The following is a 57671-nucleotide window of genomic DNA, read 5'->3' on the forward strand; positions in this document are numbered from 1 at the left end:
ACCCTGGACATGGGTAGATCACCTGGTTTCGGGTCTACGACCCTATACTTATTCGCCCTATTCAGACTCGCTTTCGCTACGGCTCCAGTTTCCACTTTAACCTTGCATAGGATCGTAACTCGCCGGTTCATTCTACAAAAGGCACGCCATCACACATAATTGTGCTCTGACTACTTGTAAGCACACGGTTTCAGGTACTCTTTCACTCCCCTTCCGGGGTACTTTTCACCTTTCCCTCACGGTACTGGTTCACTATCGGTCACTAGGGAGTATTTAGCCTTGGGAGATGGTCCTCCCAGCTTCCGACGGAATTTCACGTGTTCCGCCGTACTCAGGATCCACTCAGGAGAGAACGAGAGTTTCAATTACAGGGTTGTTACCTTCTCTGACGGACCTTTCCAGATCGCTTCATCTACTCCGTTCTTTTATCACTCCGTATTGAGTGTCCTACAACCCCAAGAGGCAAGCCTCTTGGTTTGGGCTCTTCCCGTTTCGCTCGCCGCTACTCAGGGAATCGAAATTTCTTTCTCTTCCTCCAGGTACTTAGATGTTTCAGTTCCCTGGGTGTGCCTTCCTTACCCTATGAATTCAGATAAGGATCCTCTTCCATTACGAAGAGGGGGTTTCCCCATTCGGAAATCTCCGGATCAAAGCTTACTTACAGCTCCCCGAAGCATATCGGTGTTAGTCCCGTCCTTCATCGGCTCCTAGTGCCAAGGCATCCACCGTGCGCCCTTTCTAACTTAACCTTCGACGAATGATAAGCGGCGGATTTCTTCGTCGACTTCCCTTTCTCCACTGCTCATGTACCCTTTAAACGTACATTCCGCTGTTCGAAAGCTCGTCTCCTCGAACTCCTTGCTTCTAATTCGTCTCTTCTGATGAATAAGCTTCGAATGACTTCGTTAGCTTTAAATCCATCTTTTTGATTAAAAAGATTTTGTTACTTCCATGATGAGCGATCATCATTTCCGTAAACATTTTTACTCGGTTTATTTGTCTAGCTTCGGCTTCTAGCGACTAGCAAACTTCACCCGCCTCCACTACGATAAGTCAACATCGACTCGTTACCTCGTCGTGTTTCCTTTATCTCATTGCGGCGTGTTCCAGTTTGTACGTCGCTGAGCATAAGGAACGCTTCGTCAGCATTACCTCGCAAAGTAAAATCTGTGATTTTACTTGAGTCGCCTCAGCTTTTCTTTTCGCCTTACATTGTTATCTAGTTTTCAAAGAACGAATAATGATTGAGAGTATTGAACCCTCAAAACTGACAAGACAAAGACGTTTGTCACACTTGAACGTGTGTTCCATAAGTTGTCTAGCTTCGGCTCCTAGCGACTAGCGAGACTTCCTTCATCCTCCGTACGATAAGTCAACATCAATTCGGCTACCGCCTCACGGTGTTTCCTTTATCTCCTGCGGATTCAGTCCAGTCCGTACGTCGCTGGGCAGTCGCCTCAGCCTTTCGTTTTCCTTAGAAAGGAGGTGATCCAGCCGCACCTTCCGATACGGCTACCTTGTTACGACTTCACCCCAATCATCTGTCCCACCTTCGGCGGCTGGCTCCTTGCGGTTACCTCACCGACTTCGGGTGTTACAAACTCTCGTGGTGTGACGGGCGGTGTGTACAAGGCCCGGGAACGTATTCACCGCGGCATGCTGATCCGCGATTACTAGCGATTCCGGCTTCATGCAGGCGAGTTGCAGCCTGCAATCCGAACTGAGAATGGTTTTCTGGGATTCGCTTATGCGTCGCCGCTTCGCTGCCCTTTGTACCATCCATTGTAGCACGTGTGTAGCCCAGGTCATAAGGGGCATGATGATTTGACGTCATCCCCACCTTCCTCCGACTTGTCGCCGGCAGTCGCTCTAGAGTGCCCAACTGAATGCTGGCAACTAGAACCAAGGGTTGCGCTCGTTGCGGGACTTAACCCAACATCTCACGACACGAGCTGACGACAACCATGCACCACCTGTCATCCTGTCCCCGAAGGGAAGACCCTGTCTCCAGGGCGGTCAGGAGATGTCAAGACCTGGTAAGGTTCTTCGCGTTGCTTCGAATTAAACCACATGCTCCACCGCTTGTGCGGGCCCCCGTCAATTCCTTTGAGTTTCAGTCTTGCGACCGTACTCCCCAGGCGGAGTGCTTAATGCGTTAGCTGCAGCACTGAAGGGCGGAAACCCTCCAACACTTAGCACTCATCGTTTACGGCGTGGACTACCAGGGTATCTAATCCTGTTTGCTCCCCACGCTTTCGCGCCTCAGCGTCAGTTACAGACCAGAAAGCCGCCTTCGCCACTGGTGTTCCTCCACATCTCTACGCATTTCACCGCTACACGTGGAATTCCGCTTTCCTCTTCTGCACTCAAGTCCCCCAGTTTCCAATGACCGCTTGCGGTTGAGCCGCAAGATTTCACATCAGACTTAAAGGACCGCCTGCGCGCGCTTTACGCCCAATAAATCCGGACAACGCTTGCCACCTACGTATTACCGCGGCTGCTGGCACGTAGTTAGCCGTGGCTTTCTCGTCAGGTACCGTCAAGGTACCGGCATTTCCTCCGATACTTGTTCTTCCCTAACAACAGAGCTTTACGATCCGAAGACCTTCTTCGCTCACGCGGCGTTGCTCCGTCAGACTTTCGTCCATTGCGGAAGATTCCCTACTGCTGCCTCCCGTAGGAGTCTGGGCCGTGTCTCAGTCCCAGTGTGGCCGATCACCCTCTCAGGTCGGCTACGCATCGTCGCCTTGGTGAGCCGTTACCTCACCAACTAGCTAATGCGCCGCGGGCCCATCTGTAAGTGATGGCAAAAGCCATCTTTCCTTATCTCTCCAGGCGGAAAGATAATCTATCCGGTATTAGCACCGGTTTCCCGGAGTTATCCCGGTCTTACAGGCAGGTTACCCACGTGTTACTCACCCGTCCGCCGCTAACCAACAAAAAGCAAGCTTCTTATTGGTTCGCTCGACTTGCATGTATTAGGCACGCCGCCAGCGTTCGTCCTGAGCCAGGATCAAACTCTCCAAAAAAGAGTTGATTGCTCAAAATTAAAACTGACTTAAATGGTTTATTAAAACGCTTTGTCTTGTTCAGTTTTCAAGGTTCAATGTCCAACAGCAACACTCTTTATTATAACTATCTAGGTTGTTTTTGTCAACCCTTCATTTTAATTTTTTAAGAGTGACTGTGCATCTTTATCTATCAATCTCTATTATAGAAAATCAAAAACGACTTTCTAAATATAACAAACATCATACCTTTCGTCAATCCCAAAATCGCAGGTAATATTTGGAATCTGCATAGATTTATAATCTATATCACAAACTAATACGGTGAGAACACTCTTTTTATCAATAATAAATTATAAGTAAGAATTAACTATTAAAAGCAGAAACAATTAATGAACAACTTGGGTTTCTATCACAAATAAAATTTTATCATATCCATTAATAGTATCGTTTCAAAAACCCCAATTCAAATAATTGGGGCTAACTAATTACTTACAAAATTACTTTTCCAACAATTTCATAAACTCACGCATAAAAACCGGTAGATCCGGCCAAGCGTGTGCAGACACAAGATTACCATCAACATATGTTGTACGGTCTGTAACATAATTACCACCCGCAATTTCAACTCCTGGTTTACAAGCAATATATGCGGTTAAGGTTCGCCCTTTTAAAACATCCGGAATGGCCTCAAAGATGAGTGAGGCATGACAGATAGCTGCTATCGGTTTATTTGTTTCAAAAAAATGTTTCACAATTTGCTTTACATGTTCATCCAAGCGAATATACTCAGGAGTACGTCCGCCTGGTATTACCAAACCATCAAATTCACTTGGTTCAACATCTTTAAATTGAGCATTTGATTCCAATAAATAACCTAATTTCTCTTCATATGTATCCCAACCGGTGAAATCATGAACTACTGTTTGTAGTTTTTTTATAGAAGATGCTGAAATGGTTACTTCATATCCAGCCTCTAGCAACCTATAATATGGATAATATACTTCTAAAGCTTCCACCGCATCTCCTGCCAGTATTAAAACTTTTTTACTCATAGCTAACCCCTCCGTTTTATATTTTCACCATACACTTCCATTTTAACTAACTTGTCCAAAAGATTTTGTCGAATTTTGTGGTGTTTCGTAAACTTTTTGTCAATAGTAATAATTCATGGTAAGTTAATGATAGAGGTGTGTGGAATGCAAAAATTGCTGATAAAAGCTTTGAAAAATATTGGTGACCAAAGTCGAATAATTGAATATCGACGTGTTCCGGGTGGAGATATCAATGAATCATATTATGTACGGAGCCAAAAACATACATATTTTATAAAATGTAAAAAACATCCTCCCCAAAAGTTTTTTCAGCTAGAAGCACTTGGACTTGAAAAGATTAGGAAAACAAATTCAATAGCAACTCCACAAATATACGGTATTGGCGAGAGAGATGGCTATGGTTATTTAATGATGGAATGGATTCACGGCAAAAAAACTGGACAAACAGGTGAATGGTTAGGACGAGGTCTTGCAGAAATGCATAAACATAAGGGGCCAGGTTTCGGATTTCAAGAAGACAATTATATCGGGCTTCTTCCTCAAAAAAACAGCTACATCTCATCATGGATTGATTATTATCGCGAATTTCGTTTAGAGCCGCAAATTACATTAGCTGTACAAAAGGAATTATTACCGACATCAACACAGAAAAAATTAGATAAAATTCTTACACATTTAGATCAATGGTTACCAAAGGATTGTATCCCTTCACTATTACATGGAGATTTGTGGGGTGGAAATTGGCTCCCGGGATATAACGGAAAGCCATATTTAATCGATCCGGCCATTTTTTATGGACATCATGAGTTTGAAATTGCTTTTACAGAATTATTTGGTGGTTTTCCGTCCAATTTTTATGAGTCTTATCAAGAAGTGTTTCCATTATCACCAAACTATGAAGAAAGGAAAGCATTATATCAATTATTTTATTTACTTGTTCATTTAAATCTTTTTGGAATTTCATATTTATCATCAATTGAAAATATAGTAACAAGATATGTCGGATAAAAGGCAAAGAGGCTGTTGAAAAAAGTTGTTACATGAATGGAACAAAACAATCTTCATTCTATCGGAATTCCTGTAGATGAGACATTTTTGCGTAAGTCAGTACGTGTTGACATTTTAATTCCATATTATATTGTAGAAAAAAACATTTTCCAAAATACTTTTTTCCAAACAGCCTCTTTCCATTCCCGTTATATTTGCATCGCTTCTTTAAAAATCTTTCCGTTAATACTGTAACCCGAAATCTCAAATTTTTTATGCTTGCTCATTGGTCTTTTCAATTATTTGGTTTTCAATTTGTAAAGCTGCAGAAAATAAATGTAGAAATAACTGATAGGCCGATGTTGTCGTGTCATAATAATTTTTATAATAGAAAAGAATATGGGTCAAGATTTCAACGGATGTCTCATAAGTAAAATTATAAAAATCAACAACGGGAAAATATACAGAATTACCGATTGGAATTAATATACCGGCAACAAGAGCCCCTTCATGGAAGTAAAAATCTTCATTATTTAAAGAAACCTCTACTTCTTTTCTATTCAGAATATCCTCTATAATATATTTTTGTTGGTCATGCTTATTTCTTATTAAATAAAATTTAGGTACTGCCTTCCCCCACTCATTGAGCCAGGCGGGAATAATTTGTTTTTTCCGGTACTTCATTTTATTTTCTAAAACGTATTGATCAATAACATTCATCTCATCGTTCACAGAATTTTGGTAAAGTACATACCACCAAAACAGATTTTGCTCTAATGAAAATTTTTTATTACTTTGCGTTGGATGAAAAGATAAAAACTCATCAATAAACGGTTGCGCCTCGGATAAATATTGTGATAAAACGAAACCGGTAAAGTCATGATAGATATCGATTAATAACAGTTTTTTTAATGGTTCCGGAATTGGATAATCATGGCGGAATTTTTTCGTACATGATACTGTTTGTGCAAATTCGACTACATTTGTATTATGTGTTCTCATTCCTTCAGTCCTCTCATTATTACAATTTTCATTATTGAAGGGTATTGTTAACAGAACGAAAAATGAAAACTGGAGGTACGAGAAAGGAGAATCAAGAGAGGGTTTTGTATATATTTTACATTTTTTCTGAATATTGGTCAAGGACCTATTATGCATGAACAACACAGCAAAACCATATAAATTTTTGCGGCCACATTTGTATAAATTTCACCGATGTTCTTTAAGAAAAGCGCAGAGCGCCCGCTTAGCGACGTACAAACTGGAGCGCCCCGCAATGAGAACAGATTTGCTTCCTTGAATAGGCATCGCACGAAGAAAAAGCGATTAGCTTTTTCTAAGGAAAAGGAAACACGGCGAGTCACGAGCCGATGTTGACTTATCGTAGTGGAGGGGAGTGAAGTTTGCTAGTCGCTGGCGCTCGGAGCTAGACAATAAAACTAATCCCAAGTTATTTACTTGTATTTTTATACTTTCTTATACTATTAAAAATCCTGCCTCACTTCCCGACTTAAATTTTTTTCTGAATGGCAGTTTATTGCTTATTTATTTTCAGGATCATTAGTTTATGAAAAGCAATATATATTTTAGGACATGATAATTCTATATTCAACCCCTAAAAATTCGCTTCATTCATGATATATTTTTCACAAAAAATACCTTTCTAAATAAAAGTAAAGGTGCTACTATATATGAGGACTAAAAATCATCATTTTTTAAAACGAGGTTTAATTTCAAATGGAAACGATAATGACAAAGAAAACAAATATAAGTACTTTCATTGACTTATTTTGTATGGTTCTTGGAACAATTATTACTGCTTTTGCACTAAATATGTTTACCATACCGGCAGGGTTATTATCCGGAGGGGTAAGTGGTTTTTCCCAATTACTCAACCATTTTATTCCTATTAACGTTGGTGTTTATTATTTCCTTTTAAATATACCATTACTGATCTTAGGATATATTTATCTGGGCAAAAAATTTAGCTTCTATACAATATTAGCAACAAGTTTAGTTTCGTTTTTCTTATTAATAGTCCCGATTAAACATATTTGGACGGATGATCCTTTACTATCTGCTATTTTCGGTGGGGTTTTAAATGCGGTCGGTTGTGGTCTTGTTCTCCGTCGCGGCGGTTCGGAAGGCGGTTTTGATATATTATCACGGGTGATTGCAAAATATCGTAATATCACAGTCGGAAAGTCAAACTTAATTATTAATACAATTATTGTTATTTTATCCGGCTTTATTTTTAATAGCGAAATTGCCTTGTACACCATTATATCGTTTTATTCATCCATGAAAACTTATAATATTATCTTAAACCACGTTGATCGCATCTCATTATTGATTATTACAGATAAAGGGAAAGAAGTGAACGAGGCGATTACAAAAGAACTTCATCGCGGGACGACAATGTGGAATGCAAGCGGTGGCTATACCCAAAAGGACAAAACAGTGTTGTATTGTGTTATCATGAAAGGTGAAATGCATCAATTAAAACAAATTGTGAAATCAGCAGATCCAAAATCATTTGTCAGCATTATTTCAACGCAAAACGTAATTGGTCGGTTTCATCAGATTTGGTAAAGAAAACTCGGCAACTGTCGAACCTCTAGGCGAGAGCAGAGTCATAGTCAGCGAAAAAATATTATCGCTTGCGAGGTAATGCTACTGAAGCCTCTCTAGTTCACCGAAAAAATATAAAATGTCCCGCAATAAGCGAATTCGTATATTTGCCGGACATTTTTGCATTTTAAACGTAAAAAAATACGTCTTTCATAGATGGCCCATTTTGAGTAAGCCGAAAAAATATCTGAACCAAAAACAGAATAAAAGACATAACATATTAGCCAACGTCAACATGTTATGTCTTTAACATTCTTTTTTCCCACCATAACGGCGAGACAAGCCCCCATATCAAGATACTTCATTTAAAAAGGTGGGATAAACAGCCCGTTCAACTAACCATTAGTAAGGAATGAAGAACCTCCCACGTATTTATTTCCCTAATGTCAATAACATTTCCCGAACGGTTTTACATGCCACTGCAGTTGATGCGCCTGAAGGGTCATATGGTGGTGATAACTCAACCACGTCTGCCGCAACAATTTGGTTCAATTTTTGCATATGCCCAATTGCATCTAATAAATCACGATATGAAATTCCACCCGGTTCCGGTGTTCCAGTGCCGGGAAAAATGCCCGGATCAAGAACATCAAGATCAATCGTAATATAAACAGGCACATTAGCTAATTCGTCCATCTTTTCCGCAAATGTTTCAAGAGAAAATTTTTCCAAATATGTATGTTCTTTTGCCCATTCAAATTCTTCTTTTAAACCGGAGCGAATCCCGAATTGGAAAATCCGACCGTCACCGAGAAACCCATGACAATTGCGAATGACTGAAGCGTGGGACAGTTTTTCACCTAAATAATGTTCACGTAGATCGGTATGCGCATCAATATGGATCAAATGTAAGTCCGAATATTTTTCATATGCTGCTTTAATTGAAGAAAGACTAACAAGGTGTTCTCCCCCTACCATTAGAAATTTCTTCCCATCAGTTAAAACGCCCCGGCTATATTCAAAAATAATATCCATTACCTTTTCGGTATTTCCAAATGGCAAGTCTAAGTCCCCACCGTCAAAAGCAGCTATATTCTCCAAATCCCGATCCAAATATGGTGAATAAGTTTCCAAACCATATGAATCCGTACGAATTGCCTGCATTGCAAAACGGGTACCCGGACGGAAACTCGTTGTTCCGTCAAAAGGTACCCCGAACAAAACAAGGCTTGCTTCTTCATAAGATTTATCACAACCGATAAAAGTACTTATATTCATATTTTTATTCCCCATCTACTAGTGCCTCCCTTACGTAATTCGGCAAACAAAACGCCCGCGGTGGAGTTCGGTATTGTAATATTTTGTTTGAATCTTAAATTTTTTCCAATCTTCCGTGTGTAAATCTAGCAACGGATCGTACACCTTTGAAGCAAAGCCGAATAACCAGTGACCGGAAGGATATGTCGGCATATGGTACTAATAAACATGCGTAATAGGAAAAATATGTTTAATCTTTTTGTGTGCCCTTTTCATATTTTCTGCATATTCAGTAAAATATGGTGACTCATGCTGATTAATTAAGATTCCATCATTTCTTAATACTCGATAACATTCTTGATAAAATTCGATTGTAAAAAGACCTTCTCCTACAGAAATCGGATCAGTGGAATCAACAAGAATTAAATCAAACGACGCATCGGGTGCTTTTTTCACATAAGCCAAACCATCCTCGAATTTCAAGGTCATTCGCGGCTCTTCCTCGATCCCGCCGGCAGTAACAGGTAAATACTTTTGACACAGTCGAAAAACACGTTCATCAATTTCAACCATGACCACTTCTTCAACCGATTTGTACCGTAAAACTTCACGAGCCGTACCGCCATCACCGCCACCGATGATTAGAACTCGTTTTATATTTGGGTTTGTGGCGAATGCGGGGTGAACAATCATCTCGTGGTAAATAAATTCATCTTTTTCATTTACCATCATCAAACCATCTAAAGTGAAAAATGTGCCAAACTCCTTACCCTTATAAAAATCAATTTGTTGGAAAGGTGTTTTTTCACTATAAATTTTCTCATCGTAAGCAATGGAAAATTTGCATTCATCGCTCCACGATTCCGTGTACCAATTCATTTATGACATCATTCCTTCACAACTTTAATATGGTTTGCCTCTTTTGCTTCAGTTAATACACTCCCGATTGTTTGACAGTAATAATGATATTGATTGAGCACCTCGTTGGAAATTAATTCTCCCGGTATAACAAGAGGAATACCCGGCGGATAAATCATCAATGTATCCGCACTTATCCGTCCAACAGCTTGATCAATCGGTATAGATTCTTGCTCAGCATAAAAAGCATCGCGCGGAACAAGAACTAATTTATTTACTTCACTTGTTGTGACGTGAGTAGAAATGATCGTTGCATGTTTTCCATACTTTTTCTCAATATCCTTCAAGGCAAAAACTAGTTTGTCGATGGATTCTTTCGTGTCGAACGAGCTAATCACAGCCATAATGACATATCCTTCAGCCAATTCCATTTGAATGCCGTATTCTTCTTTTAAAATTGTGTAGACATCAAAGCCGGTAAAACCAATTCCATTTACACGGATAACAAGTTTTGTCCAATCATATGATTGTTGGAAATATTTCTCCACGTAGGCTTCTTTTAATACTTCATAGTTCGAATTTGCTTCAATGGACAGAACAGCATCCATTACAATCGGTTTTAATTCCCTATACCGCTTTTTTCCAAACAGAACCATCTCTCTTCGTGCCACATCCAAAGAACTCATTAACAAATAGTTCGCACTTGTTGTTTGTAACATATTCACTATTTTTTGCATACGTTCCGGAGCAATTCGGTTCCCTTTTAATAATAGTAATGAACTTTGGGTTAAGGAACCCCCTGTTTTATGCATGCTAACGGTAACTGCATCAGCTCCGGCTGTAAGAGGATCGATATAGTCATCAGGCATAAAAGCCAAGTGAGCACCATGAGCACTGTCGACAAGAACTGTTACACCCCGTTCGTGGGCGAGTTCACAAATTTCCACCAATTCATTCATTACACCAAAATAGGTTGGATATGTGACAAGGATTGCTTTCGTTTCCGGATTTTCATTTAATGCCTTTCTTACATTTTTAACAGACACACCGTGGGCAATCCCAAAATGCAAGTCGACTTCGGGTTGAATAAATATCGGTTTTGCCCCGCTCAAAATTATTCCATTCATAACGGATTTATGACAATTTCTCGGTACAAGAAGCGTTTCACCCGGTTTTACTGCTGCTAAAATCATGGCAATAATACCAATTGTCGTACCGTTAACTAAAAAATAAGCATGATCGGCTCCAAATGCATCAGCCGCTAATTCCTGGGCTTCTTTGATTACCGATTGGGGATGGCTTAACAGATCAAGTTCTTTCATTGAGTTGACGTCCATCCGCATTGTCATATCCCCGAGAACCATTCGTAACGGATTCATTTGTGCCCCCATTTTGTGACCCGGGACATCAAATGGTGTAACATCTCTTCTGGCATATTGAACTAGTGTTTGAAATAAGGGCAATTGATTGTGATCTAATTTAGGCGCTGCTTTTATCAACGGTTGTTCAAATTCCAGTAGTTTGTTCATCATCGGCAGCCACCACTATCATTAAGTGTAGTAAGCACCTTGTCGAACTCCATTGCCCTATTAGAAATTTGCTCATGTACCTTACAAGTTCCCTCTACGATTCCGCAAAGTTCATTTGTGTTTCCTGTATCAATGAATGCAGCGCAGGTAATTTGTACAGTATTTTGGACAGCTGTTGTCATATTTTCCCTGCTCGCATGAGTTGTACTTGTTGGTGAAAACACTTCACAAGCTGCTTTAATAAACGGTTTTTGAAGGAAAGTTGAATCCCGCCCTGCATCAGGTATTTGATTCTGATATCCTTCTATTGCAGATTCCGATATGAATAAAAATTTCTCTGCCAATATTAACCACTCCTAACACAATTTTTTTGTTTAGGCATAAAAAAAGCTCTCCAAAGGCAAGGAAAGCTTCGATTAATATCAGCTGCTTATCCTCTTATTGCTCACAAAATGTACTCATTTTGTGCTCAGGTTGGGCACCCAATATTTAGTTCTGTGAACCAAACTGGTTTGCCACCGTATCTTAGACCCCTCGTCTCAACGGCTATTAATAAGAGAGAAACTTTTATTTATGCTGGAATAATAATAAAGGATTTAAAAAGACATGTCAATTTATTTTGGAAATGTCTTAATAAAATTTTTTTGCACGTTTATAGGTTTACCATAAACTCCAAGAAAGTAAACATTTCTATAAATCATATACGAATGGCACAATATTTTTTATCCTCATAGATATATTTATTAAATATTTTGTAAAATATTTTCAAATAACCTTTTTGGGTGCAAACCTTAAATAGGAACTTGGAATTTATCAAATTATTGATAAAATAGTAATATACAAATCTTTCATATAATGGAGGCAAAACTATGTTAATTCCTTATAAAGGAAAAACACCAAATGTTCACGATAGTGTTTTTATTGCTCCGGGGGCATATTTAATTGGTGATGTAACAATAGGAAAGGAAAGTTCCGTATGGTTTAATGCCGTTTTACGCGGTGATGAAGGGCCCATCATTATCGGAGAAAAATGCAGTATTCAAGATAATGTAACCATCCATCTTTATGAAGATCATCCGACCATCATTAAAGACGGTGTAACAGTAGGACATAATGTAATTTTACATGGCTGTAAGATTGGAAGAAACACAATTGTAGGTATGGGGTCTACTATTTTAGATGATGCTGAAATCGGTGAACAATGTATTATCGGTGCGAATACACTGATAACCGGCGAAAAAAAAATCCCTCCCCGCTCGCTGGTGGTCGGCTCTCCCGGAAAAGTTGCCCGTGAATTGTCAGATCATGATTTCATGTTAATTCAAGGTTCAATTGAAGTTTACGTACAAAAAGGGAAGGAGTACATTGATATTCTTTCCCAATTAAAAAATAAATAAGAAAGAACGGTTGCTAAAGATACGTACTGTTAACGGGATTAATAAAAATGTACTTGTATTCACTTCAAATAGGGGCATCCGTTTATAAAAAACTTTCCGGGACTGCCCCTATAGGTCGTTTCTATTTAAAACTTGATCGAAATCCGTCTATTAATAAGAGAATTGCTGTAATAATGTGAAGGGCCATTCCGAGAAATGGAATCCAACCTAAACAGGATGTAATAATCCCTAACACACTTCCATGAAAAGATCTTTTTTCCATTATTGAAAATATGAGCGTAATGATATGCAAAACAAACATGATTCCGAGCGGTGCCCAAGCCATACTAAAAATAATGGCTCCCCCTAAAATCGGTATTCCCCAAAAAGCTTCCAAGCCACCCGTAATCAATTTTAATATTGTAGAAACCATAACATTTAATCTCCTCTCACTGCCAGAACAGTATTATTTGTATTATACGATCTATTCATGGAAAGGATTCAAAATTTGATGGAAATCTGGTGGATTTTATGACTCGCCGTTAAGAATGGGATAAAATCAATGCTCGGAAACGGGAATTTTTTACCATAAGAGAAAGCAAAATTGCCCCACAGCCTTGCATGATCGTTTTTACAATCACTTGACCAATAATCGCTGCCGGTACTGCTTCCCAAGGAATAAAGCCGGCACCAAGCGGACTTAAACCAATTATGATAAAAACAACTGAATCGAATAATCCACCAACAAGCCCGCTGTATAACACCCGCCAACTCATCGGTAATTTTAAGCGCGAATAAATTTCGGTATCCGTCGACTCGGCGATAAGAAATGATAAAGCTGAAGCCATCACAATCCATAAGGTGTCACCTAAGAGATAAGATGAAACGGCAGACAATATCAGGGCAATAAGTATTAACAGATACGTTTTTCCCTTGCCATATTTATTTTGAACTAAGTCACGGAAAATAAATGTAGCTCCGATTAAAAAAGTACCCCACGGAATATGAAACATTCCTATTTGAACCGGTTGAAATCTGGCTGTAATAACATTCGCCAACACAATAAACATTAAATACAAAATGACTCTCATTAACATCATAACTCCTCATTATTTACTGGTAATCTTTCATAAACTGGCTAAATAAAAAACTACAACGCATGAAAGCGAGAATTTCTCAGGAATTTCGCTGATGACTTGCAACCTTTCTAGGCCAACGAATTTCTATGGTATGTAAGTTCGTAAAATCCGGTTTTAGGAATAATCAGTTGTGATTTCCACAACAACTTTCGTTTTAAATAGCCGTTGAAACATTCGCCTTCATCTGCATATATTTTTCATAACCTTGACGACGTAATTGACAAGCCGGACATTTTCCACAACCATCACCAATTATTCCCTCATAACAAGTTAATGTTCTCTCCTTAATTAATTTAAGAACATTTAAATCATCAGCCATTTTCCAAGTGGCAGCTTTATCCAACCACATTAATGGTGTGTGGATGACAAATTCTTGCCCCATGGCCAAATTAATGGTTACATTCAACGACTTCACAAACACATCGCGGCAATCCGGGTAACCGCTAAAATCCGTTTCACAAACACCGGTGACTAAATGTTTCGCACCGATTTGCTGAGCCAAAATTGCAGCCATTGACAGGAAAATCAAATTTCTACCGGGAACAAAAGACGATGGCAACTCCCCACTCTTTCCGGCTTTTACGTCGATGTCCATTCTCGTTAAAGCACTCGGAGACAGCTGATTTAATAAGTTCATATCGAGAATATGGTGCTTAACCTTTAATTCTTCGGCAATAGATTTGGCACACTCGATTTCTTTTTTATGACGCTGATTATAATCAAAGGTTACCGCTTCTACATTTTGAAACGTATTGAGAGCCCAAAATAGACAGGTGGTGCTATCTTGCCCCCCACTAAATACAACAACAGCTTTTTCATCTTTTAGCATCGCTGACACATCCATTTATTAAATAGTTTTTAAAAGATCTCAAACCTATATTTATCAAAAAATCGTCTCATATATCCGAACCCTTCTCATAACTACCGATTATCCACTTTTTCCGGATATAAATCATGATTCATCAACCGGTAATATGCCATTTCTTCATATTTCGTACCCGGACGACCATAATTGCAATACGGGTCAATTGAAATACCACCCCTTGGCGTAAATTTTCCCCAAACCTCAATATATTTCGGGTCAAGCAACTGAATTAGATCATCCATAATTATGTTGACACAGTCTTCGTGAAAATCACCATGATTGCGAAAACTGAATAAATATAGTTTTAAAGATTTACTCTCGACTAATTTCTCATCAGGGATATAAGAAATATAAATTGTCGCAAAGTCCGGTTGGTTTGTAATTGGACATAAGCTGGTAAATTCCGGACAATTGAATTTTACAAAATAATCACGACCGGCGTGTTTATTTTGAACTGCCTCCAAAACTTCCGGCGCATAATCAAAAATATATTTTGCTTCCTTTTTTCCAAGTGATTTTACTTCATCTTTTTTTCTTCCCATAATAAAACCTCCTGTATGATCCGTGCTTACAGGAGGGTAATAGCTTTCAAAAACTAAAAAAACCATGCCTTATGGACAGACATGGTATCCATAGTTTTTTATAGAGGGTTTAAGCTATGAACCTCTCCCGTCCGACACGGGTATTCAATTTAATCCTCTTTTATCTTACCGTTCATTTCAATGTGCGTCAATTGCTTTGGTCAAAAAATTTTTGATTTCTTAAGTAGAAATTTGCCACCAAAACTCTTAATGAACGGTCACTTATTTCCGGTTTTGTTTCATTTGTCTCGCTTTCGACCGTTCAAAAACGGAATTTGGCCAATATAGATTTGTTAAGTTCCAGTACATTCTTTATAACAACTTAAAAACAATGATTGTATCCATCTTTCCCCACTGGTAAAATAGATATATTTCGGTTACAATTATCTAATGATATCAATTGGGTAGAAAGAGGGTTACGAATGAATAAGCAATCCATTTACGGATTAACTATAGAGGAATTGACAGAATGGATGTTAGAACACGGTCAAAAGAAATTCCGGGCCCAACAAGTTTGGGATTGGATGTATCAAAAAAGAATAACTGCTTTTCATGAGATGAAAAATATAAATAAAGAATGTATTGAACTTCTTGAAGCAAATTTTGAAATCAGTACGTTAAATGTTCAAATCAAACAAGTTTCTCAAGACGGAACGGTAAAATTTTTATTACAATTAAAAGACGGTAATTTAATTGAAACAGTTTTGATGAGGCAACATTACGGACTATCTGTTTGTGTGACTACACAAGTCGGCTGCAACATCGGCTGTTCATTCTGTGCCAGCGGGCTTTTACGGAAAAATCGCGATTTGACTTCCGGTGAAATTGTTGAGCAAATAATGCATGTTCAGCGCTTCTTGGATGAAACGGGTGAGCGCGTTAGTCATGTTGTTGTCATGGGTATCGGTGAACCGTTCGACAACTTCAATAACCTTGTTCGTTTCTTAAAAATTATCAACCATCCGAAAGCATTTGCGATTGGCGCCCGCCATATTACGGTTTCAACGAGTGGCATTGTACCAAAAATTTATGAATTTGCCGATCTTGATTTGCAAGTGAATTTAGCCATATCGTTACATGCACCAAATAACGAGTTGCGTTCCCAAATTATGAAAATCAATCGGGCTTATCCGCTTGAAAAATTATTCCCGGCCATTAATTATTATTTAGAAAAAACAAATCGCCGTATCACCTTTGAATATATTTTATTGGATGATGTTAATGATCATGTGGAAGAAGCAAAACAGTTGGCTGAACTACTAAAAGATATTCGCCATCTTGCTTATGTCAACTTGATACCTTATAATCCGGTCAATGAACATATTCAATATAAAAGAAGTTCTAAAGAATCGATCTTGCGGTTTTACGATACATTGAAGAAAAACGGTATCAATTGCGTCGTCCGCCAAGAACACGGAACAGATATCGATGCCGCATGCGGACAACTACGCAGCAAACAATTAAGAAAAGCGAACTAAGAAAAATATTCGGGTAGCCTCAAGAACGAAACAATGAAACTAAAATCGGGCTTTTACCTATATTTCAACCGATATGAAAAGGATAACCCAAATCCAGGGTTATCCTTGTTTAATTTTTCCATAAACTTTTGGAAGTAAATTTCCTGATTTGCACTTAATCCTAGTTATCCTTGTTTAATTTCTTCATAAACCATCTTTTTCCATTGTAAAAATTCGTTTGTGTATAATAATTGTTCTGTACGGGGACGTTCGATAGGGATTTGCCAATCTCTTTTTATTTTGGCCGGTTTTGCCGACAAAATGATGAGCCGATCCGATAAAAATAAAGCTTCCTCGATATTATGCGTGACAAATAGAATCGTCTTAGAATATTCTTGCCATATTGATAACAACCATTTTTGCATATCAAACCGGGTAAATTCGTCCAAGGCAGAAAACGGCTCATCTAAGCAAATTAACGTTTGCGGACTTAGCAAACTGCGGATGAAGGAAACACGTTGTTTCATCCCACCAGACAATTGATGAGGGAAACGTTTTTCATACCCTATCAATCCTGCCCGCTCTAGCATTTCCACCGCTTTAGCCGGATCTCGCTTACCGGCAATCTCTTGACCGAGCAAAACATTGTCAAGAACTGTCCGCCAAGGCATTAGAGCGGCTGATTGCGGCATATAACTGATATAGCCGCTTTTTCCGGTTATTCTTTCCCCGTTGATATAAATCTCTCCTGCATCCTGCCTTGTGATCCCGCCAATCACCTTGAACAATGTACTTTTTCCGCTGCCTGAAGGTCCTAATATCGATATGAATTCCCCGTCATGAGCAGCAAAGGATACATCATGTAAAACTTGATCAGCGCCAAATGACTTGTATATACTGTCAATAACCAATTCACTCATCAATCAACCCTTCCTTCTCCGGATCCCACTTAATGACCAATTTTTCCAGAAATACGATGAAGGCAAACAATAACAGACTAAACGTAACAACGAATAATATGGCAACAAAAACACGATCGGTCCGGAATGAAGATGATGCCAATGTCATATAAACACCAATGCCTCTTTCTGCTCCAAGCCATTCCGATATGACGGCCCCCATTACACTATACGTTGCAGAAATTTTTAATCCGGAAAACAAGGCAGGGATTGCTTGCGGCCATTCTAATTTCCAAAACAGTTGCTTCCTCGTTGCCCCGGCCATTTTCATATAATTCCATAATTCTCGATCGGTATGCTGGAACCCGTCCAGTAAAGATACGGTAATCGGGAAAAAACAAACAAGCGTAATCACAATCATTTTTGGTAACATCCCAAAGCCAAACCAAATGACAAGGAGCGGTGCCAGTACAATAACCGGGATGTTTTGCGAGATAATCAGTAATGGATAAAACGCTTGCCGTAAAAATGGAACGATATGTAAACCAATCCCGATAATGATTCCAATCAAACAGCCGACCATTAATCCGGAAAGTGCCAACGATAACGTAGGTAAAAGGTGCTCCCCGTACACATGGTACCCTTCAACCATCTCTTTCACAATTTGTGAAGGAGATGGCAACAACCAATTTGGTACACGGAAGATACGGACACTTGCCTCCCAACTGATGAATAAAAGAATGACAACAAAAAGTGCCCCCCATCCTTTTTGCCAAATTGTTTTCATCACCGATATTTTTCAGTCAACTGGTCCATTGACGCACCATCAGGATTATAGAACACTTTTATTTGCGAAATGACACTTGGGCAATTTAGCTCTATCATCTTCTTATTCATTTTTTCAACAATCTTTATAAGTTCCGTCAAGTCACCTTCCATTGTTGTCTCAAGCGGATTAACTTGATATTTTACTCCTGAATCCGTTATGACTTTAATGGCCTCGTCAATATAAGGAATTGTATCCTCACCGTTTTTTGTTTTAGGAATGATTTGGATGCTTACTAATGCATTAGCCATTTGTTTTCTCCTCCATTTCTTGTAAATTACGATTCCGGTAAAAATTCGTTTGTAAACGCCTTTTTACTATCTAACTGTTTTTCTAGTAAACCATTGTCATACATCCATTGCGAATAGTTTTCCCATACTTCCAATTTTTGCTCTCCCCAACGTGCTGCGTCATCTTTGTATTTTGTAGCGAGCCACTTTTGGGAAGCTTGGACGAGATCCGGGTCAAGTTCGGGCTCGGCAGCGATTAATATATTTGCCGCTTCTTCCGGATTTTCGATAGCAAACTCATACCCTTTTGTCACTGCCCGTAAAAATTTCCTGATTGTCTCCGGCTTTTCTTTAATCATTGTCTCATTCGTAGAGATAACGGGCGTATAATAATCAAGCTTATCACTATAGTCAGTTAACCAGACCATGTTAATCGGGGTGTTACGTAATTCAGCTTCCACGCCTGTCCACCCGTAATAAATCCAGGTAAAATCAATATTTTGTTTTGTCGCAGTAAAAAAGTCGGTATCGCCAATATTGATGATGTTTACTTTTCCGACATCCGCATGATGATCCTGTTTCATTAACGATTCAATAATCGCTTTTTCAAGTGGTGCTCCCCACCCTCCATAAGTTTTCCCTTCGAAATCTTTTGGAGTTTTTATATTTTTGTCTTTTAATGAAGCAAAACCGGATGTATTATGTTGGATAATCGCTGCAACAGAAACAATTGGCACTCCTTGGATTCGAGCCTCGGTAATCCCTTCCTGGTAACTGATACCAAACTCGGCTTGTCCGGATGCCACAAGATTGTCTGCCCCCGCATCACCCGGCATGATGATATCAACATCCAATCCTTCTTCCTTGAAATACCCTTTTTCCTGTGCCACGTATAAACCGGTATGGTTCGTATTCGGTGTCCAATCCAAGACGATATTTGCTTTTTCTAGCTTATCTTGATCATTTTTCGAAGTTCCGGAACCAGAATTTGCAGTTTCTCCCCGGCATGCAGCTAAAAGCATGGTAAATACGGCAAGAAAAAGTATTTTTTTCATGCGTGTTCCCCTTTCTTCATTATGATTTGAAAACAAGTTTGAAGAGGGAGAGAGAATGAAAAAACCCCAGGAATCATCCTAGGGCACATACTTCATGTAAGAAATTTCATTCATATCGCAAAAAAGTATGTTCCCTACGCAGGTATTAACCAGATCAGGTTCAAGGGTCAGCATCTTACGGACGCACTCTCAACCGGCAACACCGGTTCCCCTACAAACTTATTTTCATATTCAGTTTTCACTTATTTATACTATTACATATTTTTCCATTCATTTCAAGCCTAACTTTTTTCATTAAAAATTTTTAAAGAATAACCGCAATACATCCGCACCGCCAATAAATGTGCCGATGGAGCTGCCAATATTGGATAAAATAATGATCAATAAAATTCGTGTTACTTTATTGTTCCAAAACCCTTTTACGGATGAAATATCATTTGACAGGTTTTCGAAATCACCAACAGTCGGTTTTCGTACAAACGCTTGTACCAATCCTGCAAACCATCCGGAAGCAAGCAACGGATTTAAAGCGGTAATGGGAGCTGCCACAAAAGCAGTTAAAATGGTTAGCGGATGACCAAATGCCAACGCCGCTCCAAGTGCTGACAAAGAGCCGTGCCATAAAATCCAACTCCATGTTTGTTGCATCCCTGCATCCGGGTTCGCGAAAAATGTATAAACGATAATGGCAATAATAAGAACGGGGATCGACCAGCCGATAATTTTTGGTTTTTTCGACTTTGGCGGTGTTTTTGTTAATTCAGTTAAATCATGCGTTTTTTCTATTTCTCTTGAAACACCGGGAACATGAGCTGCACCTAATACAGCTACGACTTTTTCACCGGGTGCCGTTCTTATTTTCTCAGCCAAATATTGATCCCGTTCATCAATCAACGGTTTTTTCAATTGCGGTAAATTTTCAGTAAACTCATTAAGCATGGCATCAATGCTGTCTTTTGTTTTTAATTGTTCCAAATCTTCTTCCGTTATTTTTTCATCGGTAAAAATACCGGCTATAACTTGGGTGAGAAGCATCATTTTTTCTTTAAAATTCATGCTGTGCCAAATGCGGGAAAAGGTAGTTTGAATATTTCGATCAGCTAGAATAAGTTTTGCACCAACCGTTTTAGCCGATTCAATTCCTTGAATCATCTCTTGACCGGGTTTAATCCCCATTTGATCAGCCATTCTTTTCTGAAAAGATGAAAGTGCCAAATTGATAAATACCATCCCTGCCCTTTTCTCTTTAATAATTTTAAAAATATCCGTATCTTTCCACTTGTTTCCTTCCGTAATAGATTGAAATCGTCCTTGATCCAACTCAATGCAAACTGAATCCGGCTGTTCTGTTTCAATAATTTCCTTCACTTGCTCGGCACTGTTTTTTGATACGTGAGCAGTTCCGATCAAAATATATTCTTTATCATTCAAAAAAATTCTAGTAATGTTTTCTTCGTTCATAGTGACCTTCCCTTAAACTTTTGATTCCCGGAAAAATCTGTGTTCTTTTATAACTCACAAGTTTTCCAGCTATGTGAATCGCAATCGCCCTTATCTTTTCATGCATATTGTTATTCTACCTGAACCGAAAAATGTAGTAAAGCAATCGGAGGATAAAAAATTTTTAAAGGTGGAACTTTTGACGGTATATGTTTAGAAGAAATTCGGATGATGAGTTTTTTTTCATTCATTGTTATGCTGCTCCGTTAATTAACTATGCAACAAGCAGTAATCCAAAATCGATAAAATATTTCAAATACCAAAGCAAGACGAATGCCTTTACCAAATGATCGGCAAAGAAATATAAATAAAGTATCATCATCAGTTTCTGACATTTTGAAAGGAGGGAGAACCATGTTTCCATATAACCAGGGACCACTAGGACCACGGCGGCCAAGAAATCCTTTTTTCCCTGTTCAACATGTTAATAAACCTTCTTCTCAGATATTTTTTGATTACTTTAAAACAAATGATGGTCACTGGGATTTTGATAAAATTTCCCAATCCATCGGGCAAGTGAATAAAATAGTCAAACAAGCTGATCCATTAGTTAAACAGATGGCATCCATTGTAAAAAAAGTTCGACCGAAATGATATACTTTTCAAATAATTTAAATTTAAGGTCTGTTCTGTTGTGAAGAACAGATCTTTTATTATCCTTCTCTTTTCCATTAAACATTTCTTATAGGTAATTGCCCAATTTTATGAATCAGGGACAGATGACTAGTCAATTTGCAGGTTAATACATATACTGCTAACAAATAAACATGGAGGTGTTTATTGATGAGTGCTCCAACAGCAGGAGGATATGGTGCAGGATTTGCCTTGATTGTTGTGTTGTTTATCCTATTAATCATCGTTGGTTCAGCGTACATTTGGTAAGTAAAATAAAGGACTTTGATTGATTATTCATTGTCCTTTGTTTCTGGAGAATGACTAGCGTTTGTTGGTCATTACAGGAATGGACTGTCACGAATGATGAACAACACAATTCCAAGTAAAGAATATTTTTATTACACGAATGGAGGGATTTGAATGGGCTTTTACGGATGCCATGGAGGATATGGCTACGGTGGCTACGGCGGCGGCTACGGTGGCGGCTACGGTTTTGGTGGTGGAAGATGGTTCGCCCTGATCGTAGTTCTATTCATCCTATTGATTATTGTAGGTGCTGCTTGGCTGTAAGTTGATAACAAAATTTAGTGAAAAAAAACGGTGCTGAGAAACTAATCTCACACCGTTTTTCTTTTGGTTATTTCATCCATTTGCTAGATATTTTAACGTATGGTATTATGTACAAATTTAAAGAGAAAGCGAATGGTTCTGTTTGTGGTTTTCCTATTCGAATGAAAAACATGTAGAATTGATATTACTCTATAAATTTATAATCGCTCATCTTTGCGGTTTACCTAATCATTTCTGTTATAATTAGAAAAGAAAAGCTTGAGCAGTCATGGCGTCCGAGTCTTTTACCAAACGAGCTTGGGTAAAGGGATTGAAAGGAGTGGACAAAATTTGCGGGTTATTTTAATAATTGCTGCACTAGTATTATTATTTTCTTTCACTAATAATGCTGACCAAGAGACCAATTCATTTATTGACCAACTTAAAGAAGGAATATCAGATTTAACAGATCAAATTAACTTGTCGGAAATAAAAGAAGACATAAATGATATTATATACGGGATAACCGATTCCATAAATGAAATGACCGAAGATGACCCCAAGAACAATGATAAAGCCGAAGAAATTACATTAAATGCACCGGAACAACAAACCTTTTCGATAGCAAATATTGAATTAGGTTCGTCAAAACAAGATGTAGAAAATATGTACGGGCAGCCGAAGAGAGTCAGCTTAAATGAATATCATACAAACTGGCATACTTATCATGAAAACTATCAAAACTTTTTCATGGTTGCCTATAATAAAGATGGGAAAGTTGCCGGATTATTTACAAATCAAAACTTAATATCATCAGCAAACGGTATTGGCATTGGCACTGGAAAAGAAGAAGTATTAAGTAAGATGGGAACAGAACCGCTTACGAGCATTCAAAAAGGGGTTGTTCGCTACAATCTTCCTGAAGACCGCGAATACGATATTTTTCACAAGGATAACAGTTACATTACAATCTTCTATGATATACATGAAAATAATACCGTTACAGCTATCCAAATCATTAGTGAATCCCTTGAAAACGAACGGGCTGACATGTATACCGATGGAAGCCAAGCTTTAAAGGAAGGTTTTGAATATCAACTATTTGATTTAACGAATGCGGAACGGGTTAAACACAATCTAAGCCCATTAACTTGGGATGAACGTGTTCGCATAACCGCCCGGAAGCATAGCGATGATATGGCGGCTAATGCTTATTTCAGCCATACAAATCCCAAAGGACAAGATCCATTCGATCGGATGGCAGCGGACCAGATTACTTTTATTCTTGCTGGAGAAAACTTAGCATATGGCCAATTTAGCAGTATCTTCGCCCATGAAGGATTATTGAATTCGCTTGGTCACCGAAAAAATATTCTTGAAAAGGATTATGAATACTTAGGTGTGGGAGTTGCTTTCAACACAAATGCTGAACCTTATTATACGGAAAACTTTTATGCCAAATAATAAACAAATTTATTAAAAGAGGCACCGCTTGAAAGTCGTGCCTCTATATTCTTTTAAAAAGAATGCCAAGTGTATTGGGACCGCAATGGCTGGAAATCGTGCAAGATGCCTTCGTGATGATAATTTCTTCAAATTTTTGGTGCTGGTTAATTAATTCATGTACTCGCTTAATAGTATCCTCAGAGCATCCGGAATGGGTTATAAAAATACGGTCCGGGACAATGTCGTTTCGGTCTTTCAAACGGTCAACCACATATTTTTCAATTGATTTTTCAAAGCGTCCGCGATATTTTTTTCCCACATCCATCTTCCCGTTAATGACTTCAATACATGGTTTAATATTTAACAAGTTTGCACTAAAAGCAGTAATAGCGGAACATCTGCCCCCCATTTTCAAATAATCCAGCGTGTCAATGACAAAACTGGCTTCCACTCTGGGAACGAGTTCTGTTAATGTTCTTACAATACTTTTAACTTCCATTCCTTGTTCTACTAAATGAACAGCTTCCATAACGATATGACCGGTGCCGGTTGATAAATTGTCCGAATTAATCACATGCACGTTATGAAACTTTTGAGAAGCCAAGTATGCATTTTGATAAGAACTGGAAAAATTCTCACCCAGACTAATATGAATAACGGCATCATAGGACTCATATTTTGAGAATATATCAAAATAATTTTGAACTGAGGCAGCTGCCGTTTTAGGTAGTTTTCCTGTTCGTTCCGCATAGGAAAATATATCATCAGGAGTAATATCGATTCCGTCCCGATAGGTTTTATCATCTAAAATAATATAGAGAGGAATTGTTTCAATATCATTTTGAATAAGATATTCATCGGGAAGATCGGCCGTACGGTCACATGTTATTTTAATTTTTTTCATACAGCTTTCTTTCCTTTCAATTTGTTGTATATAAACTTAAATAGTTTTCAAAATCATCACAAAAATAGGAAATAAACTATTTAATCTTTCTACTAGTCTTATTATTCCTAGAAAAGCATTCTAAAAAAGAATAACACTTCGTAATTTTAACATAATTCCCTTTTAGATGAAAAATATTGGCAATACGAAGGAAATATTACAGGTCGATTTCTAAAAGAATCGGACAATGGTCACTTCCTAATACATGTGAATGAATGTCGGCATTTACAATTTTTTCTTTTATACTTTCTGAAACAATAAAATAATCAATACGCCATCCGATATTTCTATCCCGTACTTTGTTCATATAGCTCCACCAAGTATAACGGTCGACCGCATCCGGATGTAAATAACGAAATGTATCAATAAACCCGGAAGCCAGTAAATTTGTCATTTTTTCTCGTTCTTCATACGTGAACCCGGAATTACCGATATTGGACTTAGCGTTTTTCAAATCAATCTCCTGATGGGCAACATTTAAATCACCACAGTACACCACAGGCTTCTTTTCATTTAATGCCAATAGATATTTCTTCAGCTTATCTTCCCATTCTAAGCGAAACTTCAATCTTGCCAAATCTCGCTGTGAATTTGGCGTATATACATTCACTAAGTAAAAATTCTCATACTCCAAGGTAATGATTCTTCCTTCTCGCTCACTTTCTTCCGGAGAAAAACCATATGAAACCGTCAATGGTTTATATTTTGTAAACACAGCTGTTCCGGAATACCCTTTCTTTTCGGCGTAGTTCCAATATTGTAAGTATCCCGGTAAATCAACGTCAATCTGGCCCTCTTTTAATTTCGTTTCTTGTATACAAAAAATATCTGCATCTATGTCATAAAAATATTCCAAAAAGCCTTTTTTCACACATGCTCTTAGGCCATTGACATTCCAACTTACTAGTTTCATAAACAAACTCCATTCTATTAAATCTTTCCCTAATATTTTATTATTCTAACATACTTATGGGTGGATTTGTATGTCAGGTGCACGAAATCATAAATTTTCTTAATTTCTTCTGTATTATTTTGGCGCAAAAACATTATTTTTTTACCTGCTATTAAATTTTGTAAAAAAATGTCGATAAAAAGTGAGATAGTATATTAGCCTGAAATCAAATATAAAGTACATGTCTGAATATGAAATGACTTTTTATCAATTTGATAATTAGGGCAAAAATGATGGTAGATAGGTGATTTAAATGGATAAAACTTCATTACTTGGTATTATTTTTGGAATTGTTGCAGTCGGTGTCGGGATGGTTTTAAAAGGTGTCGATATTGTTGCTTTAAACAATCCAGCCGCATTTTTAATAATTTTGTTAGGTACAATAGCATCTGTTACAATCGCTTTTCCAATGAGTGAATTAAAAAATATTCCAAAGTTATTTAAAATACTTTTTACTGAACAAAAGAGTATAAAGATGACCGAAGCAATTAAGTTGTTTTCGGAATGGTCACAAATCGCACGGAAGGAAGGAATACTTGTTTTAGAAAAAAAACTGGAAGAAATTGATGACCCGTTTTTAAAAAATGGAATGGGTATGGCTATTGACGGGAAGACCCCCGATTATATTCGTGATGTTTTGTTGGAAGAAATTGATGCCATGGAAGAACGTCATGCTGTTGGAGCGCAAATCTTTTCCCAAGCAGGAACATACGCACCGACGCTTGGGGTTCTTGGAGCGGTCGTTGGTTTAATTGCCGCTCTCGGCGATATGAGTGATACAGAGAAATTGGGGCATGCCATTAGTGCTGCCTTTATCGCTACTTTACTCGGTATTTTCACCGGGTATATACTCTGGAACCCGTTTGCCAATAAATTACGTCGGAAATCAAAGCTGGAAGTTCGTATGAAATTGTTGATGATTGAGGGAATCCTCTCCATTCTTCAAGGAGAAACACCGAAAGAAATTGAGCAGAAACTTTCATCCTTTTTACCGACTGATGAGCGGCAACATTTTTTAGATGAAGGCAGGGAACCGAATAATGAGCAGGCGTAAAAAGGAAAAGGACGATAAAGAATTTAATGAAACTTGGTTATTACCATACTCGGATTTAATGACTTTATTACTTGCCTTATTTATTGTATTGTTTGCATCCAGTGCGGTAGATGCCCAAAAATTTCAGTCCATGTCAAAGGTATTTAGCGAAATTTTTACAGGAGGAACAGGGATTGTTGACTACGAAAGTATTGAACAAAAAAATGGTGAAGAGCTGGCAGATGAAACGAAGGAAAAATTAGAGAAGGCAAAAGAACAGACCAAAGTATCGGTTGACGAACAAACTACTTTAAGTGCTACTCAAGAGCGAGTCAACCAGTACATTTTGGAAAAAGGGCTAACCGGTCAGCTGAAAACTTCGTTAACGAGCGAGGGGCTTCTTGTTACAATTAATGACAGTGTTTTGTTTGATTCCGGAAGTGCTGAAGTGCGTGAAGAAGATATTGCGATTGCAAAAGAAATCAGCGACTTACTCGTCATTGACCCTCCGCACAACGTCATTATTAGCGGGCACACGGACAATGTTCCGATCCAGAATTCTAATTTTTCATCAAACTGGGAGCTTAGTGTCATGCGTGCCGTTAATTTTATGAAAATCATCTTAGAAAATGAGCAGCTTGATCCAAGAATGTTTAGTGCGAAAGGATTTGGTGAATTTCAACCGATTGCTTCCAATGATACCGAAGAAGGAAAGGCAAAAAATCGAAGAGTGGAAGTACTTATCTTACCAAATGGAAAAACCGAGCAAAATTGAGGGCCATGTTCGTTACTTTTTTCAATGTCCCTCAATTAACTGGAAAAAGATGACCCGGAAAGATAAGATTGTTGAATAACCAATTACTAAGTGACATTTCAATCCCCGGGGGAGCACAATATCCCCCACCGGTTGTTCGTTTAACCGAAAAAACAAGTACATTGTGCATAAGATATCAATTAATTTATTTCCTGCCAAAATCGGCTTTGTTCTCTCCCCATAGTTTCGTCTCCCATTTAATAATTGGATTGGCATAGGAATGTGTTTGCAACCATTGCTCTCCGCGTTTGATTAAATTCCATACTTGTTCTGTTTCCTTGGTTAACGGTAAATTTGTATTCGCTTTTTTCATTTTTACCCATTTGATGGCAGTTTGCGAATCAGAATAAATCGGAATAGACAAGTTTTTCTTTTGTAAAAATCCGAGGGCATGGACAATGGCCAGAAATTCACCGATATTATTTGTTCCTACGATTGGACCAAAGTGAAATAATGTTTGACCGGTTTTTAGACAAACGCCTTTATATTCCATTGGACCCGGATTCCCGCTGCATGCCGCATCGACAGCGATACTGTCTTCAATATAATCATGGTTCTGTTGAATGTTCGTTTGTATTCTTGCCTTTGCTTTCTTGTCACTTTTTGTGTTTTCCCCGTAATATGCTTGCCAACCGCTCTGAAAAGCAATTTCTGCCTCTTTTAGCGATGGGAATGATTTGTATTTTGCACCCGGAACTCCTTGAACATTTCGTTTACAGTCATCCCATGAAGTGAAAATACCTGTGTTCGTACCTTTCCAAACGACATAATATTTTTTTGTAGCCATAACTCCCCCAATAAATTTTTTTAAAAACCTCTGTTAAACCAAGTGCTTCAACCTGTGACGAATACAGGGAAACTTCAATTAGTAGTGGTTAACAGAGCCTTTTGAAAATATATTTATCATTTAGTGATGGTGATGTCCGCCTTTTGTCGGATTAGTAATGACAAATCCTTCTTCAGGAACATAAAAATATTGAATCCAGACACCATCTAACCAGTCATTTCTTTTATCCAGTAAAACATCAATATCTTTGTCCGTTTTAACAATTTCATCATGCTCCGTTGGTGTATCAAACGTTAATCCATAATGAACATGATCACCGTGTTCATGAGTCACATAGACACGAACCATTTTCCCTTGTGCTTCTTCGGACTCCAATTGTTTCTTTAGTACTTTTGCCGCATTCCGGTTAATTTTGCATTTCATATGTAGACACTCCTTTATTGATTATGTTTTTTGGATACGTGGCATTTATCTAGTTTTAAAAGGGATGCTGCGAATCCAGTACTTCGCTTTCTTCTGTTGCAAGAGATTGAAATGTTCTTTACCTATCCAAATGTACACAGGTACGTGACTATTTAAACATAATGACGAAAAAGATACAATGGTTAATACCCGAAAAGTAACGCTTAACGTTTCGTATTGGTTGTTTAAGAAACATCGTTTATGCAAATCTTTTCGTGAAATCATCCATAAAAACTTTTTCGGAACTTATTTTTTCTCTCCATTCTCCTGTTCATAAAGAATGGATAAGAAATGACGTAAAATATTGGCTGTCAAACCCCAAATCACATAGTCCTTATAGAAATAAAAATATTCAACGATTTCCCGCGTTTTCCACGAATAGTTTTTCCCGCCAGGTATGAGATGATAAGGGAAGTCTTCACCAAGTTGGACTTGAAAGGTTAGTCGATGTTCTTCCGGTTTCATGTCTCTTAAATATTCGATTGGCACGGTAAAGATTTCCTTCACCTCATCAGGATTTGGTTTTATTTTATTTATATTATCGATAAAACCTACATAAGGATAAATGATTCTTCCATCCATTGACTGAACAAAAAAGTCTAATGGATAAACACGTGAAATTGAATCTTTTTCAATGCCAAGTTCTTCGGCAGTTTCACGAATTGCCGTATCTTGTGGAGTAGGATCATATTTTTCAACCCCTCCACCCGGAAAGCAAATTTCACCAGGCTGTCTTTTCAACTGTAATGATCGTACTTCAAATAAAAGGTGAATTTGTCCATCTATTTGAATAAGTGGGACTAAAATTCCGAACGCTCGGTAATGTTCTTTTCCTAACATGGCAGAATGATGATTTTGAATCCTTGTAAATATTTGTTTTAAATCCATATTTGAAATTCCCCCTTCCAATTTCCTGGGTCTCCCCTTCCCACTCCCAATAAAGCTAATCCTTGGCATGATTCCTATTTTTATACTTTTGAAAAAAACCGATTGCCAATGTACACCACATACCGCTGACAAAATAACCGCCGAGAATATCACTCGGGTAATGCACACCCAGATAAATTCGACTTATACCGATCATGAAAATAAATAATGCACTAAAAATAAGCAACATGATGCGACCGAAACGTGTTGAAATATGGCGCCAGAAAAGAAAAGCCAATATTGTATAAACAGAAAAAGCTGTCATGGCATGCCCGCTCGGAAAACTGTAACCGCCTATTTCTATCAACCGGTGAATATCCGGTCTTACACGCTCAAAATATTCCTTTAATAACCGGTTGATTACTAGTGTGCCGGCAATGACAACCGCAAACAAAACCAGTTCACTGCGATGATGAAAAACAAAATACAAGAATAAAGAAATTAATAGAAAAAGGAGGGTAACGATAGGAAATGAACCGATTTTGGTAAAAAACAACATAATTGAAGTTAACAATGGTGTTTCAAACCCTTGAACAAAATGAATAATCGATAAATCAAATTTTTCAATCTTCCCGGTTTGTACAAACAGGGTCACGAGCAGAAAACTGAAGAAAAAAATAAAAATAATGATACTTAGTCTATATGGATATTTATTCCCGATCATAAAGAAACTCCTGCATGTTTTTTTCTGAATTACCCTTATCATATCGCAAAAGAAAAAAGGTTGCCAGTCATACAAACTTTTATGGCAACCTTTTTTCCCTATAACAGTATTAAAATCAAATAGTCGGAATTCCGCTAATGGACACAAATCCATGTGGGAAAACCAACACCTTACCCGGCCGAACAAATCGGACATATAAGGTTAGCTCGTCTCCCATCTTCTTCGTTGATTACGATTTGGCAGGGGCATTGGTTGTTGAACAGATTGTTTACCTGACATGTTCCATTGCCACTCCTTGTTGGATCTGATACATTTGATAATACTTCCCTTTTTGCTCCATCAATTCTTCGTGATTCCCTTTTTCAACGATCATACCACGGTCAAGAACTAAAATTTGATCAGCGTTTTTAATCGTCGAGAGCCTGTGAGCAATGATGAATGTCGTCCGACCTTGTTTTAACACTTCCATTGCTTGTTGGATGACGCTTTCCGTTTCTGTATCAATATTCGAAGTTGCTTCATCCAAAATCAAGATTGCCGGATTGAAAGCAAGGGCACGGGCAAAAGAGATTAATTGGCGCTGGCCGGATGATAGCGTACTTCCTTTTTCGAGGACCGGTTCATCCAAGCCGTGTTCCAATTGGTTAAAAACGAAATCAGCACCAACAGCCCGCAATGCAGCTTCTGCGTCCTCCCTCGTAATTTTCGGATCATTCATAGTAATATTTGAAAAAATCGTCCCCGTAAATAAAAACGGTTCTTGTAACACGATGGCCATATGTTCACGGATCGTTTGTTTCGGGAAATCCATAATATTTTTTCCATCAATCAAAATCTCCCCACGACTTGGGTCGTAAAATCGAAACAATAAATTCATAATCGAACTTTTCCCGGAACCGGTATGACCGACAAATGCAACTGTTTCACCATGACTCGCTTGGAAATGAATATCCTTTAACACATATTCTTTTTCTTTATAAGCAAAGTACACATGGTTAAATTGGACATTTCCTTGATAGCGAGGTATTTTTTCATCACTTACCGGGGTTCCCTTTTCGTCCAATAAGCGAAAGACGCGTTCGCCTGCCACCAATGAAGCTTCTAAATTACTAAACTGATTAACAATATTATGGATCGGATTGAAGAGCCGGTTAATATAGTCTACATAGGCATACAACACACCAACCGTCAAATTCGTACGGGTGGAAATTGCATCGCCGCCGAAATACCAGATAAATGCAACGAAGACAATGGCTTTTATAGTGCCAACTAAATTCCCTGAAGATAACGAGTTTAATATCAATAGTTTATTTTGATATTGAAAATGAGTTTGATTCAAAGTCTCGAATTCATCTCGGGTCGCATCTTCCCGATTAAATGCTTGGATAATCGGCATTCCTTTAATCGATTCATTAATCATCGCATTGATTTCACTAATTTTCGAACGTATCACATGGTTATACTTTGCCGCATACTTCCTGTAAATCATCATCCAAATGACCATGACAGGGACAATGAGGGTAAAAATAAGAGCAAGTTTTGCATCAAGAATAAACATAGCAATGAAGATTCCAATCATTTGCACAATACCGGTAAAAAAGTTCGACAAAACAGCTACATACAAATCACGAATCGCTTCCGTATCGTTTGTAATTCGAGCGACTATTTTTCCTGCCGGTAAGTTATCAAAATACGAAATTGGCAATGTTTGAATCTTCCGGAATAATTCATTCCGCATTCTTTCAATGATTCGATTCGCCGCTTTTTGTAAAAAGTAATATTGACCATAATTGAATATCCCGGCAATAACAAATAAACTAAAATAAAGGACAATCAGCTTGATAATTGTCGGGATATCAGGTTGGTTTGCCATGATATGATCATCGATAATAATTTTCGCAACAAACGGACTAAGTACTTCTGCTGTTACGGCAATTGTTAACATAAAAAGTGCAGTAAAAATGATCTTTTTAAAGTACATGGCATATTGAAATAAACGTCTGCCAACCATTATATATTCACCTCCCCGGCAATCGATTTTATTTGTTGAAGGTCAAATTGTTCTTTATACCATCCGCCTTTATTTAGTAATGCTCCATGGGTGCCTGCCTCGACGACTTTTCCTTCATCCAGGACGATAATCCAGTGCGCATGTTCTACAGCTGAAAGGCGATGCGTCGTAATAATGGTTGTTTTTCCGGCTCGCTCTTCGCGTAAATTTTGAATAATTTTCGCTTCTGTCTTCCCGTCTACAGCAGAAAGCGCATCATCAAGAATGAGAATTTCCGGGTTTTTAATCAGCGCCCGGGCAATGGATATCCTCTGCTTCTGACCCCCTGACAAGGCGACACCTTTTTCACCGACAAGTGTATTTAACCCTTCAGGCAACATAGATAAATCTTTAGTGAAATCCGCCAGTTCAATGGCTTTCATCATTTCCTCTTCGGTTGCATGTTGGTTGCCGAATAAAATATTTTCCTTAATTGATCTTGAGAATAAAAAAGTATCTTGCGGAACATAACCGATCCAATTCCGAATATCTTGTTTTTTCTGCAAACGAATAGGAACGCCGGATAATAGCAACTTTCCTTCCCCAAGCGGATATTCACGCAAAATTTGTTTAATAAATGTAGTTTTCCCGCTCCCGGTTTTCCCGACAATACCAATCGTCTCCCCTTGACGGATATGGAGTGAAAGATCTTGTAAATTCTTTTCATTCGATGATGGATATTGAAAGCTAACGTGCTCGAATGCAATATCGGATAAATTTTCTACTGTAACCGGTTTGTCAGGATCCGGGACATCCTCATGGTAATTAAGCGTTTCTTGAACCCGATCCAAAGAAGCATTACCGCGCTGCATAACATTAATCAATTCCCCGATTGCGTACATCGGCCATGTCAACATTCCGAGATAAACATTAAATGAAACGAGCTCACCAAGCGTAATTTGTTGGTGCATGACCAAATAGGCACCAAAAGATAAGCTAATACAGTAGCTTAATCCGGTAGCTATCCGTGAAATTGGGAAGAAGAAGGCATCAATTTTTTCAACGACAAGATTTTTCCGGTAAACATCATTAGTCATTTTTTCAAATAGTTTTTCCTCTGCCCTTTCTTGACTGTAAGCACGGATGACACGGACACCTGATACAGATTCAAGGACGCGATCATTCATTTCACCAAACGCATCTTGAGCAATGGTATAGTGATGATGAATTTTATCCCCTAAAATTTTCATTGCGATTGCTAAAAACGGTAAAGGAATGATACTGACGAATGTGAGTTTCCATGATACCAGAAATCCCATCATGAAGAGAATCGTCAGCATATATAAAGTCGAATCCACTAATGTCAAAATACCGAATCCGGCAGTAACAGAAACGGATCGCAAATCATTTGTTGCTCGTGCCATCAAGTCACCGGTTCGATTCTTTTCATAAAACGTTGGTGACATCTTAAGCAAATGATTCATCAGTTTGGAGCGTAATATCTTTTCTACGACAAAAGCCCCACCAAATAAATTATATTGCCATTTGTAACTAATCAAATAATTTATTATGGCCAGTCCGGTTAAGGAAACAAGATAAAATGTTAGTTTTTCACCGGTCATGCCGCCAAGAAATATATCATCAACCACTGAACCAATCATCATCGGTGGAATCACTTCGATAAAGTTGGCAATAATCAGTAAAAAAACAGCGACAAAATACCTTTTCCAATATTCTTTAAAAAACCATTTTAATTTCACTAATACACTAAACAATGTCTGTCAACTCCTCAACTGTGTAAAATTTTCACTATCCGCCTTCAAGATCTAAACTTTTCATCATGATTAATGTTTTTACACGCATAAAACATCTCCCCAATCTTAAATTTTCCTTTTCCAAATGAATACGTCCATTGGATAGATTGAATACTGGAATTTTTTAATGTCACAGGTTGAAAAAATATTGGCAAAACTCACCGTATGTATTCAAGTTTCTATCCGGAGTAAATCCTTTTAGAAAATGATCTATGTGAACAGTTCTCTGTTACACCCAAGTTTTTCCAATTTTTTTGAGTCAAAAAAGAGCACCCTACGCCCTTAGTACGGATGCACGGTGCCCGAACAAGAAAAGACGCATACTTCATAAACCTGCGTCTTTGTTATCATCAATATATTTCGAAAAAAATATTTTCATGCAAAGTGAAAATGATTTTTGAAAAAAGAGCAGGCTATGATCATATTTACTTGGTTTCGTTTAACAAAATATGTTCTTTTCATCATGACCATAACCTCCCTTCTACTTTTTGATTTTTTTAACCTTATTGAATCATACCATTATAGCCAATTTAATGTCAATCACCATTTGCAAATATTTTTTCATTAGGTCTCTTGCTTTTTGAATAAAAAGCAGCGTTATAAAAAGCAATTGGTGATTCGCCAATTGCTTCTATTAACGATGGTATGTTTTTTCAGAATCTGCAATCGTCTATTTATTATTTCAATGTAACGATTGTACGACCTTTCAATTCTCCGTTTAAAATCTTTTTACAAATTTCCGGTAATTGTTCTAATGTAACTTCATTGGCAATCGACTCCAACAACTGATTCGGTTTCATTTCCCCGGCTAACCGCTCCCAAATCGCAAGTCTTGTTTCCATCGGACAAAAAACAGAATCAATGCCGAGAAGATTGACACCTCTTAAAATAAACGGGAATACAGTGCTTGTAAAAGTATTTCCTCCTGTCAAACCGCTTACAGCAACAGATCCGCCATATTGAATGGACGCGAGGACGGCCGGTAAATAGCTACCTGCAACCGGATCCACACAAGCGGCCCATCTTTGTTTCAAAAGAGGACGGTTTTTCGGATTGGTAAGTTCTTCCGGGGTTATTATTACGGAAGCTCCAATTTGCCGTAAATAATCTTGTTCATTTGCTTTTCTCGAACTGGCAGTAACCTTATAGCCCAATTTACTTAACATGGAAACAGCACTGCTGCCGACACCGCCTGTAGCACCGGTTACAAGCACCGGACCTTTTTCACTTGTTAATCCATTTTCTTCCAAACGATGGATGGAGAGTGCAGCTGTAAAACCGGCCGTCCCAATGGCCATTGCTTCTTTTAAGGTAAGTCCGTTTGGAAGCGGGACAATCCAATCCCCCGGAACCCGGGCCACTTCACTGTAACCGCCGAAATGATTTACGCCTAAATCATATCCGGTAATAATGACTTCATCTCCCGGTTTATAACGGGGATCTTGTGAATCACGAACAATTCCTGCCAGATCGATACCGGGAACAAATGGATAATTGCGAACAACACCGCCATTTGGAACTGTTGCTAATCCATCCTTATAGTTCACACTCGAATAATGAACATCGATGACAACATCACCATCCGGAAGATCATTCAATGTTAAATCTTGAATCGATAACTTTGTTTCGTTGTTTAATTTATCAACTACCAATGCTTTAAAAGATTCCATTTTCCCTTCACACCCTTATAAATTATTTACCTTCTTATTCTACCAAACATTACATTGTGAAATCATAAACTTTTGATTTACTTCTTTATCGATATGATTTCTGTTTCCAGTTTATGTATCTGTTTGGAAAGTTCGTCCGTTATCTTTAATAGCTCCTCTTTTCCTTTTACAGAAATTGTCATCGGTTCTCCGATGATGATATTTATTTTTTTCCTTTTTAACACATCTTTTATATTAGTTGGACCCGAATAGGCACAAGGGACAATCGGGACTTTTGCCAAATTGGCGATCGTCACCGCACCCCTTTTAATTGGCGCATGATCATTTCTTGTTCCACTCGGGAAAATACCGACAATATTTCCTTCCTTCAATAATTTCACAGGTGTTTTTATGCTGCTTGTCCCGGGATTTTTTCGGTCAACCGGAAAGGCATTTAAAGACGTTAAAAATTTGGCGACTGGTTTTCGTTTGAATAATTCCTTCTTGGCCATAAAATGAATTTGTCGCGGTAACAAGGCTACACCCAACCCGACAATATCAACCCAACCGATATGATTACAAGCAATAATAAAACCAGTATCTTTCGGAAGATTATCAAGGTTTTTTACCGTTATTTTCGAAAAAACCTTTAATATAATCGCTGCAATTTTTCCTAAAAAAGAATACAAAAGAGGTCACTCCCTGAAAAAACACATAATAAATAAAAATGGATACTTTATGATATAAACATAGAATAACAAAATATTTCTTCTTTATGAAGTGGAAATGGGGAAATGGTAGGATTCAGCTTAACTTTATTTTGCCTGGGTAACCAGCAAGCGGTCGAAATATATCTCATTACTGCAGGGCCAAACTTGCCAGAATATTTTCTGAGAGTCGGAGTTTAATTTCTATTGGACAAAAAGCTTTGAAAATAGAGCAGAAATGTCCCATAGGAGTGGACGAATCGCTCTCTATGAGACAAAAACATCGGAAAGTCAAACAAAAATGTCTCATAGAACGGCTCTATGGGACAAATCTAATAGAAAATTAAGCTGAATTGTCCCATAGGAGTGACCAAATCGCGCTCTTTTGGACCTTATAAATTGAAAAATACGAATTCGCAGCCTTGTGGGAATTTATACTTTACGTAAAAAAACAGCGAGTGTTTTTTACCCGCTGTTTACTCTATCTTCTATAAACCCCTTGTCTAGCTGAAACAGAAAGCTTCATCTAGTAAACATGTATCCTTTTTTCAATTTAAATTATTGTACCGCCGCTGTCGTTTCCACCGCCTTGGCAATCGCTTGTTCTAAGTCATAAATAATATCATCAACATGTTCAATACCGATGGATAAGCGAATTAATTCCGGAGTTGTTCCGGATAGCGCTAATTCTTCATCACTTAACTGGGAATGGGTGGTCGAGGCCGGATGAATAATCAGTGACTTCGCATCCCCAACATTGGCCACGTGGGAAAACAATTGAACATGATTGATAATCCTTCTACCTGCTTCTCTTCCTCCCTTTATACCGAATACGATCATCGAACCGGCACCGTGTCTTAAATATTTTTTTGCTAGCTCATAGGATGGATGATCTGCCAAGCCGGGATAAGATACCCATTCCACCGATGGATGGTCTTTCAAATATTGTGCTACTTTTAATGCATTTTCATTATGTCTTTCAATCCGAAGATGTAATGTTTCAAGACCAAGTAAAAAATAAAAAGCATTTTGCGGACTCAAGGAAGCACCGGTATCGCGCAATAATTGTACACGCAGCTTTGTAGCAAACGCAACATTTCCTAAATCTGCATATTTCAACCCGTGATATCCCGGATCCGGTTCATTAAAACTTGTAATCCGTTCATTCGTCCAATCAAAATTCCCTCCATCAACAACGATTCCGCCGATAGAAGTTCCGTGACCGCCAATCCATTTTGTTGCAGAATGAACGACGACATGCGCACCCCATTCAATTGGTTTTGCACTATAAGGAGCAAATGTGTTATCAATAATGAGCGGAACACCTACTTCGTTCGCAATTTTTGCTACTGCTTCAACATCAAATACTCGGAGACTTGGATTGCCGATAATTTCACCAAAAAATGCTTTCGTTTTTGGCGTAACAGCTTTACGAAAATTTTCCGGGTCACGAGCATCAACAAATTTTACTGTAATGCCAAATTTTTTTATTGTATTAGCAAATAAGTTGAACGTACCGCCGTATAAATTACTGTCAGCAACAATTTCATCTCCGCTCTCAGCAACATTTAAAACCGCATATGTAATTGCAGCAGATCCCGAAGCGGTTGCAACGGCAGCTGTACCGCCTTCCAGAGCCGCCACCCGTTTTTCAAAAACATCAACAGTCGGATTCATAATTCTAGTGTAAATATTACCCGGTTCTTTCAAGCCAAATAAATTTGCCGCATGTTCAGCATCCCGAAACACATAAGATGTCGTTTGGTAAATTGGAACAGCCCGGGAACCGGTAGTCGGATCTGCTTCTTGTCCTCCATGTAATAAAATCGTTTCGTCTTTATACTCTATCGTCATAAACAATTCCCCCTAAAATTTTGTAACAATAATTAAGTGAGCTTTTGCATACATCTTGCTCTTAGAGAGAATTGAAGAGGTACAAAAAATAAAAACCCCTTCAATAAGAAGAGGTTTGAAATTCATCCCTCCTCTTATCTCTCAGATCTACATCCTGACCTGTAGGAATTGGCACCTTTTCAAACCATGTTTGAAGGTTGCCGGGTTTCATCGGGCCTATTCCCTCCACCTCTCTTGATAAGAGTTTGTACTCACTTTTTTAAATTATTGTTAAAATGATTATACGGAATTGTTTTTATTTCGTCAATTATTTTTTTATGAAAAATTTACAAAATGTCCTATTTTTTCCTTAACGTCGATCAGTCTCTTCTTCCACATACGGATCTTTTTCAAACGGTGGAAGGTCGCCGAAAGTTGTCATAATCCCCTCTTCATTAAGGTCTTCCTCATATTTTTCATGTTGCCGGTTCGGATAAACAGTGATATTTTTCCCATACATATCAACGCCGACAAAGTTTTCATAATCCTCGACATATCCGACATTTTCTTCCGGTTCGATATTCACATCGTTATAATGCTTTTGCGGCTCGATGAAGTCTGAAGGTGTTTCACTCGTTCCCCAACTCGCCACCTCTTGCCAAGCATCTTCTGCATCGAAGCTTAAACCTTCATCATTCGAATCATCAAAATCAAATTTTCCGTACGGCGGCATTAAAACTCCTTCTTCCAACGGTCTCTGGTAGGAGATGACTTGATCCGGACTATGTTTTTTGCAATAAGTTGTGGTCGGTAATGCTTCCAATCTTTCCACAGGAATTTCTTCACCACAAACTTCACAAGTTCCATATGTACCATTTTCAATTGCATTCAGTGCCTTTTCAATATTTTTCAAATGATTGCCTTCATGTTCATTTAGAGCTAAATCTTTCCCGCGTTCAAATAATTCCGTTCCTTCATCTGCGGGATGATTATCATAACTCGATAATTCACCGGTGGATTCATGGGCATGTCCTTTATTCATACCAAATTGATCGTTTCCCTTAAGTCGTTTTTCCACATCCGCTTTTTCATCTAATAATATTGAACGGAAGGCATCAAGTTGTTGTTGTGATAACATATTTTTAACTCCTCCCATCTGTTTCGCTTAGTATTTGTAAAAAATTAAAAATCATGTTTGCTAATTTAAGGTGTTGCTATTTACGGACTTTGTGAATATCCTCTATATGATTAAACCCAAAAACTCCCACTTCCCATGTGATCTATTTCTCATTATACTGGGGTTTATAGGAGGGATATTGTGAAAGCTGTTATTTTTATTTTTTGCCTCATTATTTTTTCTATTTTAATTAGACGAGCATATCAAAACACAAAAAAAGTAAATATAAATCGCATTCAGTTAAAGACAAATACGAATCATGATGGAAAATTGACCATTCTACATTTAACCGATATGCACCTTGAAAATATATCCGTTTCTCCAGAGGATCTTAAACAAATGGTACAAAACCAAAAAATAGATTTAATTGCATTAACCGGTGATTATTTGGACCGCAAACGTACGATTCCGAAACTAATTCCTTATCTCCAACTATTTAAGGAAATCAATCCCCAATATGGAATATTTGCCGTTTTTGGCAATCACGACTATGTGCTAAAAGAAAAAAATTTTACTAAACTAAAAAATTTATTAGAAAATTATGGGTGTAAAACACTACAAAATGAACATGTGACAATTGAAACAAATGGTCAGCTTATCAATATTATTGGAATTGATGATTACAGTACAGGGAGAAGCAATATAGAAAAAGCGTATAATCATGCACCGGCTGGTTTCCATCTTGTGTTAACGCATGACCCAAATGTTGTGCTGAAAATGACAGATGTCCCGTTTGATTATCTTCTTTCCGGTCATTTCCACGGTGGACAAATATACTGGCCGAAACCATATCATCTAGTTAAAATGGGAGAACTGGCTCGTAAAAAAATCATTAAAGGACTTCATTACTATAAGGGAAAACCTTTTTATATCAGTGAAGGACTCGGCCAAACAGGTGTTAACATCCGGATTGGCTCCAGACCCGAGATTACTTTTCATAACATCCATCCATAATCTGACTTGAATAGATTAAAGCTTATCACAAACACTAAATCTGTAAGAAGAGATAGATCTTCTTTAAACCGGACAAAGGGGGGCTAGCTTTGAAAAGAAAGTGGATGCGTAATATGAATATCAACAGACTGACTTCTTTAATAAAGAGAAGAAGAAATAACCGAAATATGCTCTGGTTATCATTAGTAGGTATCGGCCTTGCCGGAGGAGCTACTGCCTTTGGAATGACTCGGGGAAGAAACGGTTCAATCCAACAGATGATGAAAAAGGCCACATAAAAAATGGAACAGTTTACACCGGATATGTTAAATACAAACCAATCTTAATTTTAAAGAGAAAGGAAACAGAATTGATTCTGTTTCCTTTCTTTCGTTATTGTTTATTCTGTTCCTGATTCCTTTTTAGATCCGTTTCATTGTTTGTCGTATTCGGTACATAACCATATCCGTCAATATAGGTTCTCCAATCATTCGTTCGCGCCATATCCGTTGTCTCTTCACGATTAAGCGCATTGTTGACAGAAGTTGCTTGATTTTTGGCTTGATCATCAGCTTCCGGGAATATTTCACTACCGATTTCGGTGTCATTGATGGCATTGTTTGCCCTACCTGTTGCAGTATTACCTTTTGCTTGATTCGCTTTACCGGTGTTGTTACCCTCAGGAAGAATCTCTTCAGCAAATTCGGCATCCGTGTTTGTTGTTGATTGATTATTTTTCACTTTCGGATAATTTTCTTCTGCCATTTCTGTTTGATAACTTGGTCTGACCTGAGAATTTGTTGCCCGATTCTGTGTTGTATCCTTATCATTGATAACATTGTTTACAACATATCGATGGAAAAAGACTTCCCCTATGGCAATCAATGCAGCTGAAAGGAAACTGGCTGTTCCCAAGCGGATCGGTTCCTCAATAATCATGGCACCAATCATCCAAGCTCCTAAATATGCTAATCCAAAATCTGCAATCGTGGCTGCCGTGTTTCCAAATCTAGGTAAAATAAGCAGATCACCAACCAAATAGGCAGTAATCGTAAGGATAAAACTTATTGTCAAAATATCACCGAAAGACACGCCATATAAAAATCCAAATACGACGGCCAACATTGCCGTTATCATAACAAATTTTATAACTAGTGAACGTAAATGTTCCATAATATCCTCCTTTTCCGTTTGATACGTTCACCTTTAGATTGAGTTATTTTTTTAATTTTATACTTCTATTTCATTGAACCCAGCAATTGTTCCTGTAAAGCTTTCCTTGGTTATGACCTTCATCGAATCGGGATCATTGCTGGAAATATAATTTTCTTAGTGATAAAAATGGATTTTTTGAATAGGAATCATTGTTTATTTTCCAATTGATGATACAATCTTTATTATAAATAAAAGACACAGCAATTCTCTGGAGATGATGAAATGAACAATAAATTAGAAAAAGCAACCTTTGCCGGCGGGTGTTTCTGGTGTATGGTAAAACCTTTTGACCAATGGGACGGTGTTATAAGTGTTATATCCGGTTACTCAGGGGGACACGTTGAAAATCCGACTTACGAACAAGTAAAAACCGGAACGACAGGCCATTATGAAGTCGTCCAGATTACTTACGACCCGACCATCATTCGTTATGAAACGATTATTCAAATATATTGGCAACAAATTGACCCGACCGACCCGGATGGACAGTTTCACGACCGAGGTAGTCAATATCGAACAGCGATTTTTTATCATACGGAAGAACAAAAAAGGATTGCGGAAACAACAAAAAAAGAACTGGAACAAAGTGGTATGTTTACTAAGCCGATTGCCACAAAAATTTTACCGGCCGCACCGTTTTATCCTGCAGAAGAGTACCATCAAGACTTTTACAAAAAAAGCCCGGAAGATTATATTGAAGATCGCCAAAAATCCGGTCGGGACGAATTTATTAAAAAACACTGGAATGAAATATAATCCATTCTAAAACAGGGAATACATTAGCTATTCCCTGTTTATTACTTTTTCCAACATTTTTTATATATGCCATGTTATACTTACATTGATATGTTTATTGGAATATATTATAAGAAAAGCGCAGAGCGCCCCGCAATGAGAACAGATTTGCTTCCTCGAATCGACATCGCACGAAGAAAAAGCGATTAGCTTTTTCGAGGAAAAGGAAACACGGCGAGGGACGAGCCGATGTTGACTTATCGTAGTGAAGCTACTACTTGAGCGAACTTCATGAGTAATCTTCCATGAAATACTTCATGAAGCTTTGCGACGAGCTGAACATCCGCTTCCTCGAATAGGCTATGGCGCAGGAGCACATTAAAGGGGAGCTAGTTTCTCAGTCGCTGGCGCTCGTAGCTAGACAATAAAACTAATCCCAAGTTAATTGCTTGTATTTTTATTCTTTCTTATACTATAAAAAAGCGTAGGGTTCACCTAGCGACTCCAGCTGGACAATACCGCCCAAATAATATAAGGAAAGGAGACGGTCCATTGCCTTTTATCCTTTATTTTCTTATCTTCATTTCATTTATCGACCTGTTTGCCCAATTTCCGATCACAAGCACATATGCCCAAAGTTTAGGAGCCAGCACAGGACTCATCGGTTTTATTGTCGGAGCTTATTCTTTATCCAATTTGTTCAGCAATTTTTTCTCCGGTTATTTCGTTGATCATAAAGGACCAAAACAAGTAATGCTCTATGGATTTTTGGTAAATGGGGTAATTTTACTTCTTTATGCTATTGCTACTTCCCCAATGCAGTTACTTGCCATTCGTTTTATGAACGGACTTAGCGCCGGGATTATTACACCTGCTGCTTTTACATACTTGTCCTTATCGAATAAAACTAAAAAGAGCGGGAAAACCATGGCGTTCTCAGGTGCAGCAGTTGGTTTAGCGGCAATTGGCGGACCGGCCTTTGCAGGTATTGTCTCTGCGAAAAGTGGCAGCGAAACCGTCTATTTCATCATTGGTTGCCTGATGATTTTCGCATGTGTTTTGACAGCGTTATTAAAATCAATAGAAAGACAAAAAGATGTGGTACGTGGAAACAATAAAGGAAAAATTCAAGAACTGTTTAAAAACAAAGGTTTATTATTCGCTTTTCTTGGTGCATTATCATTATCGGCTTCTCAAGGTATCCTTGCCTATATGTTGCCATTAAAAGTGGATGGACTTGAGTTGGCAAACCATATCAGCGGAATGCTAATGAGTATCTTTGGGATTGTCGCTATTTTGTTTTTTATGCTGCCGACCAATCGGGTGTTTGATCGATTTCATAATGAATGGCTATTACCCATCGGTCTTGTTATCATTGCCGTTGCTCAAGCAGTCGCCGGTTTTGCCTTTAATTTTACATTCTTGCTTATGAGCATGCTTATATATGGAATCGGTTTCGCACTCATTTTCCCATCGATGAGCAGCCTTGTTGCGAAATATTCTTCTCAACATATTCGAGGGAAAGCCTATGGAATTTTCTATGCTTTTTATTCATTAGGTTCATTCCTCGGAACATCGATTACCGGGGCATTTTCACTGACACCTACCGGAGCGTTTTTCAGTGCAGCTGTATTTTTGTTGGTAATGAGTATTGGCAGCTTTACCATTTTAAAAAGAAACAGCCATTTTTTAGCAAATAAAGAGGTATCCGGGTATTAAAAATGGATCCGCCTATTCGGATCCATTTTTAACCACAGCTTTTAACTATCCAATGCAGTTTTCAAGTCTTCAATTAAATCTTGAACATCTTCAATTCCGACAGAAATACGAATAAGTCCATCGGTAATCCCTAATTGTTCCCTTCTTTCTTTTGGTATCGAAGCGTGCGTCATTTTTGCCGGTAATGAAATTAAACTTTCGACAGCGCCGAGGCTTTCTGCTAATGTGAAAATCTTTGTTTTGGCCAGCACTTGTTCTGCTAATTCACCGCTTCCAACGTCAAAGGAAATCATTCCACCAAATCCGCGTGCTTGGCTTTTATGAACTTCATGCCCAATATGTGTCGGAAAGCCAGGATAAAATACTCTTCTCACTTTCGGATGCTCTTGCAAAAATTCAGCAATAGCCTTTGTATTCGCCTCAATTTCCTCCATGCGAATGGCTAATGTTTTAATGCCACGGATTAACAGCCAACTATCATCCGGACCGAGGACGGCACCTACTGAATTTTGAATAAAGTGAAGTTCACGGGCCAACCGGTCAGATCCAACAACTGCCACACCGGCAACCACATCACTGTGACCACCTAAATATTTCGTCGCACTGTGGAGAACAATATCCGCCCCAAGCTCCAATGGGTTTTGCCAATAAGGAGTGGCAAAAGTATTATCGACAATGACGAGCAAATCATTTTCTTTGGCCATTGCTGCGATTTCTCGGATATTTGTTACTTTTAACAACGGGTTTGTCGGCGTTTCGATATAAATCGCTTTTGTATTCGATTGAATCGCTTTTCTTACTTGTTCCGCATCACTTGTGTCGACAAAGCTTACATCAATTTGATATCGGTTCAAAATTTTTGTGGCTAAACGAAATGTACCACCGTATACATCATCCGTTAAAATAATATGGTCCCCGCCTTTAAATAAGTGCATAACAGCGGAAATCGCAGCCATGCCTGAACTAAAGGCAAAACCGGCGACACCGCCTTCTAGATCACGGATGATTGCTTCCAAAGCCTCACGAGTCGGATTCCCGGTCCTGGCGTATTCATATTTAAAGTTTCCGACTCCATTCTGTTTAAACGTACTTGCATGTGAGACCGGAATGGATACCGCACCAGTTTGTTCGTCACGCGAAATACCCCCGTGAATCATTAATGTCTTTTTTCGCAAATCGCTTCCCTCCAATTTAAAATTCATAGATATTTTTTGATAAATAGCGCTCACTGCTGTCAGGGAAAATAACGATGATATTTGCCCCTTCCTTTGTGGTGTTTTCTGCTTCCTTCAATGCAGCAGCAAATGCAGCCCCGGAAGAGCTTCCGACCAACATTCCTTCCAACCTTGCCAATTGCTTCACTTGATAAAAAGCTTCTTCATCTGAAATCGTATAAATTTTATCAAAATAGTCGGGATTAATAAAAGAAGGAATAAACTCCATGCCAATCCCTTCTGTTTTATGCTGACCCGGCACACCACCATTTAGAATCGATCCTTGAGGTTCAACAATGACCGTTTTTATATGTTTATTAAATTCCTTTAAAAAACGGGCGGTACCGGTAAACGTGCCGCCACTACCCGCCCCTGCTATAAATATATCTACTTTTCCGTCCAGTTCTTTGACAATTTCAGGACCAAGTGTTTCATAATACGTTAATGGATTCACTTCATTTTCAAACTGTAACGGAATATGCGAGTCAGGGATTTCGGCCGCTAATTGTTTTGCCTTTTCAATGGCCCCTTCCATTCCTTTTTCCGTTGGTGTATGAATGACTTGTGCGCCCAATGCTTTCATCAACATTTGCTTTTCAATGCTAAATTTTTCTGGTACGACACAAATCACTTTGACATCCGTATGAATGGCAGCTAGTGCAAGACCTATTCCGGTATTTCCGGCAGTCGGCTCAATAAGTGTCCCTTTCGGAGAGATTTTCTTTGTTCGAAGGGCTTCTTCCAACAGCTTTTTCCCCAATCGGTCTTTTACACTGCCACCCGGATTCATATATTCCAGTTTGGCAAAAATTTGCGCTCGCTCCTTAAACGGATGATGGTTGATTTTCACTAGAGGTGTCCGACCAATCGTCTCCTGTATATTGTTAAAAAGTCCCATTTTCAAACATCCTTATGCAAAAATCTCTTTCCATTCAGCTTTTTTAGCGAGCATCTTTCGGGCAATTTCTTTTGCGCCTTCCAAGCTATGACTGGCCGCCCAGCCGCATTGCACTTCATTACAAGCCGGAACTTCTGTTGCATTTACCACATCTTGTAAAGTTTTTTCCAATAATTGAAGAAACGCATCATAATCACCGTCATTAATGATCGATACATAAAAACCAGTTTGGCAACCCATTGGACTGACATCGAAAATCGTGTGATGATGGTTACGGATATGCTCAGCCATTAGATGTTCTAGAGAATGAAGCGCCGGCATTTCCATATGCTCTTGATTCGGTTGGCAGAAACGAACATCGTATTTATATATTTTATCCCCATTTGCCCCTTCACTGACGCTGGCTAAACGGACATATGGCGCTTTAACTTTCGTATGATCCAAATTAAAACTTTCCACATTCATTTTTTTAACTTCCATGACATCCACCTCCGAAATGTAATTCCTACTTTATAAGTATGATATTTTTCTGACAAGTTGTCAAAGTAAAAATGAACAGAAATGATTGGTATTGACAAAAGGTGTGAGAAAATCATACTATATTTATAGGAATTATATGCATATAATTATTGGAGGTCTTCATATGGGAAGAGAATTTGATCCACTTTTCGATGAATGGGCAGCTACCTATGACGATACTGTTGCAGGGCATGATATCGAATATAAAGAAGTTTTTCTTCATTACGATGATATATTAAATGAAATTGCAAAACGAGCAATTGACAATGTTTTGGAATTTGGTGTCGGGACGGGTAATTTGACGAAGAAGTTGTTAAATAAAGGGCTTGATGTAATTGGAATTGAGCCCTCAAAGGAAATGCGTACGTTGGCTAAACAAAAAATCAATCAATTGGAAATTTATGATGGTGATTTTCTATTGTTTCCTACGAATACAAAACCGATTCAAACAATTGTCAGTTCTTATGCTTTTCATCATTTAACAGATGAAGAAAAAAACAAAGCGATATCCATCTATACAGAAATGCTTCCAAAAGATGGTAAAATTGTTTTTGCTGATACAATGTTTGCATCTGAACATGAAAAAACAATAATCTTGGAAGAAACGAAAAAACGAGGATATAACCGGCTGCTGGCTGATTTGCAAACGGAATATTATTCAACCATTCCTTTTTTAAAACAAAATTTTGAAAAACACGGGTTTGCAGTTCAGTTTCATAGAATGAATAAGTTTGTTTGGATTTTAGAGGCAGTAAAAAAATAATGAACACAGGAAACACTTTTAACTGGTAATAAGAAAAGCGCAGAGCGCCCGCTTAGCGACGTACAAACTGGAGCGCCCCGCAATGAGATAAAGGAAACACGGCGACGAGCCGATGTTGACTTATCGTAGTGGAGGGGAGTGAAGTTTGCTAGTCGCTGGCGCTCGGAGCTAGACAATAAAACTAATCCCGAGTTATTTACCTGTATTTTTATACTTTCTTATACTAAGAAAAAAACCGAGACTCCCTAAGGTGATGTCCCGGTTTTTCATATTATAATTCAAATTCGGTTGATGTGACCAAGTGAATGCCATCATTATTTACTAATGTACGATAAGCCTGTTCGGTTTCATCTTCAAATCCGGGTATTGAACTCATGCCATCTTCTAATAAATAAATTTTTGCCGGATCATCTTTTACACTTTTTAAATATTCAACAAGCTGAATCACCGACTCCAATACGCAGTGAGATTTTGCTTCCCCGGCAATAATAATTTGATCATAATGTCTCATTGATTCCAGCAAGCGAATATTTGCTTCAATGTTTTTGCTGTATTCAGGGCGGAAAATGCCGTACATTTCTGTCGCCGGATAAAGCCCTTTTACCATTCGGATGACATTTGTCCGACGCACGACTGAATGAAAATAGATGATATTTGCGAATTGCCCTTCAAGTGAGGACCCGTATGTTCCTTCTATACAATGATACGGCCAAATGCATAATTGCTTTTTCCCGGATTTTTCAAGATTGACCACATATTCAACGCTCTCTTCTTTTTCATAGACAGGAATCCATTTCCCGCTTTCAATATCTTGAGTTGTAATGATTGTCAATGGCTGCGGGTGATTTCCAGCTTGATCTTCCCACCAGCACGGATGGAAAATTTGCCTTGGCTGATGTGTGTCTAAAGAAACAGTAATGTCTGTGATTTTATGTAAATGACGATAAATAAATTTTGTTACATTTTGAATGTCTTTATGGGCCCCAGGTACACCAAGCGCGCCATTTTCCATAAAATCATTTTGAAAGTCAATCCCTAAAAATAAAATCTTTTTCTTGTCATTTTTTGCCGGTACCGTTTTCTCAGCTTGTGCCAACGTTAATATATCATGCAAGTGTTTTTCATTCTTGCTGCCGATTTTGTTCACATTTACAATTTGTTCAAAAGCAGTTTTCACCAATGAGATCCCTCCCTTTTTGCAAATTTCCATCCCTATTTTATCATATAAAGGCTGGTTCACCTATTGTTACTCAGCTTTACTTGTCCTGCTCTCCTTCAATAAATCACGAATTTCCGTCAATAGTTGTTCTTCCTTGCTCACATTTTCTTCTTTTTCCTTTTCTTCATGTTTTTCACGGATATCCCGAAATTTGTTAAACAGCTTCACAACGAGAAATAAGGAAAAACCAATAATTAAAAAATCGACAACCGATTGGATAAATAAACCATAGTGAATATCTTTATAAGCTAATTTTTCAAAACTGCCCTTTCCAATAATCAATGCAAAAATAGGCATTATGATGTCATTTACCAGTGAAGATACAATTTTATTAAAAGCCGTACCGATCAGTACCCCGACAGCTAAATCGATTACGTTTCCTTTCATGGCAAATTCTTTAAATTCTTTCAACATTTATCATCAACCTCTCTTTATTTTTCGGAAAATTTGTTCACAACAAGCTTTTGTGATTTTTTCCCTATAAGATTTAAAAATATGGGCTTTTGGTGTTAACCATATTAAACCAAAATATACTGAATTTCAATTGAAGCACTTATCCACATACTCTGGTGGAGTTTTGTAAATAATACATTTGGCAAATAATAATAGGGAATAGTTTTACAAGAAAAATGAGGGAGTTAAAAATGCGTAAAGTTATATTATTTTGCTGGCGTTTACTTGACCCGCTCTACTATCAATTTACCCGGTTAACCTATATCGATTATCGAAAGAACATTTTTCGGGTTCGTCTTACCCGTTACCTTGGACATCCAGTCGTATTGGCAGATGGTACCCATATTCAAAAAAATGATTTATTGCTGAAAATACATTTTCACAATGTCCGGTTATTATCCGAACTCAGCCAGATTCAAAATGAGTTTCAGAAGGGTAAAGTTTTTTTTCATCTGGTCAAAGATTCCCTTCCCGGTATCGCGGACTTTCTGACCAAACATCCAAAACAACATCAAATAAAAGGACTTATTGGGATTACTTCATTAAACTTTCGCTCCAATCGATTAGGTTTTGAAATCTACCCGATCAAAAACAAAATCTATAAATTAATCAAAATGAGTGCTTTTTTACCAATTAACATCCTATCTTCGGTACCTGATTCACGCAACAAACCGAGCCATGAACCGGTCTACTTTTTCATGTCAAAGGATGTTCTATTTGAACGTCACGCAAATTTTCCCGAAAAAATTTATGTTCTTGAAGAAAATGGACTTATAGAAGGAGATGGAATCACTTGAAAAGAATCCTTTTTCTCCCCTTTTTACAAATTCCATCCGGCCATCACCAAGCAGCGGATGCGTTAATAGCTCAATTCGAATCGATGCCCGGTGTCGAATGCGAAAAAATTGACCTTTTCTCTTATAGTTACGGCCGGATCGAGCAAGTAATCTCCCGGTTTTATTTAAAGTGGATTCATCACTTTCCTACCAGTTACAGTACCTTATATAAAAGGATGGTTGTAAAAGACAGAAAAAGGGACATCTATTTATATGAATTGTTTTTCGAAAAACAGTTGGAACATTTATTGTACGAAAGAAAGCCCGATTGTGTCATTTGTACCCATGCCCTGCCTTCCCGCATATTGTCAAAACTAAAACAGGAAGGGAAATTTGACAAACCGGTTCTGAATGTCTATACCGATTTTTTCATTCATAAAGGATGGGGGACGAAGAATATTGACGTCCATTTTGTTTCTACCTACCGGATGAAAAACTATTTATTGACCATGGGAATCAAACCTCAACAAATTTATATGACCGGTATTCCACTTCATCCTTTATTGCAAAAAAAGCCGCTTATTCCGGAGCCGCCGAAGAAACGAATTCATGTACTTGTTTCTGGAGGCAGTATGGGTACAGGGAACATGCATGATTTAATTAAACATCTCCCTTTTCGGAAAGAATTACAATTTTTCGTTTTATGTGGAAAAAATAAGGCATTGTATCAGCAATTAATAAAATTAAACCGTTCTCATCTGATTCCTATTCCTTTTATTCGTTCTCGAAAAATGATGGACTGTATTTATAATTTTGCCGATCTTATTATCACAAAACCGGGGGGTGTAACCATCACCGAGTGTCTTCATAAACAAATCCCCATTTTTATCTATGATCATTTACCGGGGCAAGAAGAAATTAACTTTGAAGAATTACAAATTCAAAAATTGGTTCATGATGCGACCGGATGGAAAAAACAGAATCACCTTGATGATTTAATCATGAGTTTTGTTGAATCACCTAATTTAATCAGCGGCTACTATGAAAATATATACCGCTATGAAAGAAATAAAGATCCCGTGAACTCTTCTCAATTGATTATCGAACAATTATAGCAGATACCGAAAGAAATTTTTCAGTGAAATAAAATATTAGACAAGACCTATGTCAAAGATGCATATGTTATAGAAGACAAGCCAAAGGGGGGAAATTGGATGAGTCATTTTTCTGTTATACATGGTAAGCGGATCAGGAAAATTTTCTTAGTCGGAATATTTATCATTTCCGCATTCATCTGGTACTCTTTCCAAGCAAAAATGATATCAGCAACGGAAACGGCTAACGAGAACATCCGAGAAATTCATATGGTAACCGGTGAATTTACCACAAAGACAGCGGACGGGAAGAAAATCGAAGCTTATCGGTTTGACCCGGGGACAATTTTTTTGAAAAAGGGTGAAAAAGCGCTGCTAAAAATTTATGGTGTCAATGGAAATGAACATCCTTTTATCATTGAAGGAACGGATATCCAAGGAACGGTAGAAAAAGGAAAAGAGACGGTGGTTCCACTTCAATTTGAAAACGAAGGAACGTATCGCTTAGTGTGTATCAGTCATCTTGATTACACAAAGAACGGACCGATGATTGCTTATATTGTTGTCAATTAACATTGAGGTTCGGAAAATGAGCTGTACAAATGGTCAACACTAAGGCTGAATCTTTTCATGCCAAAATGTTTTTGAACCATTTTGTCACAGCTTTTTCCAATTTATAAAACCAATTTAATTTGATTACCGGACGGGTCTTTTGTTAAATAGTCTGTATAAGCCGGATGTTCTTCTATTCTTTTTTACAACACCTTTTGGTACGTATAAATTAAGTATTGGTCTTTTTCCATCTGTCGTCAAGATTGCTTGCTCACCGGTTTGAGTAAGAACTTTTAAGCCGATAATGGTTGTATAAAATTTCGATTGATCTTTGTAAATTCTCCACTTTAATGGTAACTTCACCGATATATAAATTTGGTGGCTAATGAAAAATTCCCATTGTCCTCTACCTTTTCAAATTTCTATTTCAAATATCTCGATTTAGAAATAAATTATATAAGAATCATAAATTAATTTTAAGAATATGTCAAAGATAAATCACTAACATTAATTAAACTATCCTGATAGGGAGCAAGATTAAATGAACAACATTATGGATTATAGCACTTATTTTTTCATTCCCGTGAAGCATGCTCCACATACATTGAGGGTAGTTTAAACGGTTCTTTTAGGATATTAAAATAAAAGGAGCATCCATTGACTAAATGGACTGCTCCTTTACTAATTGTGAGAAATTAATTATTTCCGTTTTGCTCGACAACATATTGATCAACCGTGCCTTCCATATAATTGTCGGTTGCTTGTTCATGGGTAATGCTTAAACCTTCAGTCAACTGATCTTTATGTTCCATCCCGCGCATACTTGGAACGTAGTACTTACCAGCCAATTTGCTCGATTCCTTATAATCCATCATCTTCACCCCTTTCCAAAGTTAAAGTTAGTTTGCGTATTAATGAAAAAGTCATTCTGTTTTTAGGCAGAACGTTTAACCATAATTTTGTCAAACTGATTTATTTTGAAATGGACAAACTAAATAGGAATTTCCTAAAAGAGGTGGGATGATCATGAAAACACATGCTTCCAGACAATTTCAAGAAAACATCGATCAATATAAAATGCCGGAAGCCTTAAAAACATCTAAAAAGGGCCACTATCGAGTCGGATATGAGGCAACAACAGGAAATAATACAGATATAGGAAAAAAAACAGAGGGTTAATAAAGTTAGGGAGCTCGCCTCATTAGGAAAGCTCCCTTCTCAAGTTAAAAATTCCGCCACATTGGGAATTTTCTATTGAACAATCAGCTAATGGTCATTATAATAGATTTTAGTTAACTTTTTTATATTTTTGTTAACTATTTAAGATATAGGGGGAGAAACTTATGCAAGCGCAACATAACCGGTTAAAAATGATGATTGTTGTCGCGTTATTCGCAAGTATGATTGGAATTTTGGCTCAAGTTACGATTCCGCTTCCGATCATACCGATTACCGGTCAAACTTTGGCGATTGGTCTGGCAGCAACGATACTTGGCTCAAAATTTGGTACATACGCAGTGATTCTATATTGTTTAATGGGCGCAATCGGTATTCCTGTTTATTCGAACTTATCATCAGGTGTTTCTGTTTTATTCGGTCCGACCGGGGGATTCATTGTTGGATTTATCCCAACAGCATTTATTACCGGTTATATATTGGAAAAAACGTCATTCCGGATCATGACGGCAATGATAGCCAATACAGTTGGTATGTTTGTCACCTTAGCTTTTGGAACTGCATGGTACAAAATTTCTGCAGATGTATCATGGACGGTAGCTTTTACGACTGCTTTTGTCCCGTTTATCATCGTCGGATTGGTAAAAGCTTATTTAGCTTCACTAATTGGTATTACGGTTCGCAAACAATTAATTCATGCAAAATTACTTCCAACTAGCAAACCAAAACAAAAACTTGACACAACGACCATTCAATAATAAAGTTAAAGGGCAAAATCGATCTTTTTGATTTACGCCCTTTTTTACTATGTTTTATACCCGGCTCCCAATAATCACTCCAACCAAAGCAAACACGAAACCAAAAATAATACTTATTATTAAATAAACAATCATACTTTTCGTTTTATTTCCTTCTTGTAAGCCGATTAATTCAACAATAAATGTCGAAAAAGTTGTGAATGCGCCAAGAAAACCAATACCCAAAAGTGAATAAATATATTGGTTGGTATCAAAACCAATAATCAATCCTAATAGGAAAGACCCGAAAAGATTAACAAATAAGGTCCCATAAGGTAAAAAGCCAAATTTCCTATTCCATTTTTCACTAATATAATATCGACTTATAGCCCCGAAAAAACCGCCAATGGCTATTAGTAATACTTCCATTCTTTATTCCTGCCTATTCTTAACTATTTCATTTTTGCTCCATTTTCTTCCCATGCTCATACCGAGATAAGTGAAACTTAAGCCGAGGAGAATGGATAAGAACAAATAAATCATTCCGATTGTATAGTTTGCATCGCGAATGAGTCGGACAATTTCATTAGTAAATGTTGAAAAGGTGGTAAACGAACCAATAACACCCGTTGTTATCGCCGTATACATTTTCCTTTGGTGAAATTCTTTTTCCAAAAAGTAACTTGATAAAAATCCAAGCAGGAAAGAACCAATTACGTTTACAATAAAAGTTGGAAGTGGGAAATGATAGTAAGTAAAGTTAACAGTTAAAACAGTCACAACATATCGTAACAAACTACCGATTATCCCGCCCAAGCCAACATAAATCCACATAATCACACCTCAAAAACAATTAATCAGTTATTAGCCTATTCATAACTCTCCCTAAAACATTCGTTATATCCCCGGCAACAATCGATCTTTCATTTTGTTCTTTTACAAGTTCATCGGCACACAAACCATGCAGATAGACAGCATTGGCAATTGCACTCGTTATGTCGCTTTCGCTGCAAATGAGTCCGAGTATCATTCCCGTTAATGTATCACCGGAACCTCCTTTTGCTAAAGCCGCATTCCCTGTCCGATTGATAAATCCAGTGCCATTTGGAAAAGCAATGACCGTATTCGCCCCTTTTAATACAACAATCACATTTTTTTGAAGGGCAAATTGACTACTTATTTCTAATCGATTCGCTTCGATTTCTTTTACACTGAGACCGGTGAGACGACTAAATTCACCCGGATGTGGTGTAATAATGATAGGGGCTTTCCTTGGAGCAAATTCTCGTTTTCCTAAAGCACCTGCATCTATAACGAGGGGAATCTCTTTTTCCCAAACATTTTCCAACACTTGATCAATTAATTTTTCATCTGTCAAACCGGGGCCGATTGCCATCGCTCTAATCCCGTCAGGAAATGTCCCGACAGCTAATTTATTTAATCCATCGTGTAAATAAGTCGCTTCCGGTAGGCGCGTAGCAATAATACTTGCTGCATAAGGAGTTGTTGCAATGACCAGTTTCCCGATACCTATTTTCATCGCCCCTAAACCTGCAAGCATGGCACTCCCGGGCATTTCATCAGTCCCTGCCACTAATAAACCGGTTCCAAATGTTCCTTTATGTGAATTGCTTCCCCGCTTTTTCATCGTCCGCTTTACATCTTTCTCCGACCAGATTTTCCATTTTGCATCATGTGGTAAACCAATATCAATGCTTTCCGGTTGTCCGAAATATGTACTGGACGGCAGGAGAAAAGTAGAAGGCTTGAAGCCGTGTAATGAAAATGTGTAATCAGCGTGAAAAGCAATATCTGCCTCACCACGATCAGCCAAAACCCCGGTTGGTAAATCAATGGCTATTTTTAGCGCATGTTGCTGATTACACCACTTGAGCAGATCCTGATACGATTGATTTAACGGTAGCCGTGTTCCGACACCGAGAAGAGCATCAATGATAACATCATACGGACCATCACCAATACTTGTTGACCAAGAATAACCCAAACTTTTATAATACCGAAAATGTTCGCTTGCTGAATCAGACTTTGGTTCACCAAATGGAAAAACGAGATCAACATTATATCCCCATTGGTTTAAATATCTGGCAAGAACAATGCCATCACCGCCATTATTGCCACGTCCGCTTAATATTAAGATTCTGCTGTTTTTATTTAGGATTTCTTTTATTCGTACAAACAAACTTCTGCCTGCTGTTTCCATCAAGGCATTGCCGGATAATCCGTTTTGTGCAGCTGTTTCATCTGCTTTCCTTATTTCAACCTCTCTATAGATGAACAATGTAGATCCCTCCTATATTGTCTTCATGGTAAAGAATTTGGTGCACTTGGATTTCCTCATCATAACGATATCAATCGTAAAAAATAAAAATCCCTGAAAAAGTCAGGAATTTCAATCATTTACTTCAACAAAGTAATCTTTATAGTAGCCGCCGATTCTTCCGGAGTTATCAATAAGAAAATAAAATTCTTCTGTTTCATTTTTGACATCATACACTTTTTCTTCTGTCAACATATGATTCACCATATATTTTTTTGCATTTGTATGTACACATTTTACTTTTTTCAGTGTTTTCCGTTCTGTCCAATCTTTATGAATCATCTCAATCACTCCTTCCACTTCATTATAGGAGTGAATGCTCGTTAAATCAATAGTAATAAAGAGAAAAGGATCAGCTGAATTCTCAGTGATCCCGGACAGTCGAGTTAATTAATACCAATTAATTCTTTTTTAAGTTCTTCATTCATCATTTGCGTCGTCCATTTTACGGTTTCTTTTTTGATAATTTCAACATCTTTCATGACACCAAGGGAACTTACGGCAAATTTCACTCCGGCGCAAAGCCTTTCTTGCTGTTTTATATCATCTGTTGTAAAAGTTAACGAAATACGGGCAATTCCATCTTCAGTTACTTCCACATCATATACTAACCCTAAATCAACGATATTCACTCCGATTTCCGGATCGAATACATACTTTAATTCTTCATATATTCTATCCTTGACATTCATCAGGATTCCCTCCAATATTTGTTCTACCTTTATTATAAAAAATTCACACGTTCTTAGATTTTCATTTTTTAACAATATTGTGTCAAGATAAGAACAGTTTTCATGTAAATGTTGTTATTTTTTACGATTCATTTTTAAAACGTGTCAATGCTTAAGTTTAGGATTCAAAAGCTTGTCCGAAAACAATTTGGCCAAACAACTGTTTTCATCTTTATCTGCTAAGCAATCCCCCATTGTTTTTACTTGTTTTACCATCTTTTTTTATATGTTTTCTACAAATAATATAGTCATCACATCTTTCAGAAATGGAGAATGAGAATGGAGTATACCGGTACCCTATGGGAAAAATACGTTTCCGAGGAAGAACGTAAGAAAAAGAAGAAAGAAAAAAAACTGGAAGATAAGCGGTGGGCTGTTGTATCCATTGCCTCTATACCGCTAGTAATGACTTTAGGCAATTCCATGTTAATTCCTGTTCTCCCAACAATGGAAAAAGAACTGGATATTACACCTTTCCAATCCAGTTTGATCATCACTGTCTATTCGGTTGTCGCCATTATTTTTATTCCGATTGTGGGATATTTATCAGATCGTTGGGGCAGAAAGAGAGTGATTATTCCCAGCCTTCTGTTAGCGGCAATCGGCGGTGTGATTTCCGCGTTTACAGCTTGGCAGTTGCAAAATGCTTATTGGCTTATTTTGATTGGGAGAACTTTACAAGGAATTGGTGCAGCCGGAGCTTTCCCGATTGTTCTTCCACTTATTGGCGATATGTTTCATTCAGAAGATAAAGTCAGTTCCTCCCTTGGGATTATTGAAACGGCCAATACGTTAGGAAAGGTGTTAAGTCCAATCCTTGGAGCTGTATTTGCCAGTGTAATTTGGTTTTTACCGTTTTTTTCCATACCCGTTTTTTGTACAATTTCGATTTTAATGATGGTATTTTTAGTGAAAAGTCCAAAAATAGAAGAAGGACCCAACTTAAATGAATTTTTACGGAAAACGAAAAAAATATACAAACATAATCGTCGCTGGCTAAAATCCATCTTTTTTATAGGTGGTATTTTAATGTTCATTTTATTT

Annotated in this window: 60 protein-coding genes, 2 rRNA genes and 4 riboswitches (2 of these 66 running past the window's edge); of the genes, 21 read left to right on the forward strand and 41 right to left on the reverse strand. The window is 37.9% G+C overall.

Going from position 1 to position 57671, the window contains the following annotated elements:
- The 3 genes from NSQ14_RS09750 to NSQ14_RS09760 all read right to left on the reverse strand — a co-directional run.
- Nucleotides 1-749 (reverse strand): 23S ribosomal RNA (locus NSQ14_RS09750) (it extends 2188 nt beyond the left edge of the window).
- Between the two features lie 729 nt (nt 750-1478).
- A 16S ribosomal RNA gene (locus NSQ14_RS09755) occupies nt 1479-3029 on the reverse strand.
- Together the 16S and 23S rRNA genes form the textbook arrangement of a ribosomal RNA operon.
- 479 nt (nt 3030-3508) lie before the next feature.
- The gene (locus tag NSQ14_RS09760) at nt 3509-4063 is read right to left on the reverse strand and encodes a DJ-1/PfpI family protein (protein WP_041848049.1); all 555 of its coding nucleotides are present in this window, start codon (nt 4061-4063) and stop codon (nt 3509-3511) included.
- Between the two features lie 144 nt (nt 4064-4207).
- On the opposite strand from NSQ14_RS09760, the gene NSQ14_RS09765 reads away from it, so the two are divergent.
- Nucleotides 4208-5071, forward strand: a complete 864-nt coding sequence (locus tag NSQ14_RS09765; protein WP_095141311.1) for a fructosamine kinase family protein — start codon at nt 4208-4210, stop codon at nt 5069-5071.
- 252 nt (nt 5072-5323) lie between these two features.
- Here the strand turns inward: NSQ14_RS09765 and NSQ14_RS09770 are convergent, their stop codons facing one another.
- On the reverse strand, nt 5324-6052 hold the full coding sequence (locus NSQ14_RS09770; RefSeq protein WP_034770418.1) for a hypothetical protein: 729 nt from the start codon (nt 6050-6052) through the stop codon (nt 5324-5326).
- 735 nt (nt 6053-6787) lie between these two features.
- Here NSQ14_RS09770 and NSQ14_RS09775 point away from each other — a divergent pair.
- On the forward strand, nt 6788-7642 hold the full coding sequence (locus NSQ14_RS09775; RefSeq protein WP_095141312.1) for a YitT family protein: 855 nt from the start codon (nt 6788-6790) through the stop codon (nt 7640-7642).
- A 411-nt stretch (nt 7643-8053) separates the two neighbouring features.
- On the opposite strand, the gene speB is transcribed toward NSQ14_RS09775, so the two are convergent.
- From speB to NSQ14_RS09795, 4 genes are all read right to left on the reverse strand, one after another.
- Nucleotides 8054-8914 (reverse strand): agmatinase, encoded by an 861-nt coding sequence (speB, locus tag NSQ14_RS09780; RefSeq protein ID WP_346216288.1) that lies wholly within the window; start codon nt 8912-8914, stop codon nt 8054-8056.
- 183 nt (nt 8915-9097) lie between these two features.
- On the reverse strand, nt 9098-9757 hold the full coding sequence (speE, locus tag NSQ14_RS09785; RefSeq protein ID WP_326929336.1) for a polyamine aminopropyltransferase: 660 nt from the start codon (nt 9755-9757) through the stop codon (nt 9098-9100).
- An 8-nt stretch (nt 9758-9765) separates the two neighbouring features.
- Nucleotides 9766-11268 (reverse strand): aminotransferase class I/II-fold pyridoxal phosphate-dependent enzyme, encoded by a 1503-nt coding sequence (locus tag NSQ14_RS09790; protein ID WP_235819454.1) that lies wholly within the window; start codon nt 11266-11268, stop codon nt 9766-9768.
- Nucleotides 11265-11609 carry a hypothetical protein gene (locus tag NSQ14_RS09795; protein WP_095141313.1) on the reverse strand — a complete coding sequence of 115 codons (345 nt, stop codon included), beginning with the start codon at nt 11607-11609 and terminating at the stop codon, nt 11265-11267. Before NSQ14_RS09795 ends, NSQ14_RS09790 begins: the two co-directional genes overlap by 4 nt.
- A gap of 91 nt (nt 11610-11700) precedes the next feature.
- Nucleotides 11701-11824, reverse strand: a riboswitch (SAM riboswitch).
- Between the two features lie 310 nt (nt 11825-12134).
- On the opposite strand from NSQ14_RS09795, the gene NSQ14_RS09800 reads away from it, so the two are divergent.
- Nucleotides 12135-12662, forward strand: coding sequence for a gamma carbonic anhydrase family protein (locus NSQ14_RS09800; protein WP_346207350.1), 528 nt, complete (start codon nt 12135-12137; stop codon nt 12660-12662).
- Nucleotides 12663-12783: 121 nt separating this feature from the next.
- Here NSQ14_RS09800 and NSQ14_RS09805 read toward each other — a convergent pair whose 3' ends face one another.
- From NSQ14_RS09805 to queF, 4 genes are all read right to left on the reverse strand, one after another.
- The gene (locus tag NSQ14_RS09805) at nt 12784-13074 is read right to left on the reverse strand and encodes a hypothetical protein (RefSeq protein WP_034770428.1); all 291 of its coding nucleotides are present in this window, start codon (nt 13072-13074) and stop codon (nt 12784-12786) included.
- A 109-nt stretch (nt 13075-13183) separates the two neighbouring features.
- Nucleotides 13184-13732: a VUT family protein gene (locus tag NSQ14_RS09810; protein WP_034770429.1), complete on the reverse strand. Its 549-nt coding sequence runs from the start codon at nt 13730-13732 to the stop codon at nt 13184-13186.
- Between the two features lie 202 nt (nt 13733-13934).
- Complete coding sequence (gene queC / locus NSQ14_RS09815) at nt 13935-14609, reverse strand: 7-cyano-7-deazaguanine synthase QueC (RefSeq protein ID WP_034770431.1); 675 nt, start codon at nt 14607-14609, stop codon at nt 13935-13937.
- A gap of 92 nt (nt 14610-14701) precedes the next feature.
- Entirely contained in the window at nt 14702-15190 is a 489-nt protein-coding gene (gene queF, locus NSQ14_RS09820; RefSeq protein ID WP_034770443.1) for a preQ(1) synthase, read from the reverse strand.
- An 81-nt stretch (nt 15191-15271) separates the two neighbouring features.
- Nucleotides 15272-15318, reverse strand: a riboswitch (PreQ1 riboswitch).
- A 330-nt stretch (nt 15319-15648) separates the two neighbouring features.
- Here queF and rlmN point away from each other — a divergent pair.
- Complete coding sequence (gene rlmN / locus NSQ14_RS09825; protein WP_346207351.1) at nt 15649-16704, forward strand: 23S rRNA (adenine(2503)-C(2))-methyltransferase RlmN; 1056 nt, start codon at nt 15649-15651, stop codon at nt 16702-16704.
- A 164-nt stretch (nt 16705-16868) separates the two neighbouring features.
- On the opposite strand, the gene NSQ14_RS09830 is transcribed toward rlmN, so the two are convergent.
- From NSQ14_RS09830 to NSQ14_RS09850, 5 genes are all read right to left on the reverse strand, one after another.
- A complete protein-coding gene (locus tag NSQ14_RS09830; protein ID WP_269919400.1) occupies nt 16869-17603 on the reverse strand; it encodes an ABC transporter ATP-binding protein in 735 nt (244 codons plus the stop codon).
- A complete protein-coding gene (locus tag NSQ14_RS09835) occupies nt 17596-18369 on the reverse strand; it encodes an ABC transporter permease (protein ID WP_034770436.1) in 774 nt (257 codons plus the stop codon). Before NSQ14_RS09835 ends, NSQ14_RS09830 begins: the two co-directional genes overlap by 8 nt.
- Complete coding sequence (locus tag NSQ14_RS09840) at nt 18369-18659, reverse strand: thiamine-binding protein (RefSeq protein WP_034770438.1); 291 nt, start codon at nt 18657-18659, stop codon at nt 18369-18371. The genes NSQ14_RS09835 and NSQ14_RS09840 overlap by 1 nt, the downstream gene beginning before the upstream one ends.
- 26 nt (nt 18660-18685) lie before the next feature.
- Nucleotides 18686-19693 carry an ABC transporter substrate-binding protein gene (locus NSQ14_RS09845; protein WP_346216289.1) on the reverse strand — a complete coding sequence of 336 codons (1008 nt, stop codon included), beginning with the start codon at nt 19691-19693 and terminating at the stop codon, nt 18686-18688.
- Between the two features lie 114 nt (nt 19694-19807).
- A riboswitch (TPP riboswitch) is annotated at nt 19808-19916 on the reverse strand.
- A 71-nt stretch (nt 19917-19987) separates the two neighbouring features.
- Nucleotides 19988-21154 (reverse strand): TraB/GumN family protein, encoded by a 1167-nt coding sequence (locus tag NSQ14_RS09850; protein ID WP_346216290.1) that lies wholly within the window; start codon nt 21152-21154, stop codon nt 19988-19990.
- Nucleotides 21155-21547: 393 nt separating this feature from the next.
- Here NSQ14_RS09850 and NSQ14_RS09855 point away from each other — a divergent pair, with 393 nt between their 5' ends.
- The 4 genes from NSQ14_RS09855 (at nt 21548) to NSQ14_RS09870 (ending at nt 23821) form a co-directional block, all read left to right on the forward strand.
- Nucleotides 21548-21787 (forward strand): YppG family protein, encoded by a 240-nt coding sequence (locus NSQ14_RS09855; RefSeq protein WP_034770449.1) that lies wholly within the window; start codon nt 21548-21550, stop codon nt 21785-21787.
- Between the two features lie 189 nt (nt 21788-21976).
- Nucleotides 21977-22075, forward strand: coding sequence for a YjcZ family sporulation protein (locus tag NSQ14_RS09860; RefSeq protein ID WP_072012683.1), 99 nt, complete (start codon nt 21977-21979; stop codon nt 22073-22075).
- A gap of 153 nt (nt 22076-22228) precedes the next feature.
- Entirely contained in the window at nt 22229-22378 is a 150-nt protein-coding gene (gene yjcZ / locus NSQ14_RS09865; RefSeq protein WP_216407854.1) for a sporulation protein YjcZ, read from the forward strand.
- A gap of 330 nt (nt 22379-22708) precedes the next feature.
- Nucleotides 22709-23821: a CAP-associated domain-containing protein gene (locus NSQ14_RS09870; protein ID WP_082035206.1), complete on the forward strand. Its 1113-nt coding sequence runs from the start codon at nt 22709-22711 to the stop codon at nt 23819-23821.
- Between the two features lie 43 nt (nt 23822-23864).
- On the opposite strand, the gene NSQ14_RS09875 is transcribed toward NSQ14_RS09870, so the two are convergent.
- Nucleotides 23865-24707: a DegV family protein gene (locus NSQ14_RS09875; protein WP_343191182.1), complete on the reverse strand. Its 843-nt coding sequence runs from the start codon at nt 24705-24707 to the stop codon at nt 23865-23867.
- Nucleotides 24708-24903: 196 nt separating this feature from the next.
- Nucleotides 24904-25659, reverse strand: coding sequence for an exodeoxyribonuclease III (locus tag NSQ14_RS09880; protein WP_343191183.1), 756 nt, complete (start codon nt 25657-25659; stop codon nt 24904-24906).
- A gap of 292 nt (nt 25660-25951) precedes the next feature.
- Here NSQ14_RS09880 and motA point away from each other — a divergent pair, with 292 nt between their 5' ends.
- Together motA and motB are read left to right on the forward strand one after the other, a co-directional pair.
- Nucleotides 25952-26752: a flagellar motor stator protein MotA gene (gene motA, locus NSQ14_RS09885; protein ID WP_041848144.1), complete on the forward strand. Its 801-nt coding sequence runs from the start codon at nt 25952-25954 to the stop codon at nt 26750-26752.
- Complete coding sequence (motB, locus tag NSQ14_RS09890) at nt 26739-27506, forward strand: flagellar motor protein MotB (RefSeq protein ID WP_108898113.1); 768 nt, start codon at nt 26739-26741, stop codon at nt 27504-27506. Before motA ends, motB begins: the two co-directional genes overlap by 14 nt.
- 184 nt (nt 27507-27690) lie before the next feature.
- Here motB and NSQ14_RS09895 read toward each other — a convergent pair whose 3' ends face one another.
- From NSQ14_RS09895 to NSQ14_RS09940, 10 genes are all read right to left on the reverse strand, one after another.
- Nucleotides 27691-28332 (reverse strand): viroplasmin family protein, encoded by a 642-nt coding sequence (locus NSQ14_RS09895; RefSeq protein ID WP_041848142.1) that lies wholly within the window; start codon nt 28330-28332, stop codon nt 27691-27693.
- Nucleotides 28333-28452: 120 nt separating this feature from the next.
- Nucleotides 28453-28755 carry a heme biosynthesis protein HemY gene (locus NSQ14_RS09900; RefSeq protein ID WP_034770459.1) on the reverse strand — a complete coding sequence of 101 codons (303 nt, stop codon included), beginning with the start codon at nt 28753-28755 and terminating at the stop codon, nt 28453-28455.
- 285 nt (nt 28756-29040) lie between these two features.
- Nucleotides 29041-29682 (reverse strand): NUDIX hydrolase, encoded by a 642-nt coding sequence (locus tag NSQ14_RS09905; protein ID WP_041848141.1) that lies wholly within the window; start codon nt 29680-29682, stop codon nt 29041-29043.
- A 55-nt stretch (nt 29683-29737) separates the two neighbouring features.
- Complete coding sequence (locus NSQ14_RS09910; protein ID WP_034770462.1) at nt 29738-30385, reverse strand: phosphatase PAP2 family protein; 648 nt, start codon at nt 30383-30385, stop codon at nt 29738-29740.
- 268 nt (nt 30386-30653) lie between these two features.
- A complete protein-coding gene (locus NSQ14_RS09915) occupies nt 30654-32396 on the reverse strand; it encodes an ABC transporter ATP-binding protein (RefSeq protein WP_346216291.1) in 1743 nt (580 codons plus the stop codon).
- Entirely contained in the window at nt 32396-34150 is a 1755-nt protein-coding gene (locus NSQ14_RS09920) for an ABC transporter ATP-binding protein (RefSeq protein ID WP_041848139.1), read from the reverse strand. The genes NSQ14_RS09915 and NSQ14_RS09920 overlap by 1 nt, the downstream gene beginning before the upstream one ends.
- 716 nt (nt 34151-34866) lie before the next feature.
- Nucleotides 34867-35859: an acryloyl-CoA reductase gene (locus tag NSQ14_RS09925; RefSeq protein ID WP_346216293.1), complete on the reverse strand. Its 993-nt coding sequence runs from the start codon at nt 35857-35859 to the stop codon at nt 34867-34869.
- 77 nt (nt 35860-35936) lie between these two features.
- On the reverse strand, nt 35937-36527 hold the full coding sequence (locus NSQ14_RS09930) for a lysophospholipid acyltransferase family protein (protein WP_041844880.1): 591 nt from the start codon (nt 36525-36527) through the stop codon (nt 35937-35939).
- Between the two features lie 576 nt (nt 36528-37103).
- Nucleotides 37104-38399: an O-acetylhomoserine aminocarboxypropyltransferase/cysteine synthase family protein gene (locus NSQ14_RS09935; RefSeq protein ID WP_346216294.1), complete on the reverse strand. Its 1296-nt coding sequence runs from the start codon at nt 38397-38399 to the stop codon at nt 37104-37106.
- A 131-nt stretch (nt 38400-38530) separates the two neighbouring features.
- Nucleotides 38531-38643: riboswitch (SAM riboswitch) on the reverse strand.
- Nucleotides 38644-38748: 105 nt separating this feature from the next.
- A complete protein-coding gene (locus tag NSQ14_RS09940; protein ID WP_034770469.1) occupies nt 38749-39516 on the reverse strand; it encodes a yteA family sporulation protein in 768 nt (255 codons plus the stop codon).
- Between the two features lie 180 nt (nt 39517-39696).
- Here NSQ14_RS09940 and NSQ14_RS09945 point away from each other — a divergent pair, with 180 nt between their 5' ends.
- Together NSQ14_RS09945 and NSQ14_RS09950 are read left to right on the forward strand one after the other, a co-directional pair.
- Entirely contained in the window at nt 39697-40509 is an 813-nt protein-coding gene (locus NSQ14_RS09945; RefSeq protein WP_152617999.1) for a metallophosphoesterase, read from the forward strand.
- An 89-nt stretch (nt 40510-40598) separates the two neighbouring features.
- Nucleotides 40599-40787 carry a hypothetical protein gene (locus NSQ14_RS09950; protein ID WP_034770470.1) on the forward strand — a complete coding sequence of 63 codons (189 nt, stop codon included), beginning with the start codon at nt 40599-40601 and terminating at the stop codon, nt 40785-40787.
- Nucleotides 40788-40881: 94 nt separating this feature from the next.
- Here the strand turns inward: NSQ14_RS09950 and NSQ14_RS09955 are convergent, their stop codons facing one another.
- On the reverse strand, nt 40882-41661 hold the full coding sequence (locus NSQ14_RS09955) for a YndM family protein (RefSeq protein ID WP_216407809.1): 780 nt from the start codon (nt 41659-41661) through the stop codon (nt 40882-40884).
- Nucleotides 41662-41925: 264 nt separating this feature from the next.
- Here NSQ14_RS09955 and msrA point away from each other — a divergent pair, with 264 nt between their 5' ends.
- A complete protein-coding gene (gene msrA, locus NSQ14_RS09960) occupies nt 41926-42459 on the forward strand; it encodes a peptide-methionine (S)-S-oxide reductase MsrA (protein ID WP_034770471.1) in 534 nt (177 codons plus the stop codon).
- A 531-nt stretch (nt 42460-42990) separates the two neighbouring features.
- The gene (locus NSQ14_RS09965) at nt 42991-44157 is read left to right on the forward strand and encodes an MFS transporter (RefSeq protein WP_346216295.1); all 1167 of its coding nucleotides are present in this window, start codon (nt 42991-42993) and stop codon (nt 44155-44157) included.
- A 41-nt stretch (nt 44158-44198) separates the two neighbouring features.
- Here the strand turns inward: NSQ14_RS09965 and NSQ14_RS09970 are convergent, their stop codons facing one another.
- From NSQ14_RS09970 to NSQ14_RS09980, 3 genes are read right to left on the reverse strand one after another with little or no spacing between them, the layout of a single operon-like run.
- Nucleotides 44199-45332 carry a bifunctional cystathionine gamma-lyase/homocysteine desulfhydrase gene (locus tag NSQ14_RS09970; RefSeq protein ID WP_227092105.1) on the reverse strand — a complete coding sequence of 378 codons (1134 nt, stop codon included), beginning with the start codon at nt 45330-45332 and terminating at the stop codon, nt 44199-44201.
- Nucleotides 45333-45348: 16 nt separating this feature from the next.
- Nucleotides 45349-46269, reverse strand: a complete 921-nt coding sequence (locus NSQ14_RS09975; protein ID WP_251245838.1) for a PLP-dependent cysteine synthase family protein — start codon at nt 46267-46269, stop codon at nt 45349-45351.
- A 12-nt stretch (nt 46270-46281) separates the two neighbouring features.
- Nucleotides 46282-46749, reverse strand: a complete 468-nt coding sequence (locus NSQ14_RS09980) for an S-ribosylhomocysteine lyase (protein ID WP_108898131.1) — start codon at nt 46747-46749, stop codon at nt 46282-46284.
- Nucleotides 46750-46912: 163 nt separating this feature from the next.
- On the opposite strand from NSQ14_RS09980, the gene NSQ14_RS09985 reads away from it, so the two are divergent.
- Entirely contained in the window at nt 46913-47551 is a 639-nt protein-coding gene (locus NSQ14_RS09985) for a class I SAM-dependent methyltransferase (RefSeq protein WP_346207360.1), read from the forward strand.
- Between the two features lie 271 nt (nt 47552-47822).
- Here NSQ14_RS09985 and NSQ14_RS09990 read toward each other — a convergent pair whose 3' ends face one another.
- Both NSQ14_RS09990 and mscL read right to left on the reverse strand, forming a co-directional pair.
- The gene (locus NSQ14_RS09990; RefSeq protein ID WP_346217116.1) at nt 47823-48728 is read right to left on the reverse strand and encodes a hypothetical protein; all 906 of its coding nucleotides are present in this window, start codon (nt 48726-48728) and stop codon (nt 47823-47825) included.
- Between the two features lie 69 nt (nt 48729-48797).
- Nucleotides 48798-49184 (reverse strand): large-conductance mechanosensitive channel protein MscL, encoded by a 387-nt coding sequence (mscL, locus tag NSQ14_RS09995; protein ID WP_034770481.1) that lies wholly within the window; start codon nt 49182-49184, stop codon nt 48798-48800.
- 230 nt (nt 49185-49414) lie between these two features.
- Between mscL and NSQ14_RS10000 the strand changes: the two genes are divergently transcribed.
- From NSQ14_RS10000 to NSQ14_RS10010, 3 genes are all read left to right on the forward strand, one after another.
- The gene (locus NSQ14_RS10000; RefSeq protein WP_346216296.1) at nt 49415-50020 is read left to right on the forward strand and encodes a YkoP family protein; all 606 of its coding nucleotides are present in this window, start codon (nt 49415-49417) and stop codon (nt 50018-50020) included.
- On the forward strand, nt 50017-51114 hold the full coding sequence (locus NSQ14_RS10005) for an MGDG synthase family glycosyltransferase (protein ID WP_343127831.1): 1098 nt from the start codon (nt 50017-50019) through the stop codon (nt 51112-51114). Before NSQ14_RS10000 ends, NSQ14_RS10005 begins: the two co-directional genes overlap by 4 nt.
- A gap of 99 nt (nt 51115-51213) precedes the next feature.
- Nucleotides 51214-51666, forward strand: a complete 453-nt coding sequence (locus tag NSQ14_RS10010) for a cupredoxin domain-containing protein (RefSeq protein WP_346216297.1) — start codon at nt 51214-51216, stop codon at nt 51664-51666.
- Between the two features lie 674 nt (nt 51667-52340).
- Here NSQ14_RS10010 and NSQ14_RS10015 read toward each other — a convergent pair.
- Nucleotides 52341-52517, reverse strand: coding sequence for a YozQ family protein (locus NSQ14_RS10015; RefSeq protein WP_346216298.1), 177 nt, complete (start codon nt 52515-52517; stop codon nt 52341-52343).
- A gap of 154 nt (nt 52518-52671) precedes the next feature.
- On the opposite strand from NSQ14_RS10015, the gene NSQ14_RS10020 reads away from it, so the two are divergent.
- Nucleotides 52672-52824: a hypothetical protein gene (locus tag NSQ14_RS10020; RefSeq protein WP_162835732.1), complete on the forward strand. Its 153-nt coding sequence runs from the start codon at nt 52672-52674 to the stop codon at nt 52822-52824.
- A 164-nt stretch (nt 52825-52988) separates the two neighbouring features.
- Nucleotides 52989-53579, forward strand: coding sequence for a biotin transporter BioY (locus tag NSQ14_RS10025; RefSeq protein ID WP_244811503.1), 591 nt, complete (start codon nt 52989-52991; stop codon nt 53577-53579).
- A gap of 54 nt (nt 53580-53633) precedes the next feature.
- Here the strand turns inward: NSQ14_RS10025 and NSQ14_RS10030 are convergent, their stop codons facing one another.
- The 5 genes from NSQ14_RS10030 to NSQ14_RS10050 all read right to left on the reverse strand — a co-directional run bounded on the left by NSQ14_RS10030 (nt 53634) and on the right by NSQ14_RS10050 (nt 56588).
- Nucleotides 53634-53987 (reverse strand): fluoride efflux transporter FluC, encoded by a 354-nt coding sequence (locus tag NSQ14_RS10030; RefSeq protein ID WP_244811504.1) that lies wholly within the window; start codon nt 53985-53987, stop codon nt 53634-53636.
- Nucleotides 53988-53990: 3 nt separating this feature from the next.
- Nucleotides 53991-54392, reverse strand: coding sequence for a fluoride efflux transporter CrcB (gene crcB / locus NSQ14_RS10035; protein ID WP_244811505.1), 402 nt, complete (start codon nt 54390-54392; stop codon nt 53991-53993).
- Nucleotides 54393-54411: 19 nt separating this feature from the next.
- A complete protein-coding gene (locus NSQ14_RS10040; protein ID WP_041848131.1) occupies nt 54412-55857 on the reverse strand; it encodes a bifunctional ADP-dependent NAD(P)H-hydrate dehydratase/NAD(P)H-hydrate epimerase in 1446 nt (481 codons plus the stop codon).
- 111 nt (nt 55858-55968) lie between these two features.
- Entirely contained in the window at nt 55969-56178 is a 210-nt protein-coding gene (locus NSQ14_RS10045) for a DUF6501 family protein (protein WP_041845631.1), read from the reverse strand.
- Between the two features lie 104 nt (nt 56179-56282).
- Nucleotides 56283-56588 (reverse strand): metal-sulfur cluster assembly factor, encoded by a 306-nt coding sequence (locus NSQ14_RS10050; protein ID WP_043988579.1) that lies wholly within the window; start codon nt 56586-56588, stop codon nt 56283-56285.
- 318 nt (nt 56589-56906) lie between these two features.
- Here NSQ14_RS10050 and NSQ14_RS10055 point away from each other — a divergent pair, with 318 nt between their 5' ends.
- On the forward strand, nt 56907-57671 hold the 5' portion of the coding sequence (locus NSQ14_RS10055) for an MFS transporter (protein ID WP_328186787.1). The gene runs 507 nt beyond the window's last position; only the first 765 of its 1272 coding nucleotides appear in the window; the start codon lies at nt 56907-56909; its stop codon lies off the right edge, out of view.

The sequence above is a fragment of the Caldifermentibacillus hisashii genome, assembly GCF_039654145.1.
GTDB classification, from domain to species: Bacteria; Bacillota; Bacilli; order Bacillales; family Caldibacillaceae; genus Caldifermentibacillus; species Caldifermentibacillus hisashii.

Excerpts from the sequence above, each read along its gene's own strand:
- NSQ14_RS09835 (WP_034770436.1), bottom strand. The coding sequence starts at position 18,369 with ATGAAAACAATTTGGCAAAAAGGATGGGGGGCACTTTTTGTTGTCATT.
- NSQ14_RS09770 (WP_034770418.1), bottom strand. The coding sequence starts at position 6,052 with ATGAGAACACATAATACAAATGTAGTCGAATTTGCACAAACAGTATCA.
- NSQ14_RS09840 (WP_034770438.1), bottom strand. The coding sequence starts at position 18,659 with ATGGCTAATGCATTAGTAAGCATCCAAATCATTCCTAAAACAAAAAAC.
- NSQ14_RS09955 (WP_216407809.1), bottom strand. The coding sequence starts at position 41,661 with ATGGAACATTTACGTTCACTAGTTATAAAATTTGTTATGATAACGGCA.
- NSQ14_RS09940 (WP_034770469.1), bottom strand. The coding sequence starts at position 39,516 with ATGTTATCACAACAACAACTTGATGCCTTCCGTTCAATATTATTAGAT.
- msrA (WP_034770471.1), top strand. The coding sequence starts at position 41,926 with ATGAACAATAAATTAGAAAAAGCAACCTTTGCCGGCGGGTGTTTCTGG.
- NSQ14_RS09905 (WP_041848141.1), bottom strand. The coding sequence starts at position 29,682 with ATGGATTTAAAACAAATATTTACAAGGATTCAAAATCATCATTCTGCC.
- NSQ14_RS09830 (WP_269919400.1), bottom strand. The coding sequence starts at position 17,603 with ATGAGTGAATTGGTTATTGACAGTATATACAAGTCATTTGGCGCTGAT.
- NSQ14_RS10000 (WP_346216296.1), top strand. The coding sequence starts at position 49,415 with ATGCGTAAAGTTATATTATTTTGCTGGCGTTTACTTGACCCGCTCTAC.
- NSQ14_RS09760 (WP_041848049.1), bottom strand. The coding sequence starts at position 4,063 with ATGAGTAAAAAAGTTTTAATACTGGCAGGAGATGCGGTGGAAGCTTTA.
- NSQ14_RS09845 (WP_346216289.1), bottom strand. The coding sequence starts at position 19,693 with ATGAAAAAAATACTTTTTCTTGCCGTATTTACCATGCTTTTAGCTGCA.
- NSQ14_RS09805 (WP_034770428.1), bottom strand. The coding sequence starts at position 13,074 with ATGGTTTCTACAATATTAAAATTGATTACGGGTGGCTTGGAAGCTTTT.
- NSQ14_RS09895 (WP_041848142.1), bottom strand. The coding sequence starts at position 28,332 with ATGGCTACAAAAAAATATTATGTCGTTTGGAAAGGTACGAACACAGGT.
- NSQ14_RS09900 (WP_034770459.1), bottom strand. The coding sequence starts at position 28,755 with ATGAAATGCAAAATTAACCGGAATGCGGCAAAAGTACTAAAGAAACAA.
- NSQ14_RS10015 (WP_346216298.1), bottom strand. The coding sequence starts at position 52,517 with ATGGATTATAAGGAATCGAGCAAATTGGCTGGTAAGTACTACGTTCCA.
- NSQ14_RS09915 (WP_346216291.1), bottom strand. The coding sequence starts at position 32,396 with ATGGTTGGCAGACGTTTATTTCAATATGCCATGTACTTTAAAAAGATC.
- NSQ14_RS09800 (WP_346207350.1), top strand. The coding sequence starts at position 12,135 with ATGTTAATTCCTTATAAAGGAAAAACACCAAATGTTCACGATAGTGTT.
- NSQ14_RS10030 (WP_244811504.1), bottom strand. The coding sequence starts at position 53,987 with ATGGAAGTATTACTAATAGCCATTGGCGGTTTTTTCGGGGCTATAAGT.
- rlmN (WP_346207351.1), top strand. The coding sequence starts at position 15,649 with ATGAATAAGCAATCCATTTACGGATTAACTATAGAGGAATTGACAGAA.
- NSQ14_RS09775 (WP_095141312.1), top strand. The coding sequence starts at position 6,788 with ATGGAAACGATAATGACAAAGAAAACAAATATAAGTACTTTCATTGAC.
- NSQ14_RS09790 (WP_235819454.1), bottom strand. The coding sequence starts at position 11,268 with ATGATGAACAAACTACTGGAATTTGAACAACCGTTGATAAAAGCAGCG.
- crcB (WP_244811505.1), bottom strand. The coding sequence starts at position 54,392 with ATGTGGATTTATGTTGGCTTGGGCGGGATAATCGGTAGTTTGTTACGA.
- NSQ14_RS09850 (WP_346216290.1), bottom strand. The coding sequence starts at position 21,154 with ATGAACGAAGAAAACATTACTAGAATTTTTTTGAATGATAAAGAATAT.
- NSQ14_RS09985 (WP_346207360.1), top strand. The coding sequence starts at position 46,913 with ATGGGAAGAGAATTTGATCCACTTTTCGATGAATGGGCAGCTACCTAT.
- NSQ14_RS10050 (WP_043988579.1), bottom strand. The coding sequence starts at position 56,588 with ATGAATGTCAAGGATAGAATATATGAAGAATTAAAGTATGTATTCGAT.
- yjcZ (WP_216407854.1), top strand. The coding sequence starts at position 22,229 with ATGGGCTTTTACGGATGCCATGGAGGATATGGCTACGGTGGCTACGGC.
- NSQ14_RS10010 (WP_346216297.1), top strand. The coding sequence starts at position 51,214 with ATGAGTCATTTTTCTGTTATACATGGTAAGCGGATCAGGAAAATTTTC.
- NSQ14_RS09810 (WP_034770429.1), bottom strand. The coding sequence starts at position 13,732 with ATGAGAGTCATTTTGTATTTAATGTTTATTGTGTTGGCGAATGTTATT.
- queC (WP_034770431.1), bottom strand. The coding sequence starts at position 14,609 with ATGCTAAAAGATGAAAAAGCTGTTGTTGTATTTAGTGGGGGGCAAGAT.
- NSQ14_RS09855 (WP_034770449.1), top strand. The coding sequence starts at position 21,548 with ATGTTTCCATATAACCAGGGACCACTAGGACCACGGCGGCCAAGAAAT.
- NSQ14_RS09975 (WP_251245838.1), bottom strand. The coding sequence starts at position 46,269 with ATGGGACTTTTTAACAATATACAGGAGACGATTGGTCGGACACCTCTA.
- motB (WP_108898113.1), top strand. The coding sequence starts at position 26,739 with ATGAGCAGGCGTAAAAAGGAAAAGGACGATAAAGAATTTAATGAAACT.
- NSQ14_RS10025 (WP_244811503.1), top strand. The coding sequence starts at position 52,989 with ATGCAAGCGCAACATAACCGGTTAAAAATGATGATTGTTGTCGCGTTA.
- NSQ14_RS09860 (WP_072012683.1), top strand. The coding sequence starts at position 21,977 with ATGAGTGCTCCAACAGCAGGAGGATATGGTGCAGGATTTGCCTTGATT.
- NSQ14_RS09880 (WP_343191183.1), bottom strand. The coding sequence starts at position 25,659 with ATGAAACTAGTAAGTTGGAATGTCAATGGCCTAAGAGCATGTGTGAAA.
- speE (WP_326929336.1), bottom strand. The coding sequence starts at position 9,757 with ATGAATTGGTACACGGAATCGTGGAGCGATGAATGCAAATTTTCCATT.
- NSQ14_RS09875 (WP_343191182.1), bottom strand. The coding sequence starts at position 24,707 with ATGAAAAAAATTAAAATAACATGTGACCGTACGGCCGATCTTCCCGAT.
- NSQ14_RS10020 (WP_162835732.1), top strand. The coding sequence starts at position 52,672 with ATGAAAACACATGCTTCCAGACAATTTCAAGAAAACATCGATCAATAT.
- motA (WP_041848144.1), top strand. The coding sequence starts at position 25,952 with ATGGATAAAACTTCATTACTTGGTATTATTTTTGGAATTGTTGCAGTC.
- NSQ14_RS10045 (WP_041845631.1), bottom strand. The coding sequence starts at position 56,178 with ATGATTCATAAAGATTGGACAGAACGGAAAACACTGAAAAAAGTAAAA.
- speB (WP_346216288.1), bottom strand. The coding sequence starts at position 8,914 with ATGGGGAATAAAAATATGAATATAAGTACTTTTATCGGTTGTGATAAA.
- NSQ14_RS09980 (WP_108898131.1), bottom strand. The coding sequence starts at position 46,749 with ATGGAAGTTAAAAAAATGAATGTGGAAAGTTTTAATTTGGATCATACG.
- NSQ14_RS09910 (WP_034770462.1), bottom strand. The coding sequence starts at position 30,385 with ATGATCGGGAATAAATATCCATATAGACTAAGTATCATTATTTTTATT.
- NSQ14_RS09765 (WP_095141311.1), top strand. The coding sequence starts at position 4,208 with ATGCAAAAATTGCTGATAAAAGCTTTGAAAAATATTGGTGACCAAAGT.
- NSQ14_RS09925 (WP_346216293.1), bottom strand. The coding sequence starts at position 35,859 with ATGGAATCTTTTAAAGCATTGGTAGTTGATAAATTAAACAACGAAACA.
- NSQ14_RS09935 (WP_346216294.1), bottom strand. The coding sequence starts at position 38,399 with ATGACGATAGAGTATAAAGACGAAACGATTTTATTACATGGAGGACAA.
- mscL (WP_034770481.1), bottom strand. The coding sequence starts at position 49,184 with ATGTTGAAAGAATTTAAAGAATTTGCCATGAAAGGAAACGTAATCGAT.